General features: G+C 59.6%; 45 protein-coding genes (2 of these 45 cut by a window edge). 30 read left to right on the top strand and 15 right to left on the bottom strand.

The features are described 5' to 3' along the window. The 4 genes from otnK to otnI all read left to right on the top strand — a co-directional run. A protein-coding gene (otnK, locus tag QF010_RS13720; RefSeq protein ID WP_429533306.1) for a 3-oxo-tetronate kinase crosses the window boundary here: on the top strand, window positions 1-18 show its 3' portion. 1,275 nt of this gene lie to the left of the window's left edge; only the last 18 of its 1,293 coding nucleotides appear in the window; the start codon falls outside the window, past its left edge; its stop codon occupies window positions 16-18. Beyond that, entirely contained in the window at window positions 15-653 is a 639-nt protein-coding gene (otnC, locus tag QF010_RS13725; protein ID WP_140682897.1) for a 3-oxo-tetronate 4-phosphate decarboxylase, read from the top strand. The genes otnK and otnC overlap by 4 nt, the downstream gene beginning before the upstream one ends. Before the next feature lie 189 nt (window positions 654-842). Further along, window positions 843-2,303 carry a GntT/GntP/DsdX family permease gene (locus QF010_RS13730; RefSeq protein WP_429533307.1) on the top strand — a complete coding sequence of 487 codons (1,461 nt, stop codon included), beginning with the start codon at window positions 843-845 and terminating at the stop codon, window positions 2,301-2,303. Window positions 2,304-2,324: 21 nt separating this feature from the next. Beyond that, entirely contained in the window at window positions 2,325-3,107 is a 783-nt protein-coding gene (gene otnI, locus QF010_RS13735) for a 2-oxo-tetronate isomerase (RefSeq protein ID WP_429533308.1), read from the top strand. Window positions 3,108-3,161: 54 nt separating this feature from the next. On the opposite strand, the gene QF010_RS13740 is transcribed toward otnI, so the two are convergent. After that, window positions 3,162-3,983: a DeoR/GlpR family DNA-binding transcription regulator gene (locus QF010_RS13740; protein ID WP_033054869.1), complete on the bottom strand. Its 822-nt coding sequence runs from the start codon at window positions 3,981-3,983 to the stop codon at window positions 3,162-3,164. Between the two features lie 240 nt (window positions 3,984-4,223). On the opposite strand from QF010_RS13740, the gene QF010_RS13745 reads away from it, so the two are divergent. The 5 genes from QF010_RS13745 to QF010_RS13765 all read left to right on the top strand — a co-directional run bounded on the left by QF010_RS13745 (window position 4,224) and on the right by QF010_RS13765 (window position 11,368). Beyond that, window positions 4,224-5,321 carry a carboxynorspermidine decarboxylase gene (locus tag QF010_RS13745; protein ID WP_429533309.1) on the top strand — a complete coding sequence of 366 codons (1,098 nt, stop codon included), beginning with the start codon at window positions 4,224-4,226 and terminating at the stop codon, window positions 5,319-5,321. A gap of 27 nt (window positions 5,322-5,348) precedes the next feature. Then, window positions 5,349-6,584, top strand: coding sequence for a saccharopine dehydrogenase family protein (locus tag QF010_RS13750; RefSeq protein WP_429509975.1), 1,236 nt, complete (start codon window positions 5,349-5,351; stop codon window positions 6,582-6,584). 347 nt (window positions 6,585-6,931) lie between these two features. Beyond that, window positions 6,932-8,653 carry a type I secretion system permease/ATPase gene (locus tag QF010_RS13755; RefSeq protein ID WP_429533310.1) on the top strand — a complete coding sequence of 574 codons (1,722 nt, stop codon included), beginning with the start codon at window positions 6,932-6,934 and terminating at the stop codon, window positions 8,651-8,653. Then, on the top strand, window positions 8,646-10,016 hold the full coding sequence (locus tag QF010_RS13760) for an HlyD family type I secretion periplasmic adaptor subunit (RefSeq protein WP_429533311.1): 1,371 nt from the start codon (window positions 8,646-8,648) through the stop codon (window positions 10,014-10,016). The genes QF010_RS13755 and QF010_RS13760 overlap by 8 nt, the downstream gene beginning before the upstream one ends. A 2-nt stretch (window positions 10,017-10,018) precedes the next feature. Beyond that, a complete protein-coding gene (locus QF010_RS13765; protein ID WP_429533312.1) occupies window positions 10,019-11,368 on the top strand; it encodes a TolC family outer membrane protein in 1,350 nt (449 codons plus the stop codon). 238 nt (window positions 11,369-11,606) lie between these two features. Here QF010_RS13765 and QF010_RS13770 read toward each other — a convergent pair whose 3' ends face one another. Beyond that, window positions 11,607-17,222: a putative Ig domain-containing protein gene (locus QF010_RS13770; RefSeq protein ID WP_429533313.1), complete on the bottom strand. Its 5,616-nt coding sequence runs from the start codon at window positions 17,220-17,222 to the stop codon at window positions 11,607-11,609. A 509-nt stretch (window positions 17,223-17,731) separates the two neighbouring features. On the opposite strand from QF010_RS13770, the gene QF010_RS13775 reads away from it, so the two are divergent. Then, on the top strand, window positions 17,732-20,341 hold the full coding sequence (locus tag QF010_RS13775; RefSeq protein WP_429533314.1) for a bifunctional diguanylate cyclase/phosphodiesterase: 2,610 nt from the start codon (window positions 17,732-17,734) through the stop codon (window positions 20,339-20,341). A gap of 19 nt (window positions 20,342-20,360) precedes the next feature. Here QF010_RS13775 and QF010_RS13780 read toward each other — a convergent pair whose 3' ends face one another. From QF010_RS13780 to gfa, 8 genes are all read right to left on the bottom strand, one after another. Further along, the gene (locus QF010_RS13780) at window positions 20,361-21,143 is read right to left on the bottom strand and encodes an alpha-amylase family protein (RefSeq protein ID WP_429513056.1); all 783 of its coding nucleotides are present in this window, start codon (window positions 21,141-21,143) and stop codon (window positions 20,361-20,363) included. 77 nt (window positions 21,144-21,220) lie between these two features. After that, window positions 21,221-22,195, bottom strand: a complete 975-nt coding sequence (locus QF010_RS13785; protein ID WP_429509983.1) for an alginate O-acetyltransferase AlgX-related protein — start codon at window positions 22,193-22,195, stop codon at window positions 21,221-21,223. After that, on the bottom strand, window positions 22,192-22,845 hold the full coding sequence (locus QF010_RS13790) for an alginate O-acetyltransferase AlgF (RefSeq protein WP_429509985.1): 654 nt from the start codon (window positions 22,843-22,845) through the stop codon (window positions 22,192-22,194). The genes QF010_RS13785 and QF010_RS13790 overlap by 4 nt, the downstream gene beginning before the upstream one ends. Before the next feature lie 8 nt (window positions 22,846-22,853). Then, the gene (locus QF010_RS13795; protein ID WP_429533315.1) at window positions 22,854-25,397 is read right to left on the bottom strand and encodes a bacteriophage N4 adsorption protein A; all 2,544 of its coding nucleotides are present in this window, start codon (window positions 25,395-25,397) and stop codon (window positions 22,854-22,856) included. After that, the gene (locus QF010_RS13800; protein WP_033054851.1) at window positions 25,394-27,508 is read right to left on the bottom strand and encodes a glycosyl transferase family protein; all 2,115 of its coding nucleotides are present in this window, start codon (window positions 27,506-27,508) and stop codon (window positions 25,394-25,396) included. The genes QF010_RS13795 and QF010_RS13800 overlap by 4 nt, the downstream gene beginning before the upstream one ends. Before the next feature lie 12 nt (window positions 27,509-27,520). After that, window positions 27,521-29,734, bottom strand: a complete 2,214-nt coding sequence (locus QF010_RS13805) for a hypothetical protein (protein ID WP_429533316.1) — start codon at window positions 29,732-29,734, stop codon at window positions 27,521-27,523. A 41-nt stretch (window positions 29,735-29,775) separates the two neighbouring features. Next, complete coding sequence (gene wecB, locus QF010_RS13810) at window positions 29,776-31,014, bottom strand: non-hydrolyzing UDP-N-acetylglucosamine 2-epimerase (RefSeq protein ID WP_429533385.1); 1,239 nt, start codon at window positions 31,012-31,014, stop codon at window positions 29,776-29,778. A gap of 680 nt (window positions 31,015-31,694) precedes the next feature. Then, window positions 31,695-32,273 (bottom strand): S-(hydroxymethyl)glutathione synthase, encoded by a 579-nt coding sequence (gfa, locus tag QF010_RS13815; RefSeq protein WP_033054847.1) that lies wholly within the window; start codon window positions 32,271-32,273, stop codon window positions 31,695-31,697. Window positions 32,274-32,520: 247 nt separating this feature from the next. Between gfa and QF010_RS13820 the strand changes: the two genes are divergently transcribed. Continuing rightward, window positions 32,521-33,138 (top strand): dTMP kinase, encoded by a 618-nt coding sequence (locus tag QF010_RS13820; protein ID WP_033054846.1) that lies wholly within the window; start codon window positions 32,521-32,523, stop codon window positions 33,136-33,138. Between the two features lie 139 nt (window positions 33,139-33,277). Here QF010_RS13820 and QF010_RS13825 read toward each other — a convergent pair whose 3' ends face one another. Both QF010_RS13825 and QF010_RS13830 read right to left on the bottom strand, forming a co-directional pair. Further along, window positions 33,278-33,802, bottom strand: coding sequence for a cupin domain-containing protein (locus tag QF010_RS13825; RefSeq protein WP_033054843.1), 525 nt, complete (start codon window positions 33,800-33,802; stop codon window positions 33,278-33,280). 164 nt (window positions 33,803-33,966) lie between these two features. Next, window positions 33,967-34,491 (bottom strand): transporter suffix domain-containing protein, encoded by a 525-nt coding sequence (locus tag QF010_RS13830; protein ID WP_033054840.1) that lies wholly within the window; start codon window positions 34,489-34,491, stop codon window positions 33,967-33,969. 119 nt (window positions 34,492-34,610) lie between these two features. On the opposite strand from QF010_RS13830, the gene QF010_RS13835 reads away from it, so the two are divergent. The 3 genes from QF010_RS13835 to QF010_RS13845 are packed head-to-tail and all read left to right on the top strand — an operon-like array spanning window position 34,611 to window position 38,333. After that, window positions 34,611-36,164 (top strand): efflux transporter outer membrane subunit, encoded by a 1,554-nt coding sequence (locus QF010_RS13835; RefSeq protein WP_033054839.1) that lies wholly within the window; start codon window positions 34,611-34,613, stop codon window positions 36,162-36,164. Next, on the top strand, window positions 36,161-37,300 hold the full coding sequence (locus tag QF010_RS13840; protein WP_429533317.1) for an HlyD family secretion protein: 1,140 nt from the start codon (window positions 36,161-36,163) through the stop codon (window positions 37,298-37,300). The genes QF010_RS13835 and QF010_RS13840 overlap by 4 nt, the downstream gene beginning before the upstream one ends. Window positions 37,301-37,304: 4 nt before the next feature. After that, complete coding sequence (locus QF010_RS13845) at window positions 37,305-38,333, top strand: DUF2955 domain-containing protein (protein WP_429533386.1); 1,029 nt, start codon at window positions 37,305-37,307, stop codon at window positions 38,331-38,333. Here the strand turns inward: QF010_RS13845 and QF010_RS13850 are convergent. After that, the gene (locus QF010_RS13850; RefSeq protein WP_033054835.1) at window positions 38,318-38,773 is read right to left on the bottom strand and encodes a YMGG-like glycine zipper-containing protein; all 456 of its coding nucleotides are present in this window, start codon (window positions 38,771-38,773) and stop codon (window positions 38,318-38,320) included. The genes QF010_RS13845 and QF010_RS13850 overlap by 16 nt on opposite strands. 185 nt (window positions 38,774-38,958) lie before the next feature. Between QF010_RS13850 and QF010_RS13855 the strand changes: the two genes are divergently transcribed. The 7 genes from QF010_RS13855 (at window position 38,959) to QF010_RS13885 (ending at window position 46,978) form a co-directional block, all read left to right on the top strand. Next, the gene (locus QF010_RS13855; protein WP_429533318.1) at window positions 38,959-41,346 is read left to right on the top strand and encodes a DUF3772 domain-containing protein; all 2,388 of its coding nucleotides are present in this window, start codon (window positions 38,959-38,961) and stop codon (window positions 41,344-41,346) included. Window positions 41,347-41,560: 214 nt separating this feature from the next. Next, window positions 41,561-42,337 (top strand): ABC transporter substrate-binding protein, encoded by a 777-nt coding sequence (locus tag QF010_RS13860; protein WP_429533319.1) that lies wholly within the window; start codon window positions 41,561-41,563, stop codon window positions 42,335-42,337. Between the two features lie 92 nt (window positions 42,338-42,429). Further along, window positions 42,430-43,119: an ABC transporter permease gene (locus tag QF010_RS13865; RefSeq protein ID WP_429533320.1), complete on the top strand. Its 690-nt coding sequence runs from the start codon at window positions 42,430-42,432 to the stop codon at window positions 43,117-43,119. Window positions 43,120-43,133: 14 nt separating this feature from the next. Further along, the gene (locus QF010_RS13870) at window positions 43,134-43,832 is read left to right on the top strand and encodes an ABC transporter permease (protein ID WP_429533321.1); all 699 of its coding nucleotides are present in this window, start codon (window positions 43,134-43,136) and stop codon (window positions 43,830-43,832) included. 9 nt (window positions 43,833-43,841) lie between these two features. Next, the gene (locus QF010_RS13875; RefSeq protein WP_033054824.1) at window positions 43,842-44,954 is read left to right on the top strand and encodes a succinylglutamate desuccinylase/aspartoacylase family protein; all 1,113 of its coding nucleotides are present in this window, start codon (window positions 43,842-43,844) and stop codon (window positions 44,952-44,954) included. An 18-nt stretch (window positions 44,955-44,972) separates the two neighbouring features. After that, window positions 44,973-45,737, top strand: coding sequence for an ABC transporter ATP-binding protein (locus tag QF010_RS13880; protein WP_033054823.1), 765 nt, complete (start codon window positions 44,973-44,975; stop codon window positions 45,735-45,737). 320 nt (window positions 45,738-46,057) lie between these two features. After that, on the top strand, window positions 46,058-46,978 hold the full coding sequence (locus tag QF010_RS13885; RefSeq protein ID WP_033054822.1) for a MurR/RpiR family transcriptional regulator: 921 nt from the start codon (window positions 46,058-46,060) through the stop codon (window positions 46,976-46,978). A gap of 12 nt (window positions 46,979-46,990) precedes the next feature. On the opposite strand, the gene QF010_RS13890 is transcribed toward QF010_RS13885, so the two are convergent. Continuing rightward, a complete protein-coding gene (locus QF010_RS13890; protein WP_033054821.1) occupies window positions 46,991-47,914 on the bottom strand; it encodes a helix-turn-helix domain-containing protein in 924 nt (307 codons plus the stop codon). 161 nt (window positions 47,915-48,075) lie between these two features. On the opposite strand from QF010_RS13890, the gene QF010_RS13895 reads away from it, so the two are divergent. From QF010_RS13895 to QF010_RS13925, 7 genes are all read left to right on the top strand, one after another. Then, on the top strand, window positions 48,076-49,434 hold the full coding sequence (locus tag QF010_RS13895; protein WP_033054819.1) for a glutamine synthetase family protein: 1,359 nt from the start codon (window positions 48,076-48,078) through the stop codon (window positions 49,432-49,434). A 106-nt stretch (window positions 49,435-49,540) separates the two neighbouring features. Continuing rightward, entirely contained in the window at window positions 49,541-50,308 is a 768-nt protein-coding gene (locus QF010_RS13900; RefSeq protein ID WP_429533322.1) for an extracellular solute-binding protein, read from the top strand. Beyond that, a complete protein-coding gene (locus QF010_RS13905) occupies window positions 50,305-51,606 on the top strand; it encodes an NAD(P)/FAD-dependent oxidoreductase (protein WP_033054814.1) in 1,302 nt (433 codons plus the stop codon). Before QF010_RS13900 ends, QF010_RS13905 begins: the two co-directional genes overlap by 4 nt. Before the next feature lie 136 nt (window positions 51,607-51,742). Continuing rightward, window positions 51,743-52,339, top strand: coding sequence for a paraquat-inducible protein A (locus tag QF010_RS13910; RefSeq protein WP_429510010.1), 597 nt, complete (start codon window positions 51,743-51,745; stop codon window positions 52,337-52,339). Next, a complete protein-coding gene (locus QF010_RS13915; RefSeq protein WP_033054810.1) occupies window positions 52,336-52,992 on the top strand; it encodes a paraquat-inducible protein A in 657 nt (218 codons plus the stop codon). The genes QF010_RS13910 and QF010_RS13915 overlap by 4 nt, the downstream gene beginning before the upstream one ends. After that, window positions 52,973-54,628: a PqiB family protein gene (locus tag QF010_RS13920; protein ID WP_429510012.1), complete on the top strand. Its 1,656-nt coding sequence runs from the start codon at window positions 52,973-52,975 to the stop codon at window positions 54,626-54,628. The genes QF010_RS13915 and QF010_RS13920 overlap by 20 nt, the downstream gene beginning before the upstream one ends. A 17-nt stretch (window positions 54,629-54,645) precedes the next feature. Next, window positions 54,646-55,206: a PqiC family protein gene (locus tag QF010_RS13925; protein ID WP_033054808.1), complete on the top strand. Its 561-nt coding sequence runs from the start codon at window positions 54,646-54,648 to the stop codon at window positions 55,204-55,206. 5 nt (window positions 55,207-55,211) lie between these two features. Here the strand turns inward: QF010_RS13925 and QF010_RS13930 are convergent, their stop codons facing one another. Continuing rightward, window positions 55,212-56,483 (bottom strand): sensor histidine kinase, encoded by a 1,272-nt coding sequence (locus QF010_RS13930; protein ID WP_429533323.1) that lies wholly within the window; start codon window positions 56,481-56,483, stop codon window positions 55,212-55,214. Window positions 56,484-56,720: 237 nt separating this feature from the next. On the opposite strand from QF010_RS13930, the gene pmrG reads away from it, so the two are divergent. Then, window positions 56,721-57,401: a lipopolysaccharide core heptose(II)-phosphate phosphatase PmrG gene (pmrG, locus tag QF010_RS13935; RefSeq protein WP_429533324.1), complete on the top strand. Its 681-nt coding sequence runs from the start codon at window positions 56,721-56,723 to the stop codon at window positions 57,399-57,401. A 185-nt stretch (window positions 57,402-57,586) separates the two neighbouring features. Next, on the top strand, window positions 57,587-57,671 hold the start of the coding sequence (gene arnT / locus QF010_RS13940) for a lipid IV(A) 4-amino-4-deoxy-L-arabinosyltransferase (RefSeq protein WP_429533325.1). It continues 1,637 nt past the right edge of the window; 85 of the gene's 1,722 nt are visible here — the first part of the coding sequence; it begins with the start codon at window positions 57,587-57,589; its stop codon lies off the right edge, out of view.

Raw genomic sequence — 57,671 nt, forward strand, 5'->3', positions numbered from 1 at the left:
GCAGGAGGTGCTCAGTGAGTAACGAAAACGCCCTGCGCGAAGAAATCTGCGAGGTTGGCCGTAGCCTTTACCAGCGCGGTTACACCGTCGGCAGCGCCGGCAATATCAGTGCGCGCCTGGACGACGGCTGGTTGATCACACCGACCGATGTCTGCCTCGGGCGCCTCGATCCGGCGACCATCGCCAAGGTCAACCTGGCCGGCGAATGGGTGTCCGGTGACAAACCTTCAAAGACCCTGGCGCTGCATCGCCAGGTCTACGACCGCAACCCGAGTGTCGGCGGTGTGGTGCATACCCATTCCACACATCTGGTGGCGTTGACGCTGGCCGGTGTCTGGCAGGCAGACGACATCCTGCCGCCGCTGACGCCGTATCAGGTGATGAAAGTCGGGCATATCCCGTTGATTGGCTACCAGCGACCCGGATCGCCGAAGGTTGCCGAGCAAGTCGCGCAGCTGGCCAATAGTGTTCGCGGCGTGATGCTCGAACGGCTTGGCCCGGTGGTCTGGGAAAGTTCGGTCTCCAGGGCCAGTTACGCCTTGGAGGAGCTTGAGGAAACTGCGCGGCTCTGGCTGATGAGCCATCCCAAACCGGAACCTCTCGACCAGGCAGCTCTGGACGAGTTGCGAGAGACCTTCGGCGCGACCTGGTAACGCGCTGGCTTAACCCGACAAATCGATACAGCAGGCCCTGTACATGAGACGCGCAGCGACTCTCGACGGACCCGGCTTGCCTGAAAAAACAATAACAACAGGAAATCCAAGCATGACTCACCTTCACTGCGGCATTTTCAGATTCAGTGGCACAACCGTTTCGTTTACCCGGCGTGGAGGGCTTCTGAAATGAGCCCGTTAGTCCTGATGATTACCGCAGGGGTGGGCATCGCGCTGTTGTTGTTCCTGGTGCTCAAGTACAAGTTCCAACCCTTCGTAGCGTTGATGCTGGTGAGCATTCTGGTGGCGCTGGTGGCGGGAGTGAAACCGGCCGATCTGGTCGCCACCATTGAAGGCGGCATGGGCAAGACCCTGGGCCATATCGCGATCATCATTGCCTTGGGTGCGATGATCGGGCGGATCATCGAACTCTCCGGTGGTGCCGAGGCCTTGGCCAAGACCCTGATCACTCGTTTCGGCAACCGGCGTACACCGCTGGCGCTGACGATTGCCGGGTTCATGGTCGGGGTGCCGGTGTTCTTCGAGGTCGGCGTGATCATCCTGATGCCGCTGGCCTACGGTATTGCGCGCAGTGCGCGTAAGCCGCTGTTGGTCTTTGCACTGCCGATGTGCGCGGCCTTGTTGACCGTACACGCCTTTCTGCCGCCACACCCGGGCGCCGTGGCCGCTGCCAGTCAATTGGGCGCGGACCTGGGTCGCGTGCTGATGTTCGGTCTGCCGCTCACCGCGTTCCTTTGCTATGTCGGCTACCGCGTGGCCGGGCGCATGACCCGTCGGGTATACCCGATGACCGACGATATTCGTGCCGAGGTCTATGGCCCGCATGTCACCAACGAGGATCTGGCCGCCTGGTCCAATGGCAACGACAAGAGCCCTGAACGAGCGGCTGTGGCCGCGTCGCACATGGGCCTGGAAGAGTCCACCAGCAGCATCGTTTCCAAGTTGCCGCCGGCCCCTCCACCGGGGTTTGGTTTGATCGTCAGCCTGATCCTGCTGCCCATCATTCTGATTCTGCTGGGAACGCTGTCCACCTCGTTGCTGCCTGTCGAATCGACCTTGCGCGGCATCATGACCGTGCTCGGTGCGCCGCTGGTGGCGCTGCTGATCGACACCTTGCTGTGTGCCTGGTTGCTGGGTTCGCGTCGGGGCTGGAGCCGGACTCAGGTGTCCGACGTGATCGGTTCGGCCTTGCCCGGTGTGGCCATGGTGATCCTGATTGCCGGTGCGGGCGGGGTGTTTGGCAAGGTGCTGGTGGATACCGGAATCGGCGCCGTGGTCTCCGATATGCTGCGCACCACCGGTCTGCCGGTGCTGGCGCTGGGCTTTCTGCTGACCCTGCTGTTGCGCGCGGTGCAGGGCTCGACGACGGTGGCGCTGGTGACCACTGCCGGCATCATCAGCCCGCTGATTGCGACCCTCGATCTCACGGCGAATCACATGGCGCTGCTGTGCCTGGCCATGGGTGGTGGCGGGTTGGCCATGTCCCATATCAATGACGCCGGTTACTGGATCTTCACCAAGCTGTCCGGGCTGAACGTGGCCGACGGCTTGCGCACCTGGACGGTGTTGACCACCTTGCTCGGCACCTTGGGTTTCTGTATTACCCTGCTGATCTGGCCGTTTGTCTGACTCTTAATCTCAGGAGCTACCATGCCTCGTTTTGCTGCCAACCTCAGCATGCTCTACCCGGAACATGCGTTTCTGGATCGCTTCGCCGCCGCGGCTGCCGATGGTTTCGAAGCGGTGGAGTATCTGTTTCCCTACGACTACAGCGCTGAAGAACTCAAGCAACGCTTGAGCGACAACGGCCTGGTGCAGGCACTGTTCAATGCGCCGCCCGGTGATTGGGCGGCGGGCGAGCGGGGCACGGTGTCGTTGCCGGGCCGTGAGAGTGAGTTCCGTAGCGGTTTTGATCGCGCCCTGGAGTACGCCGGCGTGCTGGGCAACTCACGCATCCATGTCATGGCCGGCCTGCTGCCGTCAGAGAGTGATCGGGCACGGCATCACGCCATTTATCTGGAAAACCTGGCCTATGCCACCGCCCAAGCGGCGAAGGCCGGTGTCACGGTATTGCTCGAGCCGATCAATACACGAGACATGCCGGGCTTTTTCCTCAACCGCCAGGACCAGGCCCAGGCCATCTGCAAGGAAGTCGGCGCCAGTAACCTGAAGGTTCAGTTCGACTGTTATCACTGCCAAATCGTTGAAGGCGACCTGGCCACCAAACTCCGTCGGGACTTCGACGGTATCGGCCATATCCAGATCGCCGGCGTGCCGGACCGACATGAACCGGACTTGGGAGAAGTCAACTATCCCTATCTGTTCGAGTTGATCGACCAGTTGGGGTATGACGGCTGGGTAGGGTGCGAATATCGGCCGCGTGGCAACACGTCTGCCGGCTTGCAGTGGTTGCGGGACTGGAAGGCGCGCTAAGCGCAACAGAGAAGGGAAAGGCGGGCTCTGCTGAGATGCAGGAGCCCGTTTTTTTTAGGCCGGAGGATTGTCAGACGGCAGCAACAGATCGACTCCCTGCTTGCGAATGCCATCGGCCGCGGCCGGGGCCAACGCATCGTCGCTGAGGATAATGTCGAACTGCTCGAGCCCGGCAATCTTGTACATGCTGAATGTGCCGTACTTCGAACTGCTGGCCACCAGCACCACTTGCGAGGCCGATTGCATCGCGGCTTGTTTCACCTCCACCTTCAGCGCCGAAGGCGTGGTGAGGCCGCGACGCAAATCCCAAGAACTAGTCGATATGAACGCGATGTCGGTGACGACCTGGCGCAAGGTGGCAACCGCCAGGCCGCCGACGCACGATTGATTGGAGTGATCCAGCTGCCCGCCGGTATGAATCACCGTGACATGGGGGGCTTCGATCAGCGCCTGGACAATGCCGAAGTCGTTAGTCACCACGGTCATGCCGGACAGCGCCTTGATGTAAGGGACGATTTCCAGCGTGCTGGTTCCCGCATCCAGGTAAATCGTCATATCGGCATGCAGTAGCCGGGCGGCGAGCCTGGCCATGGCCTGCTTCTGCGGCAACTCGACCACCGCCTTGAGCTGATGGCTGGGCTCACTATGAAGCTGGCTGGCGATCCGCACCCCACCCGTTACCGAGTAAGCACGACCTTCCTGCTCCAGCAGCGCGATATCGCGACGTATGGTCATGTGCGAACAGTCGAACATTTCCATCAACTGGTGCACGCTCAGCACCTGATGCTTGCGCAACTGTCGCAGCATTAATTCACGGCGCTGCTCAGGAATCATCGGTGCGCCGCTTTCGGCGGCGATGTCCTTTTGATTAGGCATTCGGGCTCCAGATTAAGGAAGGCTGACGGTATCGCTAACGGTCAAACATAGTAGCGAATCTGTGGCGGGATCAGTAGCGCGGCGATGTGACGGGGCCTGGGGACAAAGGCGGTCATGGGTGGTTGGGACTAAAATTGAGCCACGTTTCGCGTGGTAAGGGCTTCCTGCTCTTTCGATATGTAGCGAGTGAAGGCACAATGCGCATCCTTTTTTGGCTGGCCTTGCCGGAGGCGCCTCGAAATGATCAAAACGCCGTACTACCTCATCGATAAACAAAAGCTGCTGGCGAACATGCAGAAGATCGCCTATGTGCGCGAGCAATCCGGGGCCAAAGCGCTCCTGGCACTCAAGTGCTTCGCCACCTGGTCGGTGTTCGACCTGATGCAGCAATACATGGACGGCACCACGTCGTCGTCGCTCTATGAGCTCAAGCTCGGTCGACAGAAGTTCGCTGGCGAGACCCATGCCTACAGCGTGGCCTGGGCCGACGACGAGATCGAAGAGATGCTCGACAACTGCGACAAGATCATCTTCAACTCCATCAGCCAGTTGCAGCGCTACGCCGAGGCTTCGGCGGGCAAGGTGCGCGGCCTGCGGGTCAATCCGCAGGTGAGCAGCTCGGATTATCTGCTGGCCGACCCTGCGCGGCCGTTCAGCCGTCTGGGCGAGTGGGACCCGGTGAAAATCGAACAGGTCATCGAACAGATCTCTGGCTTCATGTTCCACAACAACTGCGAGAACGGTGATTTCGGCCTGTTCGACCAGATGCTGTGCACCATCGAAGAACGCTTCGGCGACTTGCTGCACAAGGTCGAGTGGGTCAGCCTCGGTGGCGGCATCCACTTCACTGGCGAAGGCTACGCCCTGGATGCGTTCTGTGCGCGCCTCAAGGCCTTCTCGCAAAAATACGGCGTGCAGGTTTACCTCGAACCGGGCGAAGCGGCCATCACACAGAGCGCGTCGCTGGAAGTCACCGTGCTCGACACCCTCTACAACGGCAAGAACCTGGCGGTCGTAGACAGCTCCATCGAAGCGCATATGCTCGATCTGCTGATCTATCGCCTGAATGCCAAGCTCGCGCCTAGCGATGGCGAACACACGTACATGGTGTGCGGTAAATCCTGCCTGGCCGGCGACATTTTCGGTGAGTATCAATTTGATCGCCCGCTGGCTATCGGAGATCGGCTGTCGTTCATCGACGCGGCGGGTTACACCATGGTCAAGAAGAACTGGTTCAACGGCCTGAAAATGCCGTCCATCGTAGTGAAACAACTCGACGGTACAGTCGAGGTGGTTCGTGAGTTTGGTTTCAACGACTACATGTCCAGCCTTTCGTAAGCTGGCAGATAAGGAGAGAGAGAAAAATTGAAGAAGAACGTGCTTATCATTGGTGCAGGAGGTGTCGCCAAGGTGGTGGCCCACAAGTGCGCGCAGCACAACGATGAACTCGGTCGTATTGCTATCGCGTCGCGCAACATCTCCAAGTGCCAGGCCATCATCGACAGCGTCAAGGCCAAGGGCAGCCTCAAAGTGCCCGCCGAAATCCTGGCCTTCTCGCTGAACGCGCTGGATGTCGAAGCGACCAAGGCGCTGATCCGCGAAACCGGATCGCAGATCGTCATCAACGTCGGTTCCGCCTTCCTCAACATGTCGGTGCTGCGCGCCTGCATCGATACCGGCGTCGCCTATCTGGACACCGCCATCCACGAAGAGCCGGGCAAAATCTGCGAAACGCCGCCCTGGTATGGCAACTACGAGTGGAACCACCTCGAAGAGTGCAAAGAGAAGAACATTACCGCCATTCTCGGCGTGGGCTTCGACCCAGGTGTGGTCAACGCCTATGCAGCACTGGCGCAACAACAGTATTTCGACCGCATTGACTCGATCGACATTCTCGACGTCAACGCCGGTTCCCATGGCAAGTATTTCGCCACCAATTTCGACCCGGAAATCAACTTCCGCGAATTCACCGGACAAGTGTGGAGCTGGCAGAACAGTCAGTGGACCAGCAACACGATGTTCGAAGTCAAACGCACCGACGACCTGCCGGTCGTAGGCGCGCAGAACCTGTACCTGACCGGCCACGATGAAGTGCACTCGCTGTCGAAGAACCTCGACGTGCCCAACGTGCGTTTCTGGATGAGCTTCGGCGAGCACTACATCAATGTGTTCACTGTGCTCAGGAACCTCGGCCTGCTCTCCGAGCAACCGGTCAAGACCGCCGAAGGCCTGGAAGTCGTGCCGCTGAAAGTGGTCAAGGCCGTGCTCCCTGATCCGAGCTCGCTGGCGCCTGGCTACACCGGCAAGACCTGCATCGGCGATCTGGTCAAGGGCACCAAGGATGGCCAGCCGCGCGAAGTGTTCATCTACAACGTGGCTGATCATGAAGACGCTTACGCGGAAACTGACAGCCAGGGCATTTCCTATACCGCAGGCGTGCCGCCCGTGGCCGCAGCCCTGCTGGTCGCCCGTGGCGAGTGGGACGTGCAGCGCATGGCCAACGTCGAGGAGCTTCCGGCTGAGCCGTTCCTCAAGGCGCTGGATGTGATGGGCCTGCCGACCCGCATCAAGGACGAGAATGGAGATCGTCCCTGGAGCTGAAACGCTTGAGGCCCGCAACATACAGGTGAACCTCGTTTCCCGCTCCATACGCAAAAACGCCGCTCTTTGAGCGGCGTTTTGCTTTGTGCGTAATCGGTTGGGCTGGTTGAGGACGAGATCAAGAACGCTGCATCGAACATTCCCGCCTGTCACCCCACATGCAAACCCAGCGCGTCGAACCGGCACTATCCCGTGGTGGCGTGGTCAGTAATTGGCGCTTGTAGTGGCGAGGGTCGTCTTTGATAACGACGCGTCAGGCTACGTTTAGTGTTTTCTCCATGCCTTAGGGCAAACGTACGCGATGGATTGCGTCTTGGACCGACTTTTCCTTTTGCGGGCGACACTTTATGGGTTTGCTTCTCGATCCGCGTCATGACATTGATGCCGCTTTATTAAGCTATCGCAAGGTGTTCTGGTCGCTGGCGCTGTTCAGTGGGGTGATCAACCTGCTGGTGCTGGTGCCGTCGCTCTACATGATGCAGGTGTACGACCGGGTTCTCACCAGCCGCAACGAAACCACCTTGTTCATGCTCACCTTGATCGCGCTGGGACTGTTCATGTTCAGCGCCCTGATCGAGTGGGCGCGTGGCGAGGTGATGATTCGCATGAGCGCGGGGCTGGACGATGCCTTGGGCGAACGGATCTTCGACGCCGCCTTCGCCCGCAGCCTGCGCGAGCACAACGCCAACCCGGCGCAGGTGCTCACCGATCTGGCGACGCTGCGGCAGTTGATCACCGGCCAGGGCCTGATCGCCTTGCTCGATGCGCCGTGGTTGCCAATTTTCCTGCTGGTGGCGTTCATCTTTCATCCCTGGTTCGGCCTGCTGACGCTGGTTCTGGCCCTGGTGCTGATTGGCCTGGCGCTGTGGGGAGAGTTGTCGACTCGCACACGCTTGGGCGAAGCCAATCGCCTGGGTGTGCAGTCGTCGATCTATCTAAACAGTACGTTTCACAATGCCGAAGTGATCCAGGCCCTGGGCATGCTCGGGCCGTTGCGCCAGCGCTGGAGCCTGCTGCAGCAACGCATCATTGCCGCCCAGGCCCATGCCAGCGACCGCGGCGCGCGTATCACTTCGATGACCCGTTTCGTGCGCATCTCCGGACAGTCTTTGGCCCTCGGCTTAGGGGCTTTGCTGGTGCTTGAAGGCCAATTGTCGGCGGGCATGATGATTGCGATGTCGCTGCTGCTGGGGCGTGCCCTGGCGCCCGTGGAAATCGCCATTGGCTCGTGGAAGCAATTCAACTCCGGCCGCCAGAGCTACCAGCGCCTGAGCCAACTGCTTGCCCAGCATCCGCGCGAGCGCCCGCGCATGCCTTTGCCCGCGCCCACCGGGGCTGTGCGCCTGGAGCAGTTGTATGTCGGCCCGCCCGGCGCCACGCAACCGATCCTGCGCGGCATCAATTTCAGCCTGGCCAAAGGTGATGTGCTCGCCGTCGTCGGCCCCAGCGCCAGTGGTAAATCAACCCTGGCCCGGGCGATGGTCGGCGTATGGCCGGCCTTGGGCGGTTCGGTGCGCCTGGACGACGCCGAGATCAGTCAATGGTCCCACGACGCCCTGGGCCCGCACCTTGGATACCTGCCGCAGGACATCGAACTGTTCGACGGCAGTGTGGCCGACAACATTGCCCGCTTCGGCGAGCAGGACGCCGACAAGATCATCGCCGCCGGGCGTCACGCCGGCATTCACGAGATGATCCTGAGGTTTCCCAAAGGTTACGACACGCCGCTGGGCCCCGGCGGGCTTGGCTTGTCCGGTGGACAAAAGCAACGCATCGGTCTGGCTCGCGCGCTCTATGGGCGCCCGTCGTTGATTGTGCTCGATGAGCCCAACTCCAACCTCGATGACGCCGGAGAGCGGGCGCTGGTGCAGGCCATCAGTGTGCTCAAGGCTGCTGGCAGCACCGTGGTGCTGATTACCCACCGGCCTAATGTGCTGGCGGTGGTCGATCACATCCTGGTGCTCAAGGACGGCACTCAACAAGCATTCGGTCCGCGGGACCAGGTGCTCAAGGCATTGATGCCGGGGCCGAGACCGGCCGCGGTAAGGGAGACTGGCGAAGATGCGTGATCTTACCCCTGGGGCACAAACGTACAGCGAGCAGGGCCAGAGCGTGCGCGGCGCCACAACGCTGCCCTGCGCCAGTACCGACGCTGGAGGGGCGGCACGCTATGGCGTGGGTTTCCTGGTCCTGACGCTGGGTGGCTTCCTGCTCTGGGCCTGCCTGGCGCCGCTCGACCAGGGTGTCGTCGGCAGTGGCACCGTGGTGGTGGCGGGCGAACGCAAGGCTGTGCAGTCGTTGGTCGGTGGGGTCGTGGAAAAGCTGCTGGTCAGCGATGGCGACCGCGTCACCCAGGGGCAGTTGCTGGTTCAGTTCAATACGGTGCAGGCGCAGTCGCAACTGGACGTGACCCTGGGCAAGTTGCTCAACGATCGCAGCGTCGAGGCGCGGTTGATTGCCGAGCGCCTGGGCTCAGCCGAGATCCAATGGCCCGCTGAACTGCTGGAACGCGCCAACGAGCCACGGGTCAAGGCGTCCATGGCCTTGCAGAGCCAGTTGTTTCTGACCCGCCGCGCAGAACTGGGCAGCCGCTTGCAGATCATCGAACACGAAGCTGCGGCATTGCAGCAGCAATTGCACGGCTACGAAGGCGTCAAGCGCAACTACGACACGCAGATGAGCTTCCAGCAGCAAGAGCTGGAAGGTCTGCGCGAATTGGCCCGTGAAGGCTACATTCCGCGCAACAAACTCTTCGAGGCCGAACGCAACGCAGCCCAATTGGCCGGGCAGATTTCCTCCGGGGTGGGCGATGTCGGCAGGACCCGCCAGGCGATCAATGAAAGCCGGCTCAAGGCCTTGCAGGCGCAGCAGGAATTTCGCCGCGATGCCGAAACCCAGCTCAGCGAGGTCTCTGCCGAGGCGGCAGGTTATGCCGATCAGATTCGTGCCTTGCAGTTTGAAGTCGACAACGGTGCGATCCGTGCGCCGGTGTCCGGGCAGGTCATGGACGTGAGCATTCATACAGTCGGGGGTGTTGCGCAAGCCGGCCAAACCCTGATGCAGGTGGTGCCGCTGGATGCGCCGATGGCGATCACCGCGCATTTCGAGCCGCTGATGGCCAACAAGTTGCGCCCGGGTCTGCCGGTGCATGTGCATTTCACCGCGCTGCAACGGGTGGATACGCCGACGGTCACCGGCACGGTGACTACGGTGTCGGCGGACCAGTTGATCAATGAACAGACGCACCAGCCGTACTTTTCCGCCAAGGTCGAAATTCCCGCCGACACCGTCGCCTCGCTGCAGGCCGCCGGCCTGCTGGTGCGCCCCGGCATGCTCGCCGATGTCACGGTGGTGACGGGGGAACGCACCTTGATGAATTACCTGATGAAGCCTTTGCGTGAACGCTTGCTTGCCGCCTTCAAAGAGGAGTGAGCATGACCGTACAGTTCCGATATAGCGCCCGCTTGTTGCTGAGTCTGTGTGCCGGTTGGGGGGCGATCAGTCCTGCCTGGGCGGTCCAGGAGAAACTGAGCCTGACCGCTGCCTACGATGCTTCGCGCCTCAACGACCCGACCGTGCAATCGGCCGCCCATGCCTTTGATGCTTCGACGCATGAAGAGGCGATAGGCCGCGGCGGCCTGTATCCGCAAGTGTCGTTGACCTCGCGCTATGGTTACGGCGGTCGGACCGATGGCGGCAGCGACAGCAGCTATGTCAACAGTAACGATTACCAAGCGAACAACGTCACCCTGGCGGCGCAGCAACCGCTCTATGACAAAGGGCGCTGGGCGGCGTACCAGGAGGGCAAGGCGCGGGGGCAGTTGGGGAACCAGCTGTTCGATGTTGCCGGCCAGACCCTGTACGACAGAGTTGCCAAAGGCTACTTCGATGTTGCCCGTGCCGAGAACGAGATCAAGCTGATCGCCCAGCAAAAGACCGCCATCAATGGTTTGGTGACGCAGAGCAAAAAGCTTTACCAGGGCGGCCAGGGCGCGATCACCGATGTCGATGAAGCCCAGGCGCGGCTCGATCTTGTCGAAGCCCAGGAGACTGAAGCCCAGGCTCACCGTGTGGCTGCGTTACGGGCGTTGTCCGGTCGCGCCAGTGTGGCCATCGATGCCATCCAGTCGATGCGCGAAGAGCTGCCGACCGGGAGTCCCATTCTACCGGAGCGGGATTTGTCGTACTGGACGGCGATTGCCCGAGAAGCCAACCCAGAGCTGGCAGCCCGGCTGGCGGCGGTGAAAGTCGCCGAAGCGCAGGCCGACAGCCAGCGCGCCGGGCATTATCCGACCTTGTCGCTGACCACTCAGCTCAGTCGCCGGGAAAGTCGTCAGTATCAGGAGCAAGACCCGCGGCAGGACTCGTATTACGTGGGGGTTCAGCTGGATATTCCGTTGTATCGCGGCGGTGCGGTACGCGCCTCGGTAGCGAAGGCCGAAGCGCAAGTGGCCGGTGCCCAGTCCGACTACGACGTACAGCGTCAACAGTTGGCCGAGGACATCGAGATCGACTATCTGGGCGTCGTCGCCGGGTTCGCCAAGAGTAAGGCGATGCTGCGGGCGGTGGAGTCTAATCAGCGGGCGCTGACCTCGACGGAAAAAGGCTTCCAGGGGGGAGTGCGCTCCACGGTGGATATTCTTGATGCGCAGCAGCGAGTGTTCCAGGCCCGTCGAGATTTGCTCAACACCAAGCTCGACATGCTGCAAAGCTACGTGAGCCTGCACACCCACACTGGTCAGATGAACCGCGCAGTCCTGGAACAAGTGCAAAGCCTGTTCTGAGAAATGAAGCCGGGCAGAGAATGCCTCACGTCTCTGACCTACGCCCACCCCTTCAAGTCTAAACATACAAGCGAACCTGCTCGCGAAAGCGGTGGGTCAGCTTGCATCAATGCTGAATGGGCCGCCGTTATCGCGAGCAGGCTCGCACATTGTTGATCGGTGGTGGTCCTGGATTTTTGAGCACTGCAAAATCCCTGTGGGAGCAAGCAGGCTTGCTCCCACAGGGTGTTGACTTGACTCAGGCGGTAAAATCGCTGGCGTGCAGCTCCTTGACGCCCACCATTTGGACTTCGAACTCGGGGGTGGCGTCGGCGTTGACACTGCCATAGAGAATGCCATCGGCAAAGCGCAGTTGGCCGGTAGCGTTGGTGGGGTCAAAGGCGTTGCTGCCGATGAAGGTGAAGGCGTCCATGTTGGCGGTCAGCGGGTTGGCGTCCAGTCCGGTGAAATCCAGATGATCGCCCTCGGTGGTCTTGAAGCCGTTGACCACATCGTGCAAAGCCCCGACGCCCATGTCCGACAGCGCACCAAACGCATAGGTATCCGCGCCAGTGCCACCGGTAAGGTTGTCGGTGCCTGCACCGCCGATCAGTCGGTCATCGCCCGAACCGCCCACCAGCGTGTCGTTGCCCGCACCACCGCTCAGAACGTTCGCCGCGCTGTTGCCCGACAGAGTGTCGCCGTAGGCGCTTCCCGTCAGGTTTTCGACGAACTTCAAGGTGTCGAGCCCGGAACCCCCGGTGTTTTGTTGTGCGGACGTCGAGAGGTTTGCGGTAACGCCGGACAGGGCGCGTTCAAAAGACACCGTGTCATTGCCATCGCGCCCGTCCAGCACGTTGTTGCCGGCTCCGGCGAACAGCGTGTTGTCCAGCGCGTTGCCCGTGCCATTGGCGGCGCCAGTGCTATCGATATAAAGACGCTCGACGTTGTTGCCGAGGGTATAGGCCGCCAGTCTGCTGTGCACGCTGTCGATCCCTCCAGGCACCGCATTGCTGTTGGTCTCGATCACGGAGTCATCGGCGTTGTCGACATAGTAGGTGTCGTTGCCATCGCCGCCGCTCATGCTGTCGGCTCCTGCGGCGCCATCGAGCACGTTGGCGGCGGCATTGCCGGTGATGAAGTTGCGCAGTTCATTACCGGTGCCGTCGATGTCCGACACGCCGGTGAGCACCAGATTTTCGAGATTGGCACCCAGGGTCCAGCTGACCGAGGCCTGCACCGCATCGATCTGCGATGGCGAGGAGTTGGTTTCCGTCACGCTGTCGGACGCGTTATCGACCACATAGATGTCGTTGCCGTCGCCACCGGTCATGGAGTCGGCACCCAGGTCACCATCGAGTGTGTCGTTGCCCGAGCTGCCCACCAGGGTATCGTCCTGGTCAGTGCCGGAAATCATCCCGCCCTGGTTTTGAGCGTTGTCGAAAATCGCCTGTACGCTGTTGTTGTCGCTGGGGTCACCTTGAAAACCAAGGTCACCGGCGATGTAGTCGGCCAGGCGCTGGCCGACGATTTCCGCCGATTCCTCGTGCAGGTGCCAGACGTCGTCGGGATACACCAGCGGATCGACTTCGTAGCGCAAGGGCAGGTCGGTGTAGTCCACTGCCAGCTTGACGTCGGCACGCTCGGTGGCAATGGCTTCCTGGACGCCGCGGACATAGCCTACGCCCTCGACGATGGAGGCAATTTTCTCTTCGGAATAACCCCGGGCACGTGCCGCATCCTCCTGGTAGTGACCGGTTTCCATGATGTACACGCCGAAGTTGCCGAACTGGGCATGCAGGTAGTCAAACACCTTCAGGGTCGCGTCTTTGTAGGCAGCGGCGGCCGCTGTTTTGTCCGTGGCACGGCCGATCTCCTGGGCGGCTTCCTCGCCCTGGCCCCAAATGATGCCCATGGTGACGTTATCGATCGATTTCAGTTCGCTGAGCTGGTCGCCCAGCAACGCGGCGGCACGCAACAGTGCAGGCCCGGGCTGGTTGGTGTCGGTCAACCACCAGCACAACTTGAGTTCCTCGGCGCTCATGGTCGACAGGCCGTTGACCGTGCTGCCTCCCACCGCGAGGTCGATGCCATTGCCATCGGCATCGGTGAACTGGCTACGCACGTCATAAGGGGTGTAGCGGTCCAGGTCCTTGACCAGCATCGAGGTGCCGGACTGATCGTCGTCCTCCGTCATGCGCAACAGGCGCGCATTGGATTGGCCGAGGGTGGGCAGGTAGAGGATGTCCTGTTGGGCGCGCTCGCCGAACACGAAGTCGCTGGCGGTCAGGGTGTTGAGGTAGTTGCCGTTGAGGGCGATTTCAAAACGATTGCCATCGGCATCCACGTCGGCGGATTTGATGTAGGTCTTGTCACCGGCCGTGTTGAGGGTCATGTACAACGTGTGATTACTGCCATCGCCGAGGCCGACAAAGCCCAGGCCCGACACATCGATCTTGTCGACGCCCGCGGTGAAGTCATAAATCGTATCGGTGGCCGTGATGCCGCCGGCGTCGTAGTCGCGGTAGCTGTCGAGCACATTGGTGTAGCGGAAGGTGTCGGCACCGTCACCGCCGTACATTGCGTCACGTCCGGCGCCGCCGTCGACGATGTCCGCGCCGGTGCCAGCCTTGATTGTGTCGTTGCCACCGAGGCCGAGGATCAGGTCCGCGCCCGCCGTGCCGTTGAGGGTTTCGGCATTGTTGGTGCCGGTGATGGTGTTGGCAGGCGCATCGGCCACCGCCAGGGCGAAGCTGTCGCTGACCGAAGCACCGGAGGGATCGGTGGCCTTGACCAGTACGCTGTAATTGCCCGAAGCCGTGCTGATCGGCGTGCCGCTGAACGTCAGGCTGGTGGCGTTGAAACTCAACCACGCGGGCAGGGCGCTACCGTCGGCGAGGGTTGCGGTGTAGGTCAACGCATCCTGGTCGGCGTCGGTGAAGCTGTCATGGGTGACGGTGTAATTGAACGGCGTGCTTTCGGTGGCGTTCTGGTCGAGGAGGGGTATGGTCACCACCGGCGCTGAATTGCTGGACGCGTTCTGGCCGGCGAAAACAAAATGACTCGCCGTCAGGCTGCTCACCAGGTTGCCTGCCATCGACACTTCGAAGCGGTTGCCGTTGGCGTCGACAGTGAGATCCTTGAGGTAGGTGCGGTTGCTCGAAGCGCTGTAGGTCAATTGCAGCGTGCCGTTCAGGCCGTTGCCCAGGGCCGTGTAGCCGAGCGCCGAGACATCGATCTTGTCGGCGGCCACGTCGAAATCGAGGATCTGGTCACTGACGCTGGTGGAGCTGGTGCGGTAGCTGTCGAGTGTTGAGGTGTAGCGGAACACATCGGCGCCTGCACCGCCGGTGAGTTTGTCCACGCCGGTGCCACCGACCAGGATGTCATTGCCGGCGCCGCCATTAAGAGTGTCGTTACCCGCGCCACCGAACAGTTGTTCGTTGGCTGCGGTGCCGGTCAGGGTGTCATTGTTCGGCGTGCCGTTGATCACAGTGGGTGAGGCGGGCACGTCCTGCACGGCGAGGGTAAAGCTGTCGCTGACGGTGGCGTTGCTGCCGTCGGCCGCGGTGACCTGTATGGAGTAGGTACCCGAGGCGGTGTCGTTGGGTGTGCCGCTGAACGTACGAGTCGCGGCATCGAATGTCAGCCAGCCGGGCAGGGCGCTGCCATCGGCCAGTTTGGCGGTGTAGCTGAGGCTGTCGTTATCCGGATCGGTGAAGCTGGTGGCCGGAACCACATAGCTGAACGAAGTGTTTTCGCTCGCGTTTTGATCCAGCAACGCCGTTGCCACCACCGGCGCATGGTTGACCGTTGGCGTAGTGGCGAAGACGAAATTGGCGCTGGTCAGCTTGTCGACGTAGTTGCCGTTCAGCGTGATTTCAAAGCGGTTGCCATCGGCGTCGGCGGTCAGGGACTTGATGTAAGTCTTGGTGCCGGCACTGTTGAGCACCACGGACACGGTGTTGTTCTTGCCATCCCCCAGGCCGGTGAAACCTATGGCCGAGAGGTCGATCTTGTCGGCGCTGATATCGAAATCGGTGATCACGTCGCTAAGGTTGGCGCCGCCGGTGTTGTAGTTGTGGTAGCTGTCCAGGCGACTGGAGAACACAAAGGTGTCCGCTCCGGCGCCACCGGTGAGGGTGTCCATGCCGGCACCGCCGTCGAGTTTGTCGTCGCCCGCGCCGCCACTGAGGCTGTCGTTACCCGCCAGGCCGAGCAAGGTCTCGGCCGAATCGGTACCCAGCAGCGAGTCGCTGGCGCTGGTGCCGGTGACCACCCGATTGAAGATGAAGTTACTGGCGGTCAGAGTGCTGGCGAGATTGCCCGAGAGAATCAACTCGAAGCGATTGCCGCTGGCGTCGGCATCGTAGTCCTTGATGTAGGTGCGGTCGTTGCTGGCGCTGTAGCTGACCTGCAGGGTGCCGCCACGGCCATTGCCCAGGCCGGTGAAGCCTAGGCCGGCGAGGTCGATCTTGTCCTGGGTGACGTCGAAGTCGGTGATGGTGTCATCGAAGCTTGCGGTTGCGTTGCGGTAACTGTCGGACTGAGCGACGAAACGGAACGTATCGGCGCCGGTACCGCCGGTGAGTTTGTCGGTGCCTGCACCGCCCACCAGAATGTCAGCACCGGCCCCGCCATTGATGGTGTCGTTGCCGGCACCACCGTAGAAAATCTCGCTTTCGGCGCTGCCCAGCAGGGTGTCGTTACCAGCCGTGCCTTGCACAGTGATCATCGGCACCGTGTCGCTGACGTAGCTGCCGTCGCCATAGACCAGCGTGGCGCCCTTGCTGGTGTGGCTGATGGTGTTGCCAATAATGGCGTTGCGATCGGTGCCGTTTTCATCGCGCTCTGCAACACCGTAGGTCGACAGGTTGCTGCCGCTGATGAGGTTGCCCTGGATCGTGTTGTCGCTGCCGTTGAAGTACTTGCCGGACACGCCCAGGGTGTCGTCGTAGGACTGGATGATGATTTCCGGTACGGGGTTGCCCAGGGAGTTGTTGTTGAGCGTGTTGTCGATGATCTCGACGTGGTTGCTGCCGTAGACGCGGATCCCGGCGCTGGTGTTGTCGTGGATATTGACGTCGCTGACGGTCACCTCGCTGGACAGCTTGATCAGCACCCCTTCGGCGCCGTTGCCGTACACCTCGCCACCGGTGATGGTGATGTTGCTGGGGGAGGGGATGTCCTCGCTGCCGCGCTGCACCACGATGCCATTGCCGCCATTGTTGTAGGCAACGTTGTTGGTGAGGGTGAAGTCGTGGGTACTGGTGACGACGTTGAAACCGTGGCGATCATTGTCGTAGGCAACGTTGTTTTCGAAGGTGCTGTCGCTGAGGAAGTCAGCCACGAAGCCGTCCAGGCCATTGCCGTGGGACACGCTGTTCTTGATGACCATGTTGACGGTTTGCTCGTGGGGGTCGAAACCGTACCCGGAGCAATCCTTGATCTCGACGCTGTCGAGGGTGACGTTGGAGTCGTAGCCTTCCTGGCCGGGAATGAAGCCGTTGAACCAACCGTCGACCTTGCCGGTGGTGTGGTCACGGTTGCCGTCGATGGTGAGGTTGCTGACACCAAAGTCGTGGGTTTCTTCGCCATAGGCCGAGCGGATGACACCCGTGATCTTGGTGTCGGAGCCGTCAGCTACCTTGACGGTGGTTTCGCCCATGCCGTCGCCGTACAGGTAGACGTTGCTCTTGAGCATCAGGCAACCGTCGGAGGGTTCCTCGCCTCCCGAAACGATGTAAGTGCCGGTCGGCACATACACCTGCCCCCCACCTGCCGCGGCGGCTGCATCAATTGCACTTTGTATCGCCGCGGTGTCATCAGTGATGCCATCTCCTTTGGCGCCAAAATTTTGTACGTTAAAAATCATGAGCTTATCTCCGTATCGGGCTAAAACGTCAAAAGCTGCCAATATTCCATCGACGACCAACGTGTTAGGGCCCAGCGGAGCGCGAAAGTTGTGACCGCATATCGGGGAAGTGTCAAAAAATCGCACTAACTGATCAGCGGTTGTGAACCTATTCGAAAAAACAACGTTCTGTTGACGCTCGCTCAGAGAGCGAACAAGCCCGCGGCCACAGGCTCCGCGATTACCGACGTCGAGATCGAGAAGCCTTTTATCCATCAGGCTGGCGTTGCGCTCAGGATTGGCTTGTCTCGCAAGACTCGACCGTTGAGCGGTTGAAGGCGATAGAGGGTCAAGGCATCGACCGTCGGGCCGATAAGTTCAACAAGTACATGACGGACTGATCCTGCCAACAGTCCGGAGCTGAAGGCGAGGAATCACTTCGAGTCAGGGAGCATTTTCAACGCATGTTTTTTTAAAGCCTGCGTCGTCTCCTGTGCTGGCCTGTAGCCGTTGCACCGCCTGGAAGCCCTATGAAAAGCAAGTCTCTCGACCCTCTGCCGCAGATGCGAACCTCCAATCTTTCCCTGACCCGCAGGTCTTTGACGGGCTTCTCTTGCCTGTTGTTGTCGATCTTCCTGTTGGCCAGCACCTTGATTGTTTACATCGCCTTCGAGCAAAACCAGGACGCCGAGCGCCGCAGTCGCTTCTATGCGGAAAAGGCCATGCAGTCCCTGGAGAAGTCGGTTCTTTTGACGATCAAGGACTACGCATTCTGGGGCGACGCCTATGAGCACCTGCACAGGACGGTGGATACCGACTGGGCATTTGTCAGCCAGAATGCCGGCTCGACGCTGTTTGAGGATTTCGGGTTCGAGGGCGTGTTTGTGATCGATCCGACCGATCGTACGGTCTACTCGGTCATCAATGGGCAGCTGGAGTCGGTCACCGCTGAAGACTGGTTGAAACAACCCATCACCGCGCTCATCGAACGTGCTCGCATCGATGTCGAAAACGAAAAACCCATCAAGGCGTTTCTCGATGTCGACGGCACCCCGGTGTTGGTCGCTGCCGCGCCCCTGACGCCTGGTACTAACCCCCAGGTCGAAACGGATGACAGGCCAGCCTCAATACTGTTGTTCGTCTCCAGGCTCGATGCTGCCCGATTGAGCACCATTGCCAATGATTTCGGGATTGCGCAATTGCGCGTGGCCTCAGGTGATAGTGCAACGCTGGGCACATCGTTTTTGCGTCTGGGGGAAACCGGTACGGCAGGCACCCTGCAGTGGACACCGGCGCAGCCGGGGTATCGGTTGATGACCGTGGTGTTGCCGCTGATTGGTATAGCGGGGCTGATTATCGGAATAATGACCTGGTTTTTTCAGCGGCGTATCACGGCGGCTGCGCAAGTGATGGATGCCAGTTACACCTCTGTGCAGGTCAGTCGCATGGCGTTGGCGGCCAGTGAGGCGCGGTTTCGTGATGTCGCCGAAGCGTCCTCCGACTGGATTTGGGAAATCGATACCGGGTTGCGCTTCACCTACCTGTCAGAGCGCTTCGAAACCGTGACGGGACTGCGCAGGGCCGAGTGTCTTGGCCGGCCTATCGATGACTTGCTGGTGTCTGATCAGGGCCCGCTTTCCCAGTGGTTGAAAAACCACTCGCGACGGGCCAATGCCATCTTGCAATGCAGTTATCTGGCAGGGGACGGGCAAGCCAGGATTTTCCGTCTTTCCGTGCGAGAGATGGAGGGGCTGGGCTATCGCGGCACGGCCTGCGATATCACCGAAGAAGTGGCGGCCCGCCGACGGATCGAATACCTGTCGCAACACGATGCGCTGACGGGCCTGGCGAATCGCGCCCGGATGCAGGAATTCCTCGATGGCAAACTCAAGGCTGCGCCGACTCTGGCCGATCCGTTGGTCATGCTCAGCGTCGACCTGGATCGCTTCAAACCGGTGAACGATTTGCTCGGGCACGCCGCCGGCGATCAAGTGCTCAACGAGGTCTCCAAAAGGCTGGGGCAGTGCTTGCGCGCCGATGACCTGGTCGCGCGAATCGGTGGCGACGAGTTTGTGCTGGTGGTGGCGAATATGGTTTCTCAGGATGAGGTCGAGCACCTGTGCCAGCGCCTGATCGACTGCATCGAACAGCCGTTCCAGATTAATGAGCATGAGGTGTTTATCAGTGCCAGCATCGGCATTGCCATGGCACCGGCTGACGCCACCCTGGCCGATGAGCTGCTGCGCTATGCCGACATCGCGCTGTATGAAGCCAAGGATGCAGGACGCAATACCTGGCGTTTTTACGCGGGCGACATGAATGCTCGAATCCTCGATCGTCGTCAGTTGGAAAGCGATCTGCGTCACGCGATCAAACATGATGAGTTGCGTCTGCACTTTCAGCCGCGCTATCAGATTGCGGGCAGGGTCATGGCCGGTGCCGAAGCGCTGGTACGGTGGGAGCACCCGGTGAGAGGGCTGTTGTCGCCCGACGTTTTCATTCCCATTGCGGAAGAAACCGGGTTGATTCTGCCGCTGAGCAACTGGGTGCTGCACACCGCTTGCAGGGCCGCGTCGACCTGGCCCGAAGAGCTCTTTGTCTCGGTAAACCTGTCGCCGACAGAGTTTCAGCGCGGGCAACTGGTGTCCAGGGTTCAGGCGGTGTTGGCGCAGACCGGTTTGAATCCGGCGCGACTGGAATTGGAACTGACCGAGAATGTCATGCTGGACGACGCCAAGGGCGCGCTGCAAATCATGCACGACTTGAAAGCCTTGGGTGTCCGCCTGGCAATGGACGATTTCGGCACCGGCTACTCGTCATTGAGCTACCTGCGTTCATTTCCTTTCGATGGGTTGAAGATCGATCGCAGCTTTATTTCCGGGCTGGCTGCCAGCGGTGATGATCAGTCGATCATCGAGGCCATCGTCGGGCTGGGCAGGGCACTGTCGCTGACCGTCACGGCGGAGGGGGTGGAAACGATCGAGCAACTTCAGGCGTTGCAGGATGCGCGGTGCGATGAGGTTCAAGGGTATTTCTTGAGCCGGCCTATGGATGCGCAGGCGATTGGACAGTTGATTGACGTCCACGCGAAGCATTCAGGGCTGCGAGCGCTGGCCGAAAGCGCTCACGCTGAAGTTTGACACGTCAGCTGCGCACGCTTCACTGCGCCAGTTGCTCGACCAACTCTGGCGTCACGTAGTGCGGCCCATCGAACAGGTAGAGCGGATATCCGTCATAGGCCGCCAGTTGCGGTTTGAGCTCGGCAGCGGTCGCGGAGCGGAAGCCGCCGCCAAAGTTGGGGCGGAAGGCTTCGACGATGATCCGCACACGGTCTTTGCCCAGGCGCTGGCGCAGGGCGTCGGCGTAGGTTCGGGCAACCGGTGCAGTGCGGGCGTAGACGCCAACACCGTCCTGGAAGAACACGCCGATGTCATTCGGCAGCCACTGCTTGAGCCATTCGGCGGTGGCGACAGGGCCGATATTGGCACCGTCATACACGCTGATCCACAACGGTCGCGGCAGCTTGGCCAGCAGCGCGGGCAGGTCTTTGGCGCGGGTCCAGCTGGGGTCGACTTCAGCCGGGAAATACCAACCGGTCACGTGCAACGGCGTAGGCAATTTGGCGATCCGTTCCGAGACAGCGGCCAGTTGCTCGATGTTGTCCCGTGAGCGGTTCTCGCTGAAATAACCCGCCAGCCCCAGGATCACATCCTGCGCCCAGGGTGCCTTGGCGATGCGCGCCCAATCGGGCAGCACCGGTACGGCGGGCAGGCCGGTACCGGGAACGAAGGCCTGATCGTCGACGACTGTCCATTGCACCAGCAGCTCACGCGCGCCCAGTTTTTCCCAGTGTCCGCGGATACCGACGGTCTTGTTGTCCGGCTGCCAGACGATGCCGACAATCCCCGGATCCAGGGCCTTGGTCTTCGTTACGTAGAGCATGCTGGTACCTGCGCTGATGGTGACGGCAATCAATAAAGCAGCAACGGTCGCACGACTGACGGTGTAGCCGAAGATGTTCACGGAAGTGCCTTTTGAATACGTTGATGCCATTGGCTCAGCGAGGTGACGCCTTTGGCGTTCCAGTTGGCTGCCGCATCAGGGCCAAGGTGGAACTGGCCCTCGTTGAATTGCCAGACGATCACTTGCGGCTTGTGCTGGGCAAAATCCGCCGACTCCAGGTATTGCAGCAGCGTAGCCCACGGACCGACGTCGCCGGGGTTCCAGGTCAGTGCGACGGGACGGTCCAGGGCATTTGAGAGCTTCTGGGTAAAACCCAGGTAAGGCTGGACAAAGCTGTTGCCGATAACCTGGACCGGTGACGGCGCATCGTCGATCAGCAAGTCGTTTTCGGCCTGATGGCGAACGGTGTAGATGTCGCGACCAATCGCCTTGCGCTTGATCGCTGGCAGAAAATTGCTGGCCAGGTCGCCAAACGCGCGTCTGTCGAACCATTGGCCCAGCACCGCGCCACCACCGGGGTCACCTCGCAGGCGGTAGCGCTCGGTAATCAGTTGCGCCGTGGAGTCGGCGGTGTTTTCGGCGCTCCAGGCTGTCCAGTGGTAGTCGGCGCGGTAAAACGCGGTCTGTTTGCCTTGCTCGGTCCGTTGCAGGATCGGCTTGATGTTCAGCGTGGTCAGACCTGCTTGGGTCAAGTCGTTTTGCAGGTGGTCATAACGCTGCATCACGGCCACGCTCAAGGGTTGATCGGCGGGCAGCCGCTGGGCATAAAACGGCGCTTTCATCGGCACCACCAACACGACCAGCCCAATGTGTTCGCGTTGAAGTTGCTGCTGGAGTTCTTTGACCAGTGCAACGCTGCGGGCAGTGCCGGTGTTGTCGACCTTGCTCAGGCTTTCCCAGGCCGGGAATAACCAGCCGCCGTTGCCGGTGATCACCGCCGAGGCGGCTTGAACGCAAGTGCCCGACAGACTCAACAACAGGCCGGCGATCAGGGCGGGAACCGGTAGGCGACACTTCAATTGAAGGGTCATGGCGCGGTCTGGTCGACAAGGCCGATCAGGCGTGGGGCCTGGCGGGAGCCGATCAAGAACAGGCTATAACGATCGCCGGCTTTGAAGGGCGCGAGCTTCATCGGCAGGCTTGCGTTCTCATTGCAGGTGGCAATCAGCGTTGCCTGCACCGGGTTGATCGTGCGCTGGGCTTGCCCGTTGAACGGTAGCTGGTTGAACACAGGAGCACCGTTGGCGAGTTTGACCTCGGCCTTTTCGCAACCGTTGGCCAGGTTGTAGACATTGAGTTCGGCGCGCAGGTCTTTACCGCGCAGCGGCGGGTCGATGACCAGGCGTGGCGCCCGTGCCGGGTCGCTGTCGAGAATCAGCGTGACCCACGCACTTTTGGGTGCGCTGAGGCCTTTTATCTCGCGACCATTGATGCTCACCTGTAGCGGCTGCAGCGAGTCCACGACCTGAAACGGGCTGGCCAAGGCGGTTGAGGCGGCAAGGGCAAAACTCGGGCCTTGGCCGACCCGGACCTGCATGGCGGTATCGGACGGATTGACCACCCGCACCCAGGCCGAACCCTCGGGCAGTTTCGGCGCATACAGCTGGGCGATTTCAGGGGCCGCTTGTGCCCCCATTGAGACCAGGCCAAGACCCAGCCACAAACACATTCGAACGTTCATGCAAGTCCTCAATAGGAATAGGTCAGGCGCGCGAACACGCCTTCAGCGTTGTCTTCGCCCAGCACCTTCACGCGGTATTGCAGGGAAAAATCCACATAGGAGCGGGGGGCGTTGTACGCATCTTCGCGAAACCAGTACCGCACGTTGTTGCCCACGCCGATGCCCCCGGCCTTGCCGGATGACGAGCTCGTGCTGCCGTCGGCAGCGGTTTCGCTGTTCATCTTCGAGTCGTAGTCGAACGCGGCCACCACATGAGGGAACGTCACCCAGCGCGAGCCCGCGCCGCCGATGGCGTAGCTGCGGCCCACCTGCCATTCGCTGTTGAAGTAGTTGCGCGAGTCGTTGACGTAATGTCCGGCTTCGGCGAACAACTGCGAGGTCCACCAGCTGTCGGCATCGACCCGCAGATCGGTGCCGATGCTGGAGCCGTAGCCCAGGCGCAGCAACCAGTCACCGTCGACGTCCGACGAACCCAACGGGAAGGTGCGCTCGACGGCGGCCATCACGTTCAGTGAGGTGAACGGTTTGACCCGCACACCCACGGCGCCTTGCAAGGCGTCGAAACCGGTATCCGAATCGCCGTTCTTGCTCCACAAGGTGTCGGTGACCCGTCCGTAGAGTTCGACAAACCGTGCGTTGCGGTAGCCCAAGGGACGCCAGGAAAGCTCGGTGCTGTTTTGCACATTGTCATTGCTGCTACTGCCGCCGCTCGGTGCTGAGCTCAGGCCGCTGCTGGTGCTGTTGCCGCGATAACTGGTGGTGTTGGTCAAGCCCCAGGTGCGCGACACATCGGCCACGGCGCGGCGGGTGTCGAACAGCTGCTGCTCGGACATGTCTAGTTCACCGGCATTTTTCGCGTCGATGACTCGCTTGAAGTAGGTGACAGCTTGCTCGTCGTCATTGACCCGCATGGCGTTATAGGCCGCATCCTGCGTGGCTGTTGGCGTGAGGCGGGTGTCGGAATCGGCTTTGCGGAACGAAGTGTGGGCAGCGTCATCGTCGCCGGCCTGGACCGACAGATAGGCGATTTGCAGTTCGCTCATCGATTCGAGTTCGCCGGTATCACGCGCTTGTTGCAGGCGTTCGCGTGCAGTCCGACGCTGGCCGATGGCGGCATACAGACTGGCTTCTTCGTAAGCGGGTAGGCTGCCTGACGCTAAGGCCTGAGTGAAGTCCCTGCGAGCGCCGGCATCGTCACCCGATTGCTGGCGCAGACGACCCCGTTGGGCCAGCAGCCGCGCGTCATCGCCGGTGACTTTTAGACCGTCGCTGGCTGCCGCGATGGCTTCGGGCACACGCTTCTGATCACTCAGGGCGCTGACCAGCAGTCGGCGGTACGCCGGATTCTGTGGCGCGCGGGCAATGGCTTCGTTCGCCAGGGCAACCGCCGTCGCAGGGTCTTTGCGGGCCAGGGCCGCATAGGCCTGGCCGGCCATGTCGGTGCCGCCGTCACGCTGGTTGCCAGGCCAGATATCACAGACCAGGCCGAAGGCCGTTTCCTGACAGTTCAGTGCCGGGGCAGGGAAGTGGGCAATAACGTTGGCGCCGTTGTTTTTCTGCCGCAACGCCATACGGGCGGCGGTGCGGCGGCGGGCCACTTCACCGCCTTCATCGTCGGCCAATGGCTGCAGATGATCGAGCGCTTGTTGCGGCTCGCCATGGGCCAGTGCGGCGTCGGCGGCGAAGAAACGAATGTCACGGGTTTCCGCTTCCAGCAGGCCATCGATGGCCAGGGCGTGATTCAGGTCAGCCTGGGCTGCCTGAGTTTTACCCTGACGATCACGGGCGTAGCTGCGCAGAATCCATGGAGCGATTTCCCCATCGTCTTGCGCCAAAGCGCCTGACGCGGCCTGTTCTGCAGCAGGGTAGTCCTTGGCAGCGAGGAGGGCACTGATCAGCAGTTGCTGATTGGCACCGATTTCCGGAGCCCAGGCGACGGCTTTTCTGGCCTGGTCCACGGCCACGGACACCCGGCCTTGCTCCAGGGCACGATAACCCTCAACCGCCAGCGGGGCGGCCAATTGACGACGAATCGCTTCGCGACGCATCAGCAACGTATCGTCGTCCGGGAACACGGCCAGTGCCTGGGTGGTGGCTTGATCCGCTTCCTGCAAATGCTGTTGGCGCTGCAAGGACTCGATCAGCAGCAATCGATAATCCATGCGTTTGGGTGCCTGGGCGATGGCTTTGCGTGACGCCTGGGCAGCCGTGCCGAAGTCATCGCGATCGTAGGCCTTGAACGCCTGGGCCGCGGCGCCGAAGCCTGGGGCCTGACGCGACTGCGGGTAGCGTTTGGGATGATCACGCAGTTCCTTGTCGCGCTGAGCCAGCGCAATCAAGGTGTTCAAACGGGTGATGTCAGCTCGCTGACGCAAGACTTCGCGGGCCTTGGCGATGGCCAGGTCGTAATCTTTGCGCTCGTAGGCGCTGTAGGCCTCGTTGGCGGTGACATAGGCCGGGCCGGTCAACGGCAGCGGCAACGTCTCGGCAAAAGCAAGCGCAGGTAACAGGCTTAGCCCCGTGGCCATGAGGGTCAGGAAGGGGCGATTCATGCCGGAAGCTCCGCAGGGTAGTGGCTGTGCTGACGCGCCACGGCCTTTTCGATGGTGGAGCGGGGCAGCACGCCGCTGTCGACCAGATAGTCGCCGATGCGTCCATGACGCTGCGGGCGGTACTGCAACATGGTGCGATTGAATACGTCGCGATCCAGCAGGCCCATTTCGATCAACAAGTCACCCAGCAGTGGCGCGCAGGCATCCGGCACAGACTGGCCTTCGCGCACGTTCAGTTGACGCAACTGCGCGACGATTTCGCTTTCCCGGGCAATCAACTGCACCGGTTCGCCACCCAACACCTCGCTGACCTGTTGCAGACCTTCGGCCGGCAACGGGCTGGCCACGGCAAGTTGTGCTCGGCCGTCGGCATTCAAGCCAACCGGCACCACGCGCCAGCGCAGAGCGAATTCATCGTCCAGGGTAAGGGTCGACGCCTGCGCCTTGTTGGCCACATCGAACACCCGCGGCAGATCGTTCTGAAAGGCGATGGCTTCCGCCAGTGTTTCGTCGTCCAGCCAGCCATTGCTGAGCAAGATCCGCCCCAAGGGCATGTGCCGGGTTTTCTGTTCGTCGAGTGCGCTTTGCAGGTCGGTTTCGTTGATCGCCTGCCAGGACAGCAACACGCTGCCCAATTTGCGCGGTGCGAAGGCAACCAGGTCGGTGGACGGGAAGTCGTGCATGGTCTTGTCCCACACCAGTTTGCGGTTCATCACCTTGCCGACGATGAACATGCGCCAGGCGCGGGAGGCGGCCATGAAGTTGACGAAGTTGCCCACCACCATGCGCGGAAGTGACAGCAATCCATGCTGCCAGCCGTACAGCACGGTGGTGAAATAGCAGCGGTGCGCGATACGCCAGACCAGCGCGATACCGTTGGCCAGCAGCAAGTATTTGATGAAGCCGTTGGTTTCAAACGGCGTCGGGAAGCTCACATCCCACAGGCCACTCTGGCGCAGGACGACCAGGCCCAGCAGCTGGACCAGAATCACGTAGGCGATGATGCTGACGAACGCCGTCACCACGCCCTTGCGGTCACGAAACAGCAGATAACGGTTGGCCAGCGAACCGCTCCAGCCCATTTGCTCCCAGCCTTGCAGGCCGATGCCCAGGGTCCAGCGGGCTTTCTGGCGGAATGCGGTACGGAAGGTATCGGGAAAGAATTCGCGCACGCACAACGGCATCTTCAGGGTCGATTCGTAAGGCTTGCGGAACCATGATTTGCGCAACACGCGAAACTGCACCGGGAAACGCACGAAGATCGCGTTCATGCCGACCTTGGCCAGGCGTGCGCCGACGTCGTAGTCCTCGGTGAGGCTGTCCGTGTTGAACGGCTGGTTCTGGGTTTCCCCGGCCAGCACTCGCAGGGCACGGTGGGAGAAACAGGTGCCGACCCCGGCAGACGGCACCGTATCGGTCATGCTTTCACGCACCACCAAATCCTTGCCATGCCATTCGGCGAATTCGTCCATGTAGGTGCCGGCCACCCATTCGTACCAGTTGCGCTCCAGCGAAACCACAGGCAACTGGATCATGTCCTTACGCGGCAGCAAGTAGTTGAACAGGCGCAATTCCAGCGGGTGCAGCACGTCTTCGCTGTCGTGCAATACGACGCCAGCGAAGGTCATGCCGTGGGTTTTCTCGTGCAGGAAGATCGCCTGGATCACCCAGTTCAGGCAGTCGGCCTTGCAGGTCGGCCCGGCATGCGGGACTTCCACGCGATGCAGCTGCTTGTAGCGCCGACGCATGCGTTCCACTTCATCGATGGTGCGCTGGTCATTGATGTAGGTGCCGACGAAGACAACATAGTTCTGGTAATCCAGGGTCGACACCATGTTCTCGATCATCGGTGCGATGACGTCATATTCCAGCCAGGCCGGGACCATGATCGCCAACGGCTGTTCATCCCGAGCCATCAGTTGCTCGGCGGTCAGCGGCCGGTATTTGCGATCCACGGTGAACTTGCGAAACAGGCGGCGAGACCAGTACCACAGGTCAATGAACAAATCGTCCAGGCTGGAAATCAGGATCAGCACCGCGATCACGATGGTCGAGATTTCCAGGAAGCTGTAGTAGTGGGCCAGCCAATAGGGCCAATAAAGCGACGTCATCGAAAGGTACCGTTATTGGCGATTGCGACGGGCGTTACGGCCGGCCAGCAACAGGATGAGGACCAACAGGATGCCACCCGGAATCAGCCACAACAGCGACGGCGTGCGCCAGGCGTCCAGGCCCTTGGGTTCTTCGTTGTCGATCAGTTGGCTGCCGCTTGGGTCCTGGGTGTCGAAGGTGGTCAGTGCACCGTTGTCACTGAGGATGGCCACGTCGCCGCGGGTCAGCAGAATCTGCTTGGCGAAACGTGGGGCGTCATTGCCCAGGGCGCGATAGACCAGACCGTGCTGGCCGGCGGCATCCACCACTTGCAACGAGGCCAGGTGGTTGAGGGGATGCACGTCCAGCAGCACCTGATCCTTGTGATTGATGCGCAGGCGACCCTGTTCATCAACCTGCACCGATTCTTTGCTGTCCTTGATCGGTAGCTCGAAGGCGAGGAAGGCTTTGTCCGGTGTGACCGAGTCTTTCGGGTCGGCACTGACCTTCAGTTGCGCCCGCAGCGGCGAAACACCAGCGGCGTCAGCTACCGAAATCACTTGCGGCAAGCTGCTCGCCGGATGCTCGAGGTAGGCCTGTGGCACGAGGATTTGCGTGTCCACTGCAAAACGCGCGGCCATGCCGGAGAAGTCATCGCCCAAGGCCGTTTTATCCAGCACGATGTGGCTGGTCGGCAGCACCGAGACCGGGAACGCCTGTGGCGTTTCCAGGCAACGATCGCTGACCGGCTGACGCTGGAACGACACGCGCAAAACGTTCTTCGAACCCAGGGCGTAACGCGGGATACGTGCTTCGATGCGTTGCTGTTCGCCGTTGGCCACGAGCTGTTGTGCGCCAATCAGGTAATCGTTGAGAAACAGCGAGGCCACCGGCGCGGTGTCCGAGGCGCCGGGTGCGGCAGATACATCGACTACCGCTTTCACCGGCAGGCGCCCGTCGTAGGCCACGCTGCCCAGAGGGAACGAAGTGCTCCAGTCGGACTTGGCCAGCACGTCGATGGCACCGGGGTTACCGCCCAGGCGCGACAAGGCCACACGACCGTCGGCGCTCAATGGCATTTGTGCTTCGCTGATCGTCAATTGGCGGCTGCGTGCCAGTGCGTTCCAGGCCGTGCTGAACAGGGCCAGCGCCTTGCCGGTTGCTTGCGGCGCGATCATCAGCACAGGGCGGGTGCCCAGCAATGCCAGGCGCACGTTGTCAGTGCCGGTGGCGGCCAGACCTGCATTGATATGCCGCTGACGCCATTGCGCGAAGGCGCTGGCGGCTGTGGCGTCGAGGCCTTGAATCTGGCTCGACAGCGCGTCCAGCGATTCGTTGACGGCTTTGAGCAGTTGCGGGTCGTTGATGGCCAGATCGGCCTGGACATTCGCCGTTTGCCCCAACATCAGCAATGCGCCGATTTCCGCAGGGTTGGCCAGTGTGTGCGGGCCTTTGCCGTTGAGGCTGGCGAACGCTGGAATGCTTTGCAGTTCGGCCGGGATGCGCAGGCCGCTCAGGTCAACGCTGTCTTTTACGGCAGGGAAGGGCAGGATCTGGCTGTGCTTGCCAATTCGCTCCAATGCCACGCCCAGGCGCCAGGCTGCATCGTAGCTTTCGGCAGACAAGGTGCCCGGCGCGACCATGATTCCCGGTTTGCCAGGCAGTGCCGTCCAGGCAGCGCCGACGTCCTGCAACAGGCTGGCGTCGTAGCTGTAAGTGAGGCGGGTGTCCGGTTCGATACGCAAGACGTTGCCGATGGCGCGTTCGTCTTCGCACAACACACGAGACACGATCGACGACCAGGCAATGCCCAGGCGCAGCGAGCCGCTGTCCCGCGCTTTCTTGTCCACGCCGAGTGTGGCGCTGGCATCACCCTTTGGTTCGCTGAGGCCCTGGGCGCTCACCGGATAGCCGTCCAGCGACAGCAGCAAGGTGTTGCGTCCACCTTCGCCATTGAGGTAACTGGCGTCGAAATTAAGCGTCGCATCCGTCAGCGGCACGCCCGCCGGCACCGGCAGATACAGTTCCCGTCGGGCATCGGTGGAGCCGAGGATGATCGGCGCGTCGATCCCCAGATCGCTCAAGCGCACCTGACGCTCTTGTCGGGTGTCGGCGTTGAGTCGGTTGATCGCCTGGGTGAGCGGGCTGTCCGCGGCCAGAGCGAAAGTCGGCATGAGCGCGAGCAGGCTCACACCACAGGCAAGGGCGCTAAGCGTGCCCGTATGGATGGCAACGGAAGACTTCATTCAGGTAGATCTCGAGCTGATAAGGGGAGGGGCGGTTTGGTTTATAGAGAGGTGAAAGCCGGAAGACTTTTCTCAGGTGCAGGTAGCCCTGACAGGTAGTGCTGGAACTTGGGCAACCGCCCCCCAGTCACGACGAAATCATCGAGCGGACGGCCCATCAGGGCATCGACGATGCGCGCACTGGCCTTGCCATCGCCGTAAGGGTTGGCAGCCTGGGAGCATCGGCGCCACAGCAGGTCGTCATCGAACAGTGCGTTGACGCCAGTGATGATCGAGTCCGGCGAGGTGCCGACCAGGCGAACGGTGCCTGCTGCGACAGCTTCGGGGCGTTCAGTCACATCGCGCATGACCAACACCGGCTTACCCAGCGACGGCGCTTCTTCCTGCACGCCACCGGAGTCAGTGAGGATCACATGCGCACGTTGCATCAGGCGCACGAAGGCCAGGTAGTCCAGCGGCTTGATCAGGTGCACGTTGGGCAGATCGCCCAGATGCTCGGTGACCGGGCCCATGACATTGGGGTTCAAGTGCACCGGATAGACGATCTGGATATCAGTGCGCTGCGCCAGATGGCTCAAGGCCTTGCAGATATCCAGGAAGCCTTCGCCAAAGTTTTCCCGGCGATGCCCGGTCACCAGCAGAACCTTGCGGCCGGCTTGCAGGAACGAGAATTGTTGGTCCAGGCTTGCACGCAGATCAGCGTCTTGCTCAATGCGCCGCGCCGTCATCTGCAACGCGTCAATCACCGTATTGCCGGTCACGAAGGCGCGACCTTGAAGACGTTCGTCGAGCAGGTTTTGGCGCGATTCGTGGGTCGGGGCAAACAGCATGTCCGCGCTAAGGTCGATGCAGCGCCGGTTCATTTCTTCCGGCCACGGGCTATAGATATCGCCAGTACGAAGCCCGGCTTCGACGTGACCGACCGGGATGCGTCGATGGAACGCAGCCATCGAGGCAACCATGGCTGACGTGGTGTCGCCGTGTACCAGCACCCGGTCCGGGCGGGTCATTTCCAGCACGGGGTCAATCGCCCCGTAAAGCGCTGCGGTCAACGAGTTGAGTGATTGGTGCGGCGTCATCACATCAAGGGTGTAATCGGCCTTGAGGTCGAACAGATCCAGCACCTGTTTAAGCATGCTTTGATGTTGGCCAGTGATGCATATCTGCGAATGAATGCCAGGTTCCGCAGCGAGGGCTTTGACCAAAGGCGCCATCTTGATGGCTTCTGGACGGGTACCGAAGATCGAAAGGATTTTAATCCTTGAATGATGGCGAGCGATGATGTCTTCCTTGCGCAGTTTTAGTGCGCAGCACAACAACGACCCAGGTTTTATTCATACCGGAGTACGTCATCGTTATTTGAATTTAGTAAGACCGGGGTAATCAGCGTGAGTCTAATGTTCACTTCATACGAGGTGGCACATTGCCTAAGAACCCGGAGCCGGCCGGATTATTAGCATTAATATTTAATGTTTTAAAGCGTTATACGTGCAATTTTTTTAAATAATTAAAGTTTGAAACTTTTGTGATTGTGGTCGGTCTTTTTTAGGTTTTGATGATTTTTAGAAGTTTTCGATAAGTTGTTTTTACACCGCCAACTCATTGTTTTTTAAGACATTTATTTATTTTATATCCGTTCGTCAATTTAAATGAATTATTCACTCATTATAACGGTCGTGATCGCATGCGGTTACGACCTGGATTTCTAGCGTGACGGTTATGATAGTCACTGAACTGACGCCTGTATATTGTCATGACGAAATAAGTGTTTATTTTGGAGTAATAAATGAACTTTCCCTCAGACTTCAATTATTGATAAGCCCTTTGCCTATTTTGGTTAGGCCGGTGACTCGAAGAAGGGGGTCTTTGAGTCACCCATAACAGTAAAGCAACATTCCATGTTCCACCGTTAGAAATGGCGCCGCCGCGGTCCGACGAAGACACCGCGGCGGCCGATCAATCAGGCGGCGGGGAGCAAGCCTTTCTGTTTGGCGACATGAGTTGCCATTGCGTCCATCAAGTCCGGGGACAGGCAGTCGTAGGGCTCAAGGCCGATCTCGCGCAGGCGCTCACGGATGGCCTTCATTTGCGCTGGCGGTGTGCCGGTTTCGATGATGGAGGACACGAACGCCGCGAAACCCGGCGCAGCCCATCCGCGCTGGGGAGAGAGCTCGGTATGGACGAAGTCCAGGCCATAAAACGCATGGTCCTTGTTCTCGATGCGCCCGAAGAGATGGGCGTGGCACTGCTTGCAGGCGTGCCGCTGGATGGTGGCGGTTTCGTCGACAATTTCCAGTTTTTCGCCGTGGGCAATGACGCTGACCTTATCCCGAGGTACTACGGCAATGACGGCGAATGTCGCGCTTTGCGGTTTCCAGCATTTGCTGCAGCCGCACGCGTGGTTATGCAGGGTTTGTGCGTCGATCTTGACCTCGACCTTGTCGGTCGCACACAGGCATTGCAGGGTGCCGCCTGTGAAATTCGCGGCGGCGGGTTGGATACCGTTGTCCAGTGCGGGGTGAAGCTTCAAGGTGCTCACGTTGGCTTCTCCGTTTCAGGGTGTTAGACGAACGTGCCCGGGGGCGAGCTGTTGCCTCCGGGTAGGCCTGAGAAAATCATAGTTCAAAGGCCCACTAAAAACTGAGCAGACGGAGCCGTTAGCCAGAAACCGGGTTAGAGTGCTCATCAATGTCTGTTCGACCCTCCACTCGATTCGTGTAGTCGCGCCAAGCGGTTTCAGCGAACGAAGCGGGCCAAAAAACCGTATCTCAATCGTTATGTGAAGAATGAATCGTTCGCTATTTGTTTCTCTGGATGGGCCCAAGGGAGTCGGCAAAACCACGCTTTTGGAGGCCGTTACGAAAGCACTGAGGGCAGACAACAAGAAGGTGATCCGACTTTGCGAGAGCAAAAGCGATCCCTACAGGGGTGAAACAATGACCCTCGTGAACAAACTCGTCAGAAATCCCACCCGGGATTTGGAGATGCGGGTTTGTGAACGCTTTGCTGATAGCCGTACCTGGATTTCCCAACACGTGCTGACTAAACAGCCACCAGACAGCATCATCCTGATCGATCGCTGGTATCCGTCTGATGCCGCGTTTCGACGGATAGTCCCGTTTGCAGAAATTCTACAGTTGAACCTTGATCGAAACGTGCGAGTGCCAGACCTGCATGTCGGGGTTGTCACTGCCCCTGAAATTTCATGGGCGAGGGCATCGGCACGACAGCGTGGGCTGAGCAGTACTGTGATCCATAAGCTGGAAGAACATGTTGCTTGTACCAAGTCGTTCGAGCGAGCGGTTGCGGATCACGGCTGGGTTTTATGCCGTAATGAAGGAACGATCGAAGACGCAACGATGCAGGTGATTTCCGAAATCTATAAAGTCCTTCGATGCCCGTAGGCGAAGTTCACTGAGAGGCCCTTGGAAGAAGTTCCATCCAGACACATCATTTAACATAATATACATTACACGTAACAAGATGTTTCGAGATTAGCCCGATTGCACGCAGATTTGGCAGCGATCAAATCGCCTCAACCACTCATTCTCTCATCAGCTTCTCAAACAGCTCCGTGTGCTCGGGAAATTGCTCGCTCAGCTTTTGCTGACTGCCCATTTCCATATCTGCAAAATCAAACCCTGGTGAAACCGCTTCACTGATCAGACCGTATCCCGCCAGTCCGCTTGTAAGCTGCGAAGCTTTCCAGACGCCGCCCGGTACATGCAACTGCAGACATTGTCCGGCGATTATGTCGCTGCCCATCACAACCGTTTTTAATGTGCCGTCCGGAAAAATCAGGCTGTACTGAATCGCGTCTCCCACATGGTAGTAATGCACGATGTCCGATTGGTTCAGATGAAAATGGCCTATTGGCGAATCCTTGGTCAGCAAGTAGTAAATCGATGTCATCAGGTAGCGCCGACCCCCAGCGGTTTCGACCATCGCGTGGTGATCGGTTTGAAAGGTCCTGCGGTAGAAACCGCCTTCCATGTGGGGTTCCAGGTTCAGCGCTGCGATCACAGAACCAGCGCTGGGAATGGGTTTATCAATGGTGTTGGTCGTCATGTAGCTTGAGCCCTCCAGCCTTTGAAATAGCGACCAGCGCATACATATACTCTATCAACATAATGCTCATAATTAATAATAACTATGCTAAATAGCTCTTTAGTAGAGCTAGCCATTAGAGCTTGAATGCACGAGTACTCACTACCCTCGCCCACTAAATTCATTCACGCCGCACTCGTGTTTGCGACACGGGCGGTGCGAATAAACAAGGCGCGCACTTTCTCCCAGAAATTCCCGCCCAATACAAAAAAGCTACCGATCAGCATGAGGTCGCCCAGCGCTTGAACTTGCCAGAGGTTGGGTCTGAGCCCCGGCCAAATGTTGTCGACGTAGGGTTCAAGAAAGGAGGAAATCATCGGCACGAAGAACATCACGAGGCCAATTCTATGACGCCATGGGCCCACTTCGACGTCCGTGCTGGGTGCAAGTTTGGACACATAACCGAACAGGGTACGCTTTAACTGTTGGAATCCGGACTTGCCCATGATGGCAATGGCGAGAATCAGCAGGATTTTGTTGCTGATGAACAGCACGCCAGTCAGTGCAGCGATTTTTGTGCCCGGCACATCGGCTGCCGCTGCGAGTGGCACCAACAGCCAGGAAACCAGCATCACGCAGATAATGACTATTCCCAACTTGAAGCGCCAACCGGCTGAGTGGGGTTCAGCAACACCCGGGGTGTTATTCATAATCGTCGTACCTTTCTAACGGATCACAGTAGATTTGATGGCACGTTAAAAAGCGTAGCAGCCGTGTGCTCATTTGGACGGCTATGCTCCAGTGATCTTTGTTGGTCGGGAAATGCGTAATGCATCCAGATACAACCCTGCTGAACTGGCGTGGCCGGTTCGTGCTGCTTGGCGTACTCGGCCTCAGTGGCTGCGTACGGCTTGGGCCGGATTTCCAGCCGCCCGGTGAAGAATGGGTCAAACACTGGAGCACCCCTGCCCTCGAGCAATCCAGCCAACGCAGCCCGAACCCGGACATTCGCCAGTGGTGGCAAGTCTTCGCCGATCCGGTCCTCGATCAATTGATTGCCGAGTCGGATGCACGTAACTCCAGCCTCAAAATCGCCGGCCTGCGCGTCATGGAAGCCCGCGCCCAACTCGGCATTGCTCAAAGTGGTCTTTACCCCCAACTGCAGCAAGCCAGTGTCGACAGTCTTTACTTCAACCGAAGGCAATCCGGCGGGACCAACCCGCGAGACAGCCATTTCTGGCAACACAGCGTGGGGTTCGACGTCGGTTGGGAGCTGGACTTCTGGGGCCGCTTCAGTCGCGCCATCGAGTCGTCCGATGCCAGCTACTTCGCCGCCCAGGCCAACTATGAAGACGTGCTCGTACTGCTGCGCGCGCAAGTGGCCGACACCTATTTCTCGTTGCGCACCACCGAAGCCCGTTTGCGTGTCGCCCGGGAAAACGCCAAACAGCAAAAGCGCAACTTCGAGATCACCGAGAAGCTCTTCAACAGTGGCCAGACTGCCGAGCTCGACCTGCAACAAGCCAGGACCCAGTACCTGGGCACGTTGAGCACCATCCCCAATTTCGAAGACCAGTTGCAACGGACCCGCAATGCGTTGGCGGTGTTGATTGGTCAGCCGCCCGGCGCACTGCCGCAACTGGTCGAGAACATGGGACTGATCCCGCTGGTCGACCGTGCCGTTTTGCAAGATGTACCGGCCAACCTGCTGCTGCGTCGGCCCGACGTGCGCGCCGCCGAGCTTAATGTCGCCGCCCAGTCAGCGCTGATCGGTGTGGCCGAGAGCGATTTCTATCCGTCGCTGACCTTGCTGGGCAGCATCGTCTGGTCCACCGACACGCTCAGTGGCACGCCCCGGAATCTGGATTTGATCGGCGGCCCCAGCCTGCGCTGGAATCTGTTTGATCACGGCCAGATCAGCAACAACGTGCGCGTGCAGGATGCGCGGTTACAGCAGCTGATCGAGGCTTACCGCGACAAGGTTCGCCAGGCGGCACGCGAGGCAGACGATGCGGCCTATGGCTTGATCAAATCCCTGGAGCGCGAAGGCATCCTGCGTCAGGCTGAAGTGGCCGCAAAACGTTCGCTGGTGCTGGCCAGCGCGCAGTATCGCGAAGGTTATTCGGACTTCCAGCGGGTGCTGGATGCGCAGCGCGCCTTGCTCGAACAACAGGACAATTATCTGGTCGCCCGCAGCAATGCCGTCAGCAATGTCATTGCCTTGTACAAAGCCGTGGGCGGTGGCTGGTACAGCGCCCAGCCGAAAGTTGATCCGACCACCCGCCAGCAAATGGAAAAACGCACCGACTGGGGCGATCTGCTGGAAGAACCCTCCACTGCTCAGCCTGCCATTCCAATGTCTTACAAGGTAAAAGACCAATGAGTGAAGCCGCCCAGCCCACGCCCGAGACACCTGTCACCCAGGCGCCAGAACCGGCCGCCGACCCGGCGAAAAAAGGCATCAAGTGGGTGCTATTACTGATCCTGTTGAGCCTGGCCTGGTACCTGCTGGCGGATCGTTTCACACCCTATACACAACAGGCCCGGGTGGGTGCCTTTGTGATTCCGGTCGCCTCGGAAGTGGCGGGCCGCGTGGTTCGGGTGAACGTGCGCAACAACCAGGACGTCAAGGCCGGCGAAATCCTTTTCGAGGTGGACCCACAGCCGTACCAGATTGCCGTCGACCGTGCGCGCGCCGACCTTGAATCGACCCGCCGACAAATCGGTGCGAGCACCGCCGGCATTGCCTCGGCGCAAGCCAATTTGCGGGCCGCCCAGGCCAACGAGCTCAAGGCGCGCCAGGACAATCAGCGTCTTGAGGGTTTGTATCGCGAAGACCCCGGCACCATTTCCGTACGTCTGCTCGAAGTGTCTCGCGCCAACCGCGAGCAGGCTGTGAGTAAGGTCGCCGCTGCCCGCGCCGAAGTGCAGCGCGCGCGTGAGCAGGAAGGTGGCAGCGAGGAAGACAACGCCTTGCTGCGCAGTGCCGCCACGGCGTTGTCCAAAGCCGAACTGGATCTGTCCAATACGCAGATTCGCGCTCGCTCGGCCGGGCTGATTACGGATCTGCGTACTGACACAGGGCAATTCGCCGCTGCCGGTAGCCCGGTCATGACCCTGATCGCCATTCATGATGTGTGGATCAGTGCGGACATGACCGAGAACAACCTCGGTCTGGTGAAGCTCGACACGCCGGTTTCGATTGTTCTGGATGCGCTGCCGGGCGAGGTCTTCGAGGGGCGCGTGCGCAGCGTCGGTTACGGCGTCAGCGTGGGGCAGACACCCGCCCCTGGCACCTTGCCCAGCGTGCAGAACAGCCGCGACTGGTTGCGGCCGGCCCAGCGTTTTCCGGTGATTATCGAGTTTTCGCCAGACTCGTTGAGCACGTTGCGTGACAGTCGGGGGATCCGTGCCGGTGGGCAGGCCGAAGTCATGGCCTTCCCCACCGAGGGTAATCCGCTGAACCCACTCGGCCATGTGTTTGTGGGGTTCATGAGCTGGCTGAGCTATGCCTATTAAGGGTATGTCGACTCGGCGCACGCCGCGGGATCAACGGGCACTGCGCCTGGCCACCGGCACGGCGTTGAGCCTCGCCGCCAGTTTCGGCCTGGGCTTGCCGATTCCTTTTTTGGCGCCGGTGCTTTGCCTGCTGTTGCTGGCCTCGGTCAATCGCCCGCTGCCGTTCAAGGCCGGACTGGTTCTCGCACTGGCCGCCATGTTGACCACCGGCATCGGCCTGCTGTTGATCCCGGTCCTGCGTTATTACCCCGTCAGCGGCGTGCTATTGATCAGCATTGGTCTGTTCCTTGCGTTCCGCTTTGGCCTGCGGGGTGGCAACGCATTGATCATGACCTTCGTGGTGATTGGCCTGACGATGATTCCCTCGGCCGGTATCGCCGACTTCGATCTGGCGGCGACGGTCATCGGCGCACTGGTCAAGGGTTTGCTGCTCGCCGTTGTCGTCGTGGCGTTCAGTCATGGGTTATTCCCTGATCCACCCAATGCCCCTTCACCGCCCCCTGCCCCACCTCTGCCGGAAGAGGAAGTCAGTCGGATTGCGCTGCGTGCCACCCTGATCGTGTTGCCGGCATTCCTGCTGGCGCTGATCGACCCGGCCAGTTATCTGCCGATCATCCTGAAGTCCGTCGGCCTGGGTCAGCAAAGCTCCACGACGAATGCCCGCATCGCCGGTCGCGAACTGCTCGGTTCAACTTTGCTCGCAGGCCTGTTGGCGATTCTCTTCTGGAGTGCCCTCAGTCTGTTTGTGCATTTGTGGATGTTCTTTCTGTGGATGCTGCTGTTCGGCCTGGTGCTGGCGCGCAAACTCTATGCCCTGAGCCCGACGCGGTTTACCCCGGGGTTTTGGCTCAATACCCTGATCACGCTGATCATCCTGTTGGGGCAGTCGGTACAGGACAGCGCCGCAGGCAAGGACGTTTACACAGCGTTCGCCATCCGCATGGGTTTGTTCATCCTCGTGACGCTGTATGCCTGCCTGATGGTTCATCTGCTCGATCAACGGCGGCCAAATGACGTTCAAGGGTTAACCTGATACCCCTTCCCTTGCAGGCAACTGGTATAGGCCGTTGAACTGGTCGCAGCGCTGGTTTTCTCTTGCGCCCGGCGCTCCTGACGCTGACGCGAGCCTCCGACGACCGCTCCTGCCGCGGCGGTTTCCTTGGCGCGATTCTGGCGATAGTCCTGCTTGACGTTATCGTCGACGCGATCATAAAACTCGTCATGCTGACGTCCGCGTACTTGCGCCCCGGCGGCACCGGCGGCAGCGCCCACAGCGGCCCCTTTCAGCCTTCCACCGGAAGAAGTCGATGCAGTCGAGGCGCTCTGACTGGCCGCGATGTTGTGGCATTCGGTCATGTCCGCCTGGGTTTGTTGCGAACTCTGCCCTTTCATCGGCACGACCGTTTCCGCCCACCCCTGGGTCGAGGAAACCGCCAGTGCGATGCACAGGCTAATGGATGACAACCTTTTCATAATGACCTCCGACAGCTCAATACGTCACACCTCGTGATCCTGAGCGTAATTCAGCATAAAAGATTGTAGATCACCCCTTCTCACCCGCCCCCCTTCCCTACTACTGGTCAGCATGCGGAACAATTTTTCGCGCCAGCACACGCCATGACCTAACCTGAATGGCTAAAGCCGCTGGAGGCATGCCTATGCGTCCCGCATTGAAATTACTCATATTCATTGTGTTTGCGCTGATGGGGGCGAACATCGGCGAACTGTCGGCGGACGAACTACCCAATGCGCCAGGCAGCAGTGAGGCCAGCGCTACCGCGACGGTGTCAAAAAGCGAACTGGAAGCCCTGCAATTAAGGCTGGATGAACTTAAACAGCAGGTGTCACTGACCAGTAACTACACCCAGTTGGTAGGCTTTCAGGACAACGTTCAGTTGCTCTTCAGTGATGCGGACAAGTTGGCGACCTTGTTACTTCCCGAGCAGGTGCAACTGCAAGCGCAACTCAGTGTTCTCGGGACGGCATCCAACACCAGCCTTGCCGTGGAAAAGTCCGATCTAGTGAAACAGAGGTCTTATCTCACTGCACAAAAAGACAAGGTGGATGGCGATCTCAAGATATTGCAGGCCATCAAAGAAGGCGCGACTAACCTCATCACTCAGATCGCCAGCATTCGGCGCACCCAACTGGAAACCGAACTGGCCCAGCGAACCGCCAGCCTCCTCAACCCCCGGTTCTGGTTACCGCTGTTCTCTCCACTGGAGGAGGATACAAACCGTCTGAGGTTTTTGATCGAGCAGTCCAACAGTGTCATTCAGTCCGTCTGGCAACCCGGCCGGCGTGCCACGACCGTCACGTTGTTAGTATTGGCCCTGGCCTTCTGGACGACAGGGCGAAGACTGGCTGAACGTGGTTTGACCTGGATCTGCATCCATCGAGTACCGGAAGGTCGCCTGCGCAGAAGTTCATTGGCGATAGCGACGGTAGTTGCCACGATGCTGAGTGCGGGTTGTGCAATACAGCTCATCTCCGCCGCGGCTACCCGCCTGCAACCATTGCCGCAGCCACTGGAAGGTTACTTCGACGATGTCGAAAAAGTCGCTTACGCCTGCGCCCTGATCATCGGCCTGAGTCGGGCCCTGCTGTCTAAACGCAATCCCTCATGGCGGTTGCCTGGCATCGCCGATGAAGTGGCAGTTGCAATAAGCCCTTTTCCGGCGCTGCTGGCCGGATCAATGCTGATACTCATCTCACTGGTACAAGTCACCAATGCGACGGGTATGAGTTCGCAGGTGGTTCTCTTCAGCCGGGGCGTCGTGTCGTTAGTCGTCATCATGATTATGGGTGCGCTATTGATACGCGTCAGTAGAACCCGCCGAGCGATGGTCATTGCCGGGGAACACCCTGAGTCAGGTACTACGCTGGCGGGGCTGGTTTATACCGGCGTCAGTATCGCCATGTTGATCTCGATTTTTGGCCTGCTGGTCGGTTACATCTCCCTGGCCCGTTTCATCACTTACGAAATTGTCTGGCTCTATATCGTTATTGCCAGCTTCTATTTGCTGACGCAGTTGTTCAGGGACCTGTGTGATTACCTGTTTTCGCCCAGGCACCCAAGCGGCAAGGCGATCAAACAGCTGCTGGGTATCGGCGACGTGCGGCTTGAACAAATCGAGGTTGTTGTGTCGGGTATTGGCAGAGCGGCCTTACTGTTGATTGCCGCGATTACAACGTTTGTGGGAGGGGTTGGAGCGACTTTTGGACAGCTGACTGACAGGGTTTCAGCGATCCTCGGCGGCGATGGCTTGCGCAAGCTGAACATCATTCCGGGCAATCTGTTGAATGCGGTCCTCGCACTGTTGATCGGCATTTACCTGATTCGATCGCTGAGCAGATGGCTGGATAACGAGTTCCTGCCGAAAACCGATATGGACCCCGGCATGGGGGCGTCACTGAGCACCCTGTTCAGTAATATCGGGTACGCGCTGGTCATTCTGCTGGCGTTGTCTTCCTTGGGCGTCAAATGGACAAACCTGGCCTGGATCGTCAGTGCGTTATCGGTGGGGATCGGTTTCGGTTTACAGGAGATCGTCAAGAACTTCGTATCCGGGCTAATCCTGCTCACCGAGCGTCCGGTCAAGGTCGGCGACTTGATCAGCATCAGCGGGGTCGAAGGCGATATCCGGCGGATCAATGTCAGGGCCACCGAGATACAGCTCAGTGACCGTTCGATCGTGATCGTGCCCAATTCGCAGCTTATTTCCCAGAACCTGCGCAATGTGACCATGGGTGGCAGCGCCCAAGGGGTGGCCACACTCGAATTGGTGTTCCCTCTGGATATCGATCCCGAGCAAGTCAAAAATCTGCTGTACACCACCTATCACGAGCATGAAACCATCCTCGAAAAACCCGCCCCCGTTGTCCGATTCAGCAATCTGAGCCCTGAAGGCATCACATTGACCATCACCGGCTATGTCAGCAGCCCAAGGATTGTCAGTGCGACCAAGAGCGATCTGCTGTTTGAGATCCTGAAGCGATTGAGTGCGGCCGGCATCGAATTGGCCAAGCCTGTTCCCCCCGCGTAATGCCCATCAATAGCCTGCCTGGCGCCTGAACGAGCTCGTGATCACACGGATTCGTTGTGAATTTTTGCGCCATCGAGTGACACGTTTATTTTCATAGCGTTGCAATATGAAATAAAACATGTCATTTATAGCCACACAAAATCATCAGGACTGATCCACCGCGCCAGATCGGATGGCCTGTACCACCCCAACGCCCCTCCAAGGAGTCAACAATATGAACAAGACAGAACTTCTAGGTGCTCTGGCACTGTGCGCCGCAAGCCTGTTGGCTCACGCCGACGAAGACAGCCTGCGTATCGGTATCGAAGCCGCCTACCCGCCCTTCTCTTTCAAGACGCCGGAGGGCAACGTCAGTGGTTTCGACTACGACATCGGCAACGCCCTGTGCGAAGAAATGAAGGTCAAATGCGAGTGGGTCATCCAGGAATTCGACGGCATGATTCCGTCGCTGAAAGTGCGCAAGATCGATGCCGTGCTGTCGTCGATGTCGATCACTGAAGACCGTATGAAGTCGGTCGACTTCAGCAAAAAGTACTACCACACACCCGGCAAGTTCGCGATGAAGGCCGGCAACGTGATCAACGACCCGCTGATTGATCTAAAGGGCAAAAAAGTCGGGGTGCAACGCTCATCGACTTACGACCGTTTCGCCACCGAGCAGCTGGAAAAGGCCGGGGTCGAAGTGGTGCGCTACGGCTCACAAAATGAAGCCTTCCTCGATCTGGCGTCGGGTCGTCTGGACGCCACGCTCGCCGACATCGTCAACACCGACGAGAGCTTCATTAAAACGCCAGCAGGCAAAGGCTTCGCGCTGGTTGGACCGGACATCAGCGACCCGAAATACTTCGGCCGAGGCGCCGGGATCGCGGTGCGTAAAGGCGACAGCGTGAACGTTGCTCGTCTGAGTACAGCGATCGACGCCATCCGTGCCAACGGCAAGTACCAGCAAGTGATGGCCAAGTACTTCGCGTTCGATATTTACGGCGAATAAGCCTTTACCCCAGACCCTGGCGCCGGCCCCTTGCGGGCGCCGTTTTGGGCTTGTCTCGCGCGCCTCTCGGCGCTCGTTTGAGGAACTTCATCATGCTTCACGGCTACGGATCGAGCATTCTCGATGGCGCCTGGCTGACCATTAACCTGGCCCTGACCTCCATGAGCATGGCGATTGCTTTGGGTCTGATCGGCGCGGCCTTTCGGTTGTCGCCGCTCAAATGGCTGGCGATGCTGGGCGAAGGGTACACCACCCTGATTCGCGGTATTCCTGACCTGGTGCTGATCCTGCTGATCTTCTACGGCGGCCAGGATCTGGTGAACCGCATCGCCCTGGCACTCGGTTACACCCGCTACATCGACATCAACCCCTTTATTGCTGGCGTCTGCACCATGGGCTTCATTTTTGGCGCCTATCTCTCGGAAACCTTTCGCGGCGCGTTTATGGCGATCCCTAAAGGTCAGGGTGAGGCCGGCGTGGCGTATGGCATGAGTGGCGCCCAGGTGTTCTGGCGGATTCTGGTGCCGCAGATGATTCGTTTCGCCATCCCGGGGTTCACCAACAACTGGTTGGTGCTGACCAAATCCACCGCGTTGATCTCGGTGATCGGCTTGCAGGACATGATGTTCAAAGCCAAGAACGCAGCGGACGCCACCCATGAGCCGTTTACGTTTTTCCTCGCGGTGGCGGCGCTTTATCTGATGCTGACCAGCGTGTCATTGCTGGTCCTGCGTTACCTGGAAAAACACTACTCGGTCGGCATCAAAGCCGCCGAATTGTGATTGGGAGCAACCCCATGATTCTCGACTACAACCTGATCTGGGAAAACCTGCCGCTGTATTTCAATGGCGCCTTGTTGACCCTCAAAGTCCTGCTGATTTCCCTGGCCTTCGGCCTGGTGCTGGCGATTCCGTTGGCATTGATGCGGGTGTCCCGATCGGCCCTGATCAGCTTCCCGGCCTGGCTCTACACCTACGTGATTCGCGGCACGCCGATGCTGGTGCAATTGTTCCTGATCTATTACGGCCTGGCGCAGTTCGCAGCGGTACGTGAAAGCGCGCTTTGGCCGTACCTGTCCAGCGCAACCTTTTGTGCTTGCCTGGCGTTTGCGATCAACACCAGTGCCTATAGCGCGGAACTGCTGGCCGGCAGTTTGAAGTCCACGGCTCATGGTGAGATCGAAGCCGCCAAAGCCATGGGCATGTCGCGCTTTACCTTGTACCGCCGCATTCTGCTGCCGTCGGCCTTGCGCCGGGCGTTGCCGCAGTACAGCAACGAAGTGCTGATGATGCTGCAAACCACCAGCCTGGCATCGATTGTCACGCTGGTGGACATCACCGGTGCCGCGCGTACGGTCAGTTCGCGGTTCTACCTGCCGTTCGAGGCGTTCATCACGGCCGGCCTCATCTACCTGGCCCTGACCTTCATCCTGGTTCGCCTGTTCAAGCTAGCCGAGCGTCGCTGGCTGGCGTACCTGGCACCGCGCAAGCACTAAGGAGCTGTTATGGAGCACATTGAATACCTGTTGCCGTGGAGTGCTTCGGGCACTGAACGGAAACTGTCGCTGTTTCGCTTTGGTAGCGGACCGCGCAAGGCTTACCTCCAGGCGTCCTTGCACGCTGATGAGCTGCCGGGGATGCGCGTGGCGGTTGAACTCAAACGACGTCTGCGGGTGCTGGAAGAACAAGGTCGCCTGAACGGAGTGATCGAGCTGGTGCCAATGGCCAATCCGATTGGCATCGCCCAGATGTTCCAGGCCACCCATCAGGGGCGCTTCGAGTTCTCCAGCGGGAAGAATTTCAATCGGGATTTCCCGGAGCTGACCGACGCCGTGGCGGCGCTGGTGAAAGACCACCTGGGCGACAATGCCGGCGGCAACACCGCTCTGATCCGCCGGGCCATGGCCGATGTCCTCGCCGACATGCCACCACCGACGTCTGAACTCGATGGCTTGCGCCGCCTGTTGCTGCAACATGCCTGTGATGCCGATCTGGTGCTGGACCTGCACTGCGATTTCGAGTCGATCATGCTGCTTTACGCCATGCCGCAAAACTGGCCGCGATTGCGTTCGTTGGCCGCTCGACTCGGGGCCGGTGCCGCATTGCTGGCCGAGGGTGCGGGCGGCAGTGCCTTCGATGAGGCCTGTGCGATCCCTTGGTTGCAGTTGGCCGAGCTGTTTCCTGAAGCCGATATTCCACTGGCCTGTGTAGCCACCACCATCGAGTTGCGCGGCATGGCCGACACCGAACGCGAACAATGTGTCGATAGTGCCGAGGCCATTCTTGGCTATCTCGCCGAGCAAGGCCTGATCAGCGGTGACTGGCCAGCAGCGCCAACGACCTGTTGTGAAGCGACGCCGTTTGCCGGCGCGCAGTACGCCTATGCGCCGCATCCGGGTGTGGTGAGTTTTCTGCAACCGCTGGGTGCCCGGGTCAGGGTGGGTGATCCGCTGTTCGAAGTGCTGGATCCGCTGACCGATCGCCACAGCATCGTGCGCGCCAGCACCGACGGCATCCTCTATGCCCGAGAACGCCTGCGCTTTGCCCAGCCCGGTTTGTGGCTGGCCAAAGTCGCCGGCACCCGCCTTATTCGCCAAGGTCGCTTGCTCAGCGACTGATCCAAGAGAATAAAAACCATGTACAAACTTGAAGTTCAGGATCTACACAAAAGCTACGGCAGCCACGAAGTGCTCAAGGGCGTGTCCCTGGAAGCGAAAGCCGGTGACGTGATCAGTCTCATCGGCTCCAGCGGCTCGGGCAAAAGCACCTTCTTGCGCTGCATCAACCTGCTGGAGCAGCCCAACGCCGGCAACATCGTGCTCAACGGCGAACAATTGAAACTGGTGACCAACAAACTCGGCGGGCTCAAGGCTGCCGAACCAAAACAGTTGCAACGCATGCGTTCGCGGCTGTCGATGGTGTTCCAGCACTTCAACCTGTGGTCGCACATGAGCGCCCTTGAAAACGTCATGGAAGCCCCGGTGCATGTGCTGGGCATCAGCAAAAAAGAAGCCCGGGAAAAGGCCGAGCACTACCTGAACAAAGTCGGTGTTGCACACCGGATGGGCGCCTGGCCGGCCCATATGTCGGGCGGCGAGCAGCAGCGTGTGGCGATTGCCCGCGCGCTGGCCATGGAGCCGGAAGTGATGCTGTTCGATGAGCCGACCTCGGCACTCGACCCTGAGCTAGTCGGCGAAGTGCTGAAAGTCATGCAGGACCTCGCCCTCGAAGGCCGCACCATGGTGGTCGTGACCCACGAAATGGGCTTTGCCCGCGAGGTCTCCAATCAACTGGTGTTCCTGCACAAGGGTCAGGTCGAAGAACGTGGCGACCCGCGCGAAGTGCTGGTCAACCCACAGTCCGAACGCCTCCAGCAGTTTCTTGCCGGGAGCTTGAAATAACCCGCCCAGCCTAATGCCAGTCAGTTAAGCCATTTCAGTTGCAACGCATACTTTGTAGCAGCTGGCGAAGCCTGCGTTCGGCTGCGTAGCAGTCGTGAAATCAGGCGATGCGGTTCTTCAGGACTACCGCGCGGTCAGGTTTCACGACTGCTGCGCAGCCGAACGCAGGCTTCGCCAGCTGCTACAGGGACTGCGTTACGGCTCGACCGGCCTGATCACCGCCCCTTGGCAAGCGTTGCACACCAACGGTTGGCTTCGGATACACTCCAGCCAACCTTGTGCCACCCCTTCTCCAACCCTCAGGAAATGTTGAGCCGGATATGCCGACCCCATCGAAAAACACCACGGTCTATGCCGCACCGGTTATGCGCAAACTGGCGGAGATCGTTGGCGATTTGCAGCCGTCACTGCGCAAGGTGGCGGACTTTATCCTGCGTCACCCGCTGAGGGCTGCGACGCTGACCATCGAGGAGATGGCCCACGAAACGTCCACCTCGCCAGCGGCGGTCAACCGTTTGGCCAAGGCCCTGAACCTGGGTGGCTACACCGGCATGAAAGCCGAACTGGTCGCGACATTGCAGCAGATGGTGTCGCCGGTCGACAAACTGCGCAACGAACTGGCGCATCGTCCTGGCGGCGCGTTTGGCCTGCATGAGCAAATCCAGAGCGCCAGCAGCAACCTCGCCACGGCGGCGACCAACAACCATGCAGACACCTTTGAAGCGTTCGTGACCCGCCTGACCCAGGCTCGCAAAATCTACATCCTGGGCTTTGGCAACAGCGTCTACTTCGCCGGCCTCGCCGCCTCGACCCTGATGCCATTCTGCGCCGACGCCACCGCCATCAGCATGGAGGGCGGCAACGAAAACGCCGCTTACCGTCTGGCCGCGATTACCGATCAGGATGTGTTGCTGGCGATCTCCCTGCCGCGCTATTCCCTCGACACCCTGCAACTCGCCCGTTTCGCCAATGAGCGTGGCGCCACGGTGCTGGCAATCACCGACTCACCCGCCTCGCCGCTCACCAGCATTGCCGAACACGTGCTGTTTGCTCCCGCTGACCATCCGGTATTGACCAGTTCCAACATCGCGGTGCTCGCCTTGATCGAAGGCCTGGTGGCGGGCGTGATGGCGCGCAACAAGGAAGCCGTCAAGTTGGCGACCGAGCTGACCGAAAGCGTGATGGCTTACCTGCACATGCCGGGCAACAGCAAATCGACGAAAGCCACAAAGCCGCGCTGACGTGTCCCCGGCTTACCCGCGACCTGTTGCGCCACGGGGGTTGCGGGCGAGCGTCTGACTGGGAAGTTCGTTGAACAACGCGCGATAACTGCTGGAAAATCGCCCCAAATGCCAGAACGACCAGTGCATTGCCACTTCGGCAACGGTGGTGTCCGTCGCTGTGCGACTGAGCAATTCGCGGCGTGCGCTGTTGAGTCGGCGCAAACGCAGCCAATGGGTCGGGGTCATCCCGGTATACGCCTTGAACGCATGCTGCAACTGCCGCAGTGAAACCCCCGCAACCTGCGAAAGCTCAAGCAGATTCAGGGTCTCTTCCGGGGTGTCAGCCGCCCATTCACCGATGCGTTTCATCACTGCACGCTCTTCGGCGCGGCGCTGTAAACCGCCGCGATCAAGGCAAACACACGCGTTGTCGAGGATGTAGAGGCAGTCTTCCAGCAACTGCTGGGTCAACGCCTCCTTGCTCGGCGGATCGAGCGTCTGCGCCAGTCGGGTCAACGTCCCGCTGAGCCAGCGACTGAACAACGCGTTTTGCCCCGAATTCAGTGGCGCCATGAACAGGCCTTCGAGCCTGGCCACGTTCAAACCGTGACGCTGCACAAACTCCGGACCAAACACCACGGCGATTTCCTGGTAGTTCTCCGGGGTGATCCAGATGTTGCGGCTCTCACCATTCAACACATAGAGCGCGTTGTCGCTGCGGTCGAAACAGAACGCGAGCGAGCCTTCGGGCGCGCTGAAATTCTGCTCGACCCGCGTGTTCATCTGTTCCTCGTAAATCTCCACGCCTTGCAGGTCCAGGTAGCGTACGCGCCCGGCGAAATGCCCCGGTGACATCTGCTGGTAATGCTGCACCCAACCCGGTGTGGCGCGGATTTGCTCGGCGACATCGGCGGTGTCGAACGCTTGGACTTGAAGAGGATTGCACGTTGTCATGGGTGACCTTACGCACTCGTTTGGTGCGTTTTGGTGCTGCTGAAAGTGGATAGATGGAACGTCAAGGCTCGCCCAAGATAGTCGTCAACGCGCCACAGGGGAAGTGTGTGGTGGATGAAACCAGCCTCCCCGGCGTTAATAAAACCAATAACGAGGTCTTTATGAATGTCCCTTTCGATCAGCTGCTCACGTGGCTGAAAGATCACAAGATTACCGAAGTCGAGTGTGTGGTCAGCGACTTGACCGGCATTGCACGCGGCAAAATTGCACCCACCAACAAGTTCCTGCATGAGCGAGGCATGCGCCTGCCGGAAAGTGTGCTTTTGCAAACGGTAACCGGGGACTTTGTCGACGACGACATCTACTACGACCTGCTCGACCCGGCCGACATCGACATGGTGTGCAAGCCCGTCTCCGACGCGGTGTACGTGATCCCATGGGCCATCGAGCCCACCGCCATCGTGATTCACGACACCTTCGACAAGTTCGGCAACCCGATCGAGCTGTCACCGCGCAACGTGCTGAAAAAGGTCCTGCAGCTGTACACCGAAAAAGGCTGGCGACCGATTGTCGCGCCGGAAATGGAGTTCTACCTGACCCAGCGCTGCGAAGACCCGGACTTGCCGCTCAAGGCACCGCTGGGGCGTTCGGGCCGTGCGGAAAGTGGTCGTCAGTCGTTTTCCATCGACGCTGCCAACGAATTCGATCCGCTGTTTGAAGACGTGTACGACTGGTGCGAGCTCCAGGGCCTGGACCTCGATACCTTGATCCACGAAGACGGCCCGGCGCAGATGGAAATCAACTTCCGTCATGGCGACGCACTGGACCTGGCCGACCAGATCACCGTGTTCAAGCGCACCCTGCGCGAAGCGGCGCTCAAGCACAACGTCACCGCGACCTTCATGGCCAAGCCGATTGGCGATGAACCCGGCAGCGCCATGCATATCCACCAAAGCGTGGTGGACATCGCCACCGGCCAGCCGATCTTTGCCGATGCCGACGGGCAGATGAGCGAGCTGTTCCTGCACCACATCGGCGGCCTGCAAAAGTACATCCCCAAAGTGCTGCCGATGTTCGCGCCGAACGTCAATTCGTTCCGCCGCTTCCTGCCGGACACATCGGCGCCGGTAAACGTCGAATGGGGCGAAGAAAACCGTACCGTTGGCCTGCGTGTGCCGACCTCCACGCCAGACGCAATGCGCGTGGAAAACCGTTTGCCGGGCGCCGATGCCAACCCTTATCTGGCCATCGCAGCGAGCCTGTTGTGCGGGTATCTGGGGATGGTTGAACGCATCGAGCCGAGTGCTGCGGTGCAAGGTCGCGCCTACGAACGCCGCAACCTGCGCCTGCCGATCACCATCGAAGACGCTCTGACGCAGATGGAAGAATGCGAAACCATCGGGCGTTATCTGGGCAGCAAATTCGTTCGCGGATATGTAGCGGTCAAGCGAGCGGAACACGAGAACTTCAAGCGCGTGATCAGCTCGTGGGAGCGTGAGTTCCTGCTGCTCAGCGTCTGAGATCTGCGCCGCCCGTGAGGGCCGTCATCGCGAGCATGCTCGCGATGACGGCCGCAAGAACACCAAAGAAACTCCGGAAGAATCCAATAACTACAAGAGGTGTCGAATGCGTCTATTGAAATCCGTGGTTCCAGTCGCCCTGGCGCTACTGTTCAGCGCCGTTGCGCAGGCTCAGCCAACGGTCAGCGTCTACAACGTCGACAAGGTCAAGCAAGTGCTGGGCATTGACCGTATCGACTCCTGGGCGGTGTTTTTCGAACCGCAGAACCTGAAAAAACTCAGTCAGTGCGGCGTATCGATGATGGATTCGGCCGATGAGGTGTTCCCGGCCGTTCTCAATTACATGGGCATGGACCCGCGCAGCGAAAACCCTGAGGACTACAAGAAGGCTGAAGCCAAGCTGTTGGCCATCCGTCCTTACATCACCTACTTCCACTCCTCGAAGTACGTTTCAGATTTGGCCAACGGCGACATCTGCGTGGCTTTCGGTTACTCGGGTGACGTGTTCCAGGCCGCGAACCGGGCCAAGGAAGCCAAGAACGGCGTGAACATCGCCTACGCGATTCCCAAGGAAGGCAGTAACTTGTGGTTCGACCTGTTGGCGGTTCCCGCAGACGCCAGCAACCAGAAAGAAGCACACGCCTTTATCAACTACTTGCTGGACCCACAAGTGATTGCCAAGGTCAGCGCGTCGGTCGGTTACGCCAACCCGAACCCGGCGTCCAAGCAAGACATGGACCCTGAGCTGGTCAATAACCCTGAGGTTTATCCGCCTCAGGCAGTCCTCGACAAGCTCTACATTTCCACCACCCCGCCCCAGGCAATCATGCGTTTGATGACCCGTTCCTGGAGCAAAGTGAAGTCCAACCAATGAATCAGTACAGCAACGAACATGCCCGTTCCTATTACGCGGCGTCAGCCAATGGAATGGCGCCCTACCCTGCACTGGCCGCGGATCTTGAAGCCGATGTCTGTGTGATCGGTGGCGGCTTTACCGGCGTTAACACGGCGATCGAACTGGCGCAGCGCGGGCTCTCGGTGATCCTGCTGGAAGGCCGACGGATCGGTTGGGGGGCCAGCGGGCGCAACGGTGGTCAGTTGATCCGCGGTGTCGGCCATGACGTCAGCGGTTTTGCCCGTCATGTCGGCGAAGAAGGCGTGCGTTACCTTGAGCGTGCAGGCGTCGAATCGGTAGCGCTTGTGGGTAACCGCATTCGTGAGCACGGGATTGATTGCGACCTGCGCTGGGGGTTCTGTGAACTGGCCAATACTAAAGCGCAGTTCGCGGCGTTCAAGGCTGAGCAGCAAGGCCTTGCCGAATCGGGTTACGCCCACGAAACCCGACTCGTCGGGCCGGAGCAGATCCGGCAGCAAGTGGTGAACTCAGGCGTGTATGCCGGTGGTCTCGTCGATATGGGCTCAGGTCACTTGCACCCGCTCAATCTTGTCCTTGGCGAAGCGCTAGTGGCGCAATCCTTAGGCGTGCAGATCTTCGAGCAGAGCCCGGTGCTGGAGTTGATCCATGGCAGCACCGTGCAGGTTCGCTGTGCCGGCGGCACGGTGCGCGCCGGCAGTCTGGTGCTGGCGTGCAACGCGCACCTGGAAGAGCTCGAACCGAAGCTTAGCGGCAAGGTTCTCCCGGCCGGCAGCTACATCATCGCCACCGAGCCGTTGACGCCCGAACAGGCTGCGCAATTGATCCCGCAGAATCTGGCGCTCTGCGACCAGAAAGTCGGCCTGGATTACTACCGGCTCTCGGCGGACCGACGTTTGCTGTTTGGCGGCGCCTGCCATTATTCCGGGCGCGATCCGGCGGACATCGAAGCTTACATGCGCCCGCACATGCTCAAGGTCTTCCCGCAACTGGCCAATGTGCGCATCGACTATCAATGGGGCGGCAAGATTGGCATCAGCGCCAATCGCTTCCCACAGGTCGGGCGCTTGAGCCAGCACCCGAACGTGTTTTACGCCCAGGGTTACTCCGGTCATGGCCTGAACGTGACCCACTGGTGCGCAAAGCTGTTGGGCGAAGCGATCCACGTCGGACACAGTCGGGGCTTTGACGTGTTCAGCGCGGTGCCGCACATGACCTTTCCCGGTGGGCCCATGCTGCGTTCTCCGCTGCTGGCCCTCGGCATGTTCTGGTATCGCCTGCGCGAACTGCTGGGGTGATCAGTAAGGCGCTGGTTGCCTGACAGGCCGCCTTCGCGAGCAAGCAGTAGTTTGAGCCTTTCGATTTGCTCTATCGCGAGGCGCTTCTATATTGAGGGAGTGCTCTGACTTTCCAGCCTCCTTTCGAGCCCGCCCCATGGCTACGACTGAATCACTGATCATCTGCGAGCACTGCGACTGCGTGTATCAAAAAGTCACGCTCGCCAAACATCAGAAAACCCTCTGTACGCGCTGCGGCGGTGTGCTTCAGCGCTATAACGGCCTGACGGTGGAACAACGTCTGGCGTTGACCTTCACCGCGTTGATGCTGTGGATTTTCGCCAACTTCTATCCCGTCATGAGCATCAGCCTCAAAGGCCTTAAAAACAGCGCAACACTCTGGGATTCGGTGCTGGCCCTGAGTCTGGGGCCGATCACTTTCATCGCCATGGTGGCGGCGATCTCGATGATCATCGCGCCGATTTTCCAGCTGGTGCTGCTCATCTGGGTGCTGAGCTTCGCCCTTGCCCACCGGCGCTCGCCCGGCTTCAAGTTCTGCATGCGCTGGCTGGAAACCCTCAGGCCCTGGAGCATGCTGGAGGTCTGCCTGCTGGGGGCGATGGTCGCGGTGATCAAACTCGCCGGATTGCTGGACGTGCTGCCCGGCATCGGCCTGTTTGCCCTGGCCATTCTCAGTCTGATGATGATCCGCATTGCCGGGCGCGACATCCGTGATCTATGGGACACCTTATGAACCGGCCCCCGCTGGCGAGTGAACTCAACCTGTGCCTGTGTCATAGCTGCGGCCTGGCCTGCGACATGACCGATGAACCTCACGAATGCACACGGTGCGGCGCGCCGCTGCATCGGCGCAAAACCAACTCACTGGCCCGGACCTGGGCCTACATGTTCACGGCCCTGGCATTTTACTTCCCGGCTAATCTGCTACCCGTAATGAACACCAAGATGGTAGGCAACGGCGCCGATAGCACGATCATGAGCGGTGTGATCGAGTTCTGGCAGCACGGCGCCTGGGACATTGCCCTGATTATTTTCATCGCCAGCATCGCGGTGCCGGGCATCAAGTTCGTCGCCCTGACGCTGTTGCTGGTGACCGTTCAACGCGACAGCCAATGGGCGAGTAAGCAGCGCTCGACGCTGTACCGTTTCGTCGAACTCATCGGTTACTGGTCGATGCTCGATGTGATCGTGGTCGCCCTGGTGGCCTCACTGGTGAAGTTTCAAGCCCTGGCCGATATCGAACCGCGCCCGGGCATTCTGTTCTTTGGCCTGGTGGTGGTGTTCACCATGCTGTCGGCAATGAGTTTCGACCCACGCCTGATCTGGGATAAAGAAGAGCGGGATAACCCAAACGAGGAGGTCATGGATGAAGTCGCAAGCCACTGATGGGCCGCAAACCCCTGGCCAGGCCCCTGTCAAAACCCGCCGTTTCAGCGTTTCGCTGGTATGGATCGTGCCGATCGTCGCGGTGCTGGTGGGGCTTTCCCTGGTCGTGCACTCCATGTTGCAGGAAGGTCCGACCATTACTGTCACGTTCAAAACCGGCAGCGGCCTGACGGCCAACAAGACCGAGGTCAAATACCGCAACGTGGTGATCGGCCAAGTCTCGGACGTGGAGCTGAGCAACGATCAGAAGAGCGTCAACGCCACCATCAAACTGTCCAAACAGGCGGAAAGTTTCACCCGCGAAGACTCGCAATTCTGGGTCGTGCGTCCGCGTATTGGCGCCGGCGGGGTGTCGGGGATCGATACCCTGCTGTCCGGGGACTACATTGGCGCCGACATCGGCCAGGCCAATGCTCGCTCGAAGAACTTTACTGGCCTGGAAAACCCTCCGCCAATTACCTATGGCGAGCCGGGCAAGCGCTTCACCCTGCGCACCGATGACCTCGGTTCACTGGACATCGGCTCTCCGGTTTACTACCGCAAGATTCCGGTCGGGCAAGTGGTGGCCTACGCCCTGAATGCCGACGGTAAAGGGGTCGATATCGAGATTTTCGTGCATTCGCCCAATGATGCCTACGTGACCGATAACACCCGTTTCTGGAACGCCAGCGGCATCGACGTGAACGTCGGCGCCAACGGCTTTTCGGTGAAAACCGAATCGCTGTCATCGATCCTGGTGGGCGGTATCGCCTTCCGCGCTCCTGATTACAGCCCCAATGATCAACCGGCCGCAGAGGACAAAGCCTTCGACCTGTTCGAAGACCAGCTAACCGCCCTCGCCCCGCCCAGCGGCAAGGGGCAATTCTTGAGTTTGCGTTTCGATCAGGCCTTGCGCGGGCTCAAGGTCGGTGCACCGGTGGAATTCCTTGGCATCGAGTTCGGCAAAGTCGTGGCGGTCAATCTGGATTTCGACGCGAAAAAACGCAGTTTCCCGGTCAATGTCGGCATCGTGATCTACCCGCAACGACTCGGCCAGGCTCACGCCAAAATGCTTGAGGTCTTGAAGCATGACCCTAACGACGAAGCCGCTGGCGTACGTCTGATGGGCAGTTTCATCGAAAACGGTCTGCGGGCCCAGGCCCGTAGCGGCAACCTGTTGACTGGTCAGCTCTACATTGCGCTCGACTTCTACCCCAAAGCGGAGAAAGTCGTATTCGATCCGACCGCCCGTCCAGTCTCAATCCCGACCGTACCTGGCAGCCTCGAACAATTGCAGGAAAAACTGGAGGGCATGATTACCAAGATCAACCAACTGCCCATCGAGCGCATCGCCGGCAATCTGGACAGCAACCTCGTCGAACTGCGTAAAGGTCTGGCGCAATTCAACGCCAAGACCCTCCCCGGCGTGCAGACCACCCTGGCGGACGTCAGCAAGACGCTGCAATCGGCCAGTTCGACCTTGGCCGAAGACTCGCCGCAACGAGAACAATTGGGTCAGACCCTCGAGGAACTCGGACGCATGTCGCGCTCCTTGCGTGAACTCTCGGATTACCTGGGTCGGCATCCGGAATCGCTGATTCGCGGTCGTCCCGACAATGCCGCGCCGATGGACCTGCAGGGGCCGCCGCGCAAATGACCACAGGAGCATCACTCATGGTTAATCCGCTGAAGATCAGCTTGGTCACCGCATTGTTGCTACTCGCCGCGTGCCGCAGTGAGCCGATTCAATTCCACACCCTGACCCCGGCCCAACCGAGCGGCAATTCAAGGACCAGCGCTGCGGACATCCAGATCGAGGGCCTCAGCGTCCCTCCCCAGGTCGACCGCCCGCAGATCGTGATTCGTCAGGGCAACAGTGGCCTGGCGATCCTCGAAACCGAATGGTGGGGCGCGAGCCTGTCGGATGAATTGCGCAGTGCCCTGGTCGATCAATTGGTCAACAGCAATCCCCAGCGCAAGGTTTCGGTGCGGCTGGACGTGCAACGGTTTGATTCGATCCCCGGCCAATACGCGCTGATTGACGTCAAATGGCGCCTGCGTCGCCTCGGCGAAAGTGATAACGCGCTGGTCACTTGCCGCAGCACGTTGCAGACACCCTCGGGACCTTCCATCGATGAACTGGTGATCGCTCAACAGAACAACGTCAAACGTCTTGCCGCGCTGATTAACCAGGCCGCTGCCGGAACACCGAAAGGTTGTCCATCGGCCCAGTAAAACGTTTACTCGCGGTCCAGCTCAACGGTGAAACAACAACCGTTGGGCTGGCGGCTACTGAGTTGTACTCGCCAGTTCTGATTGCTGCAGATCCGTTGTACCAGTGAAAGGCCCAACCCCAACCCTTCACCTCGACGCTCGTCACCGCGCACGAACGGCTGAAATATCGCATCGCGTTCTTCTTCGGGGATGCCTATGCCACTGTCTTCGATAGTGAAGCCGTGTTCACGCAGGGTCAGTCGGATGAGGCCTTGATCCGTGTAGTGCCAGGCATTTCGCAACAAATTGCCCATGACCGATTGCAGGAACGTCAGGTTATGACGATCCGACGAAACGTGCTCGATGACGTAAATGAATTCGATGCCCTTCTCCCGGATCAATCGCCCCCAGATATCAACCAGCGCATCGGCGACTTCCTTGAGGGTGGCATTGGCCTGCGAACCGGAATCCTCTCGAGCGCGAGCCAGCATCAAAAACGTTTCGACCAATTGACGCATTTCGTCGGTAGCCCGGGCGATTCGGCTGACCTGAGCCGCGGAACGAGGGTCCAGCGTGGGATTGCTCAGCAACAGCTCACAGGAGCTGCCCAACACCATGAGCGGTGTACGCAATTCGTGACTGACATCACTGGTGAAGAGTTTTTCCCGGCCCAGTGCTGCGCGCAGACGTCCCAGGGTCTGGTCAAAGGACTGCGCCAGCTCTCCCACCTCATCAGCCGCATAGTCGGGTCGAAGCGGCGACGCGAGGTCCAATAGTTGATCGCGATGACGCACCTGGCGCGCCAGGCGAATCACCGGCGCCATCACACGCCGGGCCAAAAGCCGGCCCAGCAGAATTGCCAGCAAAATGCTCAAAACGAAACTGACCATGACGACAGCAAACAACATCCGCTCGCGCTGTTCGAGGCCTTGTTGATCGCGCAACAACACATACTTGCGCCCATCCACGACCTCGACCATCGCGTAGAAATCGGCGCCGTGATACAGGATTTCCTGAAATCCAAGACGTAGCGATTCCAGCTGCGAATCAAGCGCCATGAGGCCCTTTCCGCCCTGGGTAAAAAACAGTTCGTCTTTTTCCGGTTGATGGGTCCACTGAGCGGGATTGTCCATCGACAGCAGACGGTGCATCCCTCCGGCTAATCGCGTCGTCGTGAGCTTTCGGTCAACCACGTGCACTGTTGCGACGATGCCCACTGCAAATACGCCTGCCACCAACGCGCTCATCAGGGCGAATACGATGACGATCCTTTTCGTCAGGCTCTGTTTGAAATCCATTCTTTGTTTCCACTAACAAGGTGTAAAAGATAAGAGTTCGCAAACATGAACTAACCAGGCGCTGCCCATAGGCCGTGCAAATTTTTCACATCCATTTCACTTGTCCCACACCTGCCGATATTTAGCCTCTCTTATACCACCTCGATTTTGAATCTGCGCTCTGGCTTGACTGATCGGTTATTCGGCATGGGCGTTTTGTAAGTTATTCGCTATTGCGTACTGACGGATAAATAAAACATGACTAAATCTTCATTGCGCAAGCAGTTACCCAAGCGAGTCTTGAGCCCGCGGCTGACCAGGCTGACGTTGTCGGCAGTGGCGCTCATCGCTGTAGCGTTAGTGACGGGTTTTGTCTTGTGGCCAAGATCGCCGGACAATCTGGCCACGACCGGAACCGACGCTACCACGCGCTTGATCAATCAGTGGCAAGCGGGCGAGATCATCGCACTGGTTCGTCATACCGAGCGCTGCGACCGCTCCACCAATCCTTGCCTCGGCCCGGCCGACGGCATTACTCGAGTCGGCAGCGATGCCGCCGCGGCCGTGGGTCAAGGGTTCCAGCGTCTGGGTATGGACCAGACCGATGTCTTGAGCAGCCCGGTCACCCGTACGGCACAAACCTCGCATTCCATGTTTGGCAAAGACGCAATGACCCAGGATTGGTTGGCCAGCTGTGGCAAAACCCTGCGTAATGATGTGGTGGCGCACAAACGCGCCCAGCACAATCTGGTGCTGGTGACGCACAGCGGTTGCATCAGCGATTTCGAAGCCCAGACCGGTTTTAAACACTCGGCTTCGAGTGAGTATGGTAGTTCGTTGTTTGTCCGCATTGATGCCAATGGTCAACTGCAAGTACTCGGCATACTTAATGCCGGTGATTGGCACTCCTTGTTTAAAGATCCGCGGATCAAGCAATAAGTTTGCAGTCTTGATGAGCGGCCCTCTATAAAAGCGCTCAGCGCTCGTCGCAACTAACAAATACAGGATCTGATGTTTGCAGTTCGGATCAGTATTGACCCACGACATAGATAAAGTTACGCGCACGCTGAAATACCCTGCGCACGTCCCCCTCCGAGCAACCTCTGCTGCGCCAAGGTCGAATCATGACACCTGATAACTTGCAGTCCTGCGCTGCTGACAATTTACTGCGCCCCGCTTTCCAGACCTCCACCCTCACCGAACGCTGGG

The sequence above is a fragment of the Pseudomonas silensiensis genome (assembly GCF_050434865.1).
In the GTDB taxonomy this organism is placed as follows: domain Bacteria; phylum Pseudomonadota; class Gammaproteobacteria; order Pseudomonadales; family Pseudomonadaceae; genus Aquipseudomonas; species Aquipseudomonas fluorescens_W.

What these genes read in the sequence shown, in the direction of transcription:
- pmrG (WP_429533324.1), top strand. Translation starts at nt 56,721, where the DNA reads ATGACTAAATCTTCATTGCGCAAGCAGTTACCCAAGCGAGTCTTGAGC.
- QF010_RS13830 (WP_033054840.1), bottom strand. Translation starts at nt 34,491, where the DNA reads ATGAATAACACCCCGGGTGTTGCTGAACCCCACTCAGCCGGTTGGCGC.
- QF010_RS13885 (WP_033054822.1), top strand. Translation starts at nt 46,058, where the DNA reads ATGCCGACCCCATCGAAAAACACCACGGTCTATGCCGCACCGGTTATG.
- QF010_RS13820 (WP_033054846.1), top strand. Translation starts at nt 32,521, where the DNA reads ATGAATCGTTCGCTATTTGTTTCTCTGGATGGGCCCAAGGGAGTCGGC.
- QF010_RS13915 (WP_033054810.1), top strand. Translation starts at nt 52,336, where the DNA reads ATGAACCGGCCCCCGCTGGCGAGTGAACTCAACCTGTGCCTGTGTCAT.
- QF010_RS13825 (WP_033054843.1), bottom strand. Translation starts at nt 33,802, where the DNA reads ATGACGACCAACACCATTGATAAACCCATTCCCAGCGCTGGTTCTGTG.
- QF010_RS13775 (WP_429533314.1), top strand. Translation starts at nt 17,732, where the DNA reads ATGAAAAGCAAGTCTCTCGACCCTCTGCCGCAGATGCGAACCTCCAAT.
- QF010_RS13920 (WP_429510012.1), top strand. Translation starts at nt 52,973, where the DNA reads ATGAAGTCGCAAGCCACTGATGGGCCGCAAACCCCTGGCCAGGCCCCT.
- QF010_RS13910 (WP_429510010.1), top strand. Translation starts at nt 51,743, where the DNA reads ATGGCTACGACTGAATCACTGATCATCTGCGAGCACTGCGACTGCGTG.
- QF010_RS13905 (WP_033054814.1), top strand. Translation starts at nt 50,305, where the DNA reads ATGAATCAGTACAGCAACGAACATGCCCGTTCCTATTACGCGGCGTCA.
- QF010_RS13840 (WP_429533317.1), top strand. Translation starts at nt 36,161, where the DNA reads ATGAGTGAAGCCGCCCAGCCCACGCCCGAGACACCTGTCACCCAGGCG.
- QF010_RS13785 (WP_429509983.1), bottom strand. Translation starts at nt 22,195, where the DNA reads ATGACCCTTCAATTGAAGTGTCGCCTACCGGTTCCCGCCCTGATCGCC.
- QF010_RS13745 (WP_429533309.1), top strand. Translation starts at nt 4,224, where the DNA reads ATGATCAAAACGCCGTACTACCTCATCGATAAACAAAAGCTGCTGGCG.
- QF010_RS13860 (WP_429533319.1), top strand. Translation starts at nt 41,561, where the DNA reads ATGAACAAGACAGAACTTCTAGGTGCTCTGGCACTGTGCGCCGCAAGC.
- QF010_RS13895 (WP_033054819.1), top strand. Translation starts at nt 48,076, where the DNA reads ATGAATGTCCCTTTCGATCAGCTGCTCACGTGGCTGAAAGATCACAAG.
- QF010_RS13835 (WP_033054839.1), top strand. Translation starts at nt 34,611, where the DNA reads ATGCATCCAGATACAACCCTGCTGAACTGGCGTGGCCGGTTCGTGCTG.
- QF010_RS13805 (WP_429533316.1), bottom strand. Translation starts at nt 29,734, where the DNA reads ATGAAGTCTTCCGTTGCCATCCATACGGGCACGCTTAGCGCCCTTGCC.
- QF010_RS13930 (WP_429533323.1), bottom strand. Translation starts at nt 56,483, where the DNA reads ATGGATTTCAAACAGAGCCTGACGAAAAGGATCGTCATCGTATTCGCC.
- QF010_RS13740 (WP_033054869.1), bottom strand. Translation starts at nt 3,983, where the DNA reads ATGCCTAATCAAAAGGACATCGCCGCCGAAAGCGGCGCACCGATGATT.
- QF010_RS13765 (WP_429533312.1), top strand. Translation starts at nt 10,019, where the DNA reads ATGACCGTACAGTTCCGATATAGCGCCCGCTTGTTGCTGAGTCTGTGT.
- QF010_RS13790 (WP_429509985.1), bottom strand. Translation starts at nt 22,845, where the DNA reads ATGAACGTTCGAATGTGTTTGTGGCTGGGTCTTGGCCTGGTCTCAATG.
- QF010_RS13925 (WP_033054808.1), top strand. Translation starts at nt 54,646, where the DNA reads ATGGTTAATCCGCTGAAGATCAGCTTGGTCACCGCATTGTTGCTACTC.
- QF010_RS13760 (WP_429533311.1), top strand. Translation starts at nt 8,646, where the DNA reads ATGCGTGATCTTACCCCTGGGGCACAAACGTACAGCGAGCAGGGCCAG.
- QF010_RS13800 (WP_033054851.1), bottom strand. Translation starts at nt 27,508, where the DNA reads ATGACGTCGCTTTATTGGCCCTATTGGCTGGCCCACTACTACAGCTTC.
- QF010_RS13780 (WP_429513056.1), bottom strand. Translation starts at nt 21,143, where the DNA reads ATGCTCTACGTAACGAAGACCAAGGCCCTGGATCCGGGGATTGTCGGC.
- QF010_RS13865 (WP_429533320.1), top strand. Translation starts at nt 42,430, where the DNA reads ATGCTTCACGGCTACGGATCGAGCATTCTCGATGGCGCCTGGCTGACC.
- otnI (WP_429533308.1), top strand. Translation starts at nt 2,325, where the DNA reads ATGCCTCGTTTTGCTGCCAACCTCAGCATGCTCTACCCGGAACATGCG.
- QF010_RS13890 (WP_033054821.1), bottom strand. Translation starts at nt 47,914, where the DNA reads ATGACAACGTGCAATCCTCTTCAAGTCCAAGCGTTCGACACCGCCGAT.
- QF010_RS13880 (WP_033054823.1), top strand. Translation starts at nt 44,973, where the DNA reads ATGTACAAACTTGAAGTTCAGGATCTACACAAAAGCTACGGCAGCCAC.
- QF010_RS13870 (WP_429533321.1), top strand. Translation starts at nt 43,134, where the DNA reads ATGATTCTCGACTACAACCTGATCTGGGAAAACCTGCCGCTGTATTTC.
- QF010_RS13730 (WP_429533307.1), top strand. Translation starts at nt 843, where the DNA reads ATGAGCCCGTTAGTCCTGATGATTACCGCAGGGGTGGGCATCGCGCTG.
- QF010_RS13875 (WP_033054824.1), top strand. Translation starts at nt 43,842, where the DNA reads ATGGAGCACATTGAATACCTGTTGCCGTGGAGTGCTTCGGGCACTGAA.
- QF010_RS13850 (WP_033054835.1), bottom strand. Translation starts at nt 38,773, where the DNA reads ATGAAAAGGTTGTCATCCATTAGCCTGTGCATCGCACTGGCGGTTTCC.
- QF010_RS13770 (WP_429533313.1), bottom strand. Translation starts at nt 17,222, where the DNA reads ATGATTTTTAACGTACAAAATTTTGGCGCCAAAGGAGATGGCATCACT.
- QF010_RS13855 (WP_429533318.1), top strand. Translation starts at nt 38,959, where the DNA reads ATGCGTCCCGCATTGAAATTACTCATATTCATTGTGTTTGCGCTGATG.
- QF010_RS13900 (WP_429533322.1), top strand. Translation starts at nt 49,541, where the DNA reads ATGCGTCTATTGAAATCCGTGGTTCCAGTCGCCCTGGCGCTACTGTTC.
- QF010_RS13795 (WP_429533315.1), bottom strand. Translation starts at nt 25,397, where the DNA reads ATGAATCGCCCCTTCCTGACCCTCATGGCCACGGGGCTAAGCCTGTTA.
- QF010_RS13755 (WP_429533310.1), top strand. Translation starts at nt 6,932, where the DNA reads ATGGGTTTGCTTCTCGATCCGCGTCATGACATTGATGCCGCTTTATTA.
- QF010_RS13845 (WP_429533386.1), top strand. Translation starts at nt 37,305, where the DNA reads ATGTCGACTCGGCGCACGCCGCGGGATCAACGGGCACTGCGCCTGGCC.